Source organism: Methylobacterium sp. CM6246 (assembly GCF_054818005.1).
The window spans coordinates 503933-558438 of record NZ_JBTXKY010000001.1 but is presented as its reverse complement, the minus strand read 5'-3'; the positions used below and the strand labels follow the sequence as shown (position 1 = coordinate 558438).

57 protein-coding genes (2 of these 57 running past the window's edge) are annotated in these 54506 nt (G+C 70.1%); 35 read left to right on the top strand and 22 right to left on the bottom strand.

Annotated features, from left to right (window positions below; all coding sequences use genetic code 11):
• The 6 genes from ACYQPG_RS02875 to ACYQPG_RS02850 all read left to right on the top strand — a co-directional run.
• Positions 1-1885 carry the 3' portion of a multidrug efflux RND transporter permease subunit gene (locus ACYQPG_RS02875; RefSeq protein WP_461230207.1) on the top strand. The gene continues 1280 nt to the left of window position 1, outside the view, so only the last 1885 of its 3165 coding nucleotides appear in the window; its start codon lies beyond the left edge, outside the window; its stop codon occupies positions 1883-1885.
• A gap of 313 nt (positions 1886-2198) precedes the next feature.
• On the top strand, positions 2199-3815 hold the full coding sequence (locus ACYQPG_RS02870) for an ABC transporter substrate-binding protein (RefSeq protein ID WP_461230206.1): 1617 nt from the start codon (positions 2199-2201) through the stop codon (positions 3813-3815).
• Between the two features lie 9 nt (positions 3816-3824).
• Positions 3825-4805 carry an ABC transporter permease gene (locus tag ACYQPG_RS02865; protein ID WP_147910353.1) on the top strand — a complete coding sequence of 327 codons (981 nt, stop codon included), beginning with the start codon at positions 3825-3827 and terminating at the stop codon, positions 4803-4805.
• Between the two features lie 7 nt (positions 4806-4812).
• On the top strand, positions 4813-5784 hold the full coding sequence (locus tag ACYQPG_RS02860) for an ABC transporter permease (protein WP_461230205.1): 972 nt from the start codon (positions 4813-4815) through the stop codon (positions 5782-5784).
• The gene (locus tag ACYQPG_RS02855) at positions 5781-6761 is read left to right on the top strand and encodes an ABC transporter ATP-binding protein (protein ID WP_147910351.1); all 981 of its coding nucleotides are present in this window, start codon (positions 5781-5783) and stop codon (positions 6759-6761) included. The genes ACYQPG_RS02860 and ACYQPG_RS02855 overlap by 4 nt, the downstream gene beginning before the upstream one ends.
• Positions 6758-7738 (top strand): ABC transporter ATP-binding protein, encoded by a 981-nt coding sequence (locus tag ACYQPG_RS02850; RefSeq protein ID WP_147910350.1) that lies wholly within the window; start codon positions 6758-6760, stop codon positions 7736-7738. The genes ACYQPG_RS02855 and ACYQPG_RS02850 overlap by 4 nt, the downstream gene beginning before the upstream one ends.
• Before the next feature lie 738 nt (positions 7739-8476).
• Here the strand turns inward: ACYQPG_RS02850 and ACYQPG_RS02845 are convergent.
• Positions 8477-9481 (bottom strand): helix-turn-helix domain-containing protein, encoded by a 1005-nt coding sequence (locus ACYQPG_RS02845; RefSeq protein ID WP_461230204.1) that lies wholly within the window; start codon positions 9479-9481, stop codon positions 8477-8479.
• Between the two features lie 290 nt (positions 9482-9771).
• Between ACYQPG_RS02845 and ACYQPG_RS02840 the strand changes: the two genes are divergently transcribed.
• A complete protein-coding gene (locus ACYQPG_RS02840; RefSeq protein ID WP_147941971.1) occupies positions 9772-9975 on the top strand; it encodes a hypothetical protein in 204 nt (67 codons plus the stop codon).
• A 352-nt stretch (positions 9976-10327) separates the two neighbouring features.
• Here ACYQPG_RS02840 and ACYQPG_RS02835 read toward each other — a convergent pair whose 3' ends face one another.
• A complete protein-coding gene (locus tag ACYQPG_RS02835; RefSeq protein WP_187278680.1) occupies positions 10328-10768 on the bottom strand; it encodes an MEKHLA domain-containing protein in 441 nt (146 codons plus the stop codon).
• A gap of 81 nt (positions 10769-10849) precedes the next feature.
• On the bottom strand, positions 10850-12058 hold the full coding sequence (locus ACYQPG_RS02830; protein WP_461230203.1) for an SMP-30/gluconolactonase/LRE family protein: 1209 nt from the start codon (positions 12056-12058) through the stop codon (positions 10850-10852).
• A gap of 760 nt (positions 12059-12818) precedes the next feature.
• On the opposite strand from ACYQPG_RS02830, the gene ACYQPG_RS02825 reads away from it, so the two are divergent.
• Positions 12819-13544 carry a ParA family protein gene (locus tag ACYQPG_RS02825; protein ID WP_147910569.1) on the top strand — a complete coding sequence of 242 codons (726 nt, stop codon included), beginning with the start codon at positions 12819-12821 and terminating at the stop codon, positions 13542-13544.
• On the opposite strand, the gene ACYQPG_RS02820 is transcribed toward ACYQPG_RS02825, so the two are convergent.
• Positions 13535-14920, bottom strand: coding sequence for a M20/M25/M40 family metallo-hydrolase (locus ACYQPG_RS02820; protein ID WP_147910570.1), 1386 nt, complete (start codon positions 14918-14920; stop codon positions 13535-13537). The genes ACYQPG_RS02825 and ACYQPG_RS02820 overlap by 10 nt on opposite strands.
• Before the next feature lie 257 nt (positions 14921-15177).
• Between ACYQPG_RS02820 and ACYQPG_RS02815 the strand changes: the two genes are divergently transcribed.
• The 7 genes from ACYQPG_RS02815 to ACYQPG_RS02785 all read left to right on the top strand — a co-directional run bounded on the left by ACYQPG_RS02815 (position 15178) and on the right by ACYQPG_RS02785 (position 20737).
• Complete coding sequence (locus ACYQPG_RS02815) at positions 15178-15702, top strand: (2Fe-2S)-binding protein (protein WP_147910571.1); 525 nt, start codon at positions 15178-15180, stop codon at positions 15700-15702.
• Positions 15699-16706, top strand: coding sequence for an FAD binding domain-containing protein (locus ACYQPG_RS02810; protein WP_461230201.1), 1008 nt, complete (start codon positions 15699-15701; stop codon positions 16704-16706). The genes ACYQPG_RS02815 and ACYQPG_RS02810 overlap by 4 nt, the downstream gene beginning before the upstream one ends.
• A 10-nt stretch (positions 16707-16716) precedes the next feature.
• Complete coding sequence (locus ACYQPG_RS02805) at positions 16717-18969, top strand: xanthine dehydrogenase family protein molybdopterin-binding subunit (protein WP_419829885.1); 2253 nt, start codon at positions 16717-16719, stop codon at positions 18967-18969.
• Between the two features lie 251 nt (positions 18970-19220).
• Positions 19221-19502 carry a type II toxin-antitoxin system TacA family antitoxin gene (locus ACYQPG_RS02800; RefSeq protein WP_461230200.1) on the top strand — a complete coding sequence of 94 codons (282 nt, stop codon included), beginning with the start codon at positions 19221-19223 and terminating at the stop codon, positions 19500-19502.
• On the top strand, positions 19490-20020 hold the full coding sequence (locus tag ACYQPG_RS02795) for a GNAT family N-acetyltransferase (RefSeq protein WP_147939947.1): 531 nt from the start codon (positions 19490-19492) through the stop codon (positions 20018-20020). The genes ACYQPG_RS02800 and ACYQPG_RS02795 overlap by 13 nt, the downstream gene beginning before the upstream one ends.
• A 38-nt stretch (positions 20021-20058) precedes the next feature.
• Positions 20059-20496: an EamA family transporter gene (locus ACYQPG_RS02790; RefSeq protein ID WP_147939946.1), complete on the top strand. Its 438-nt coding sequence runs from the start codon at positions 20059-20061 to the stop codon at positions 20494-20496.
• A gap of 85 nt (positions 20497-20581) precedes the next feature.
• The gene (locus ACYQPG_RS02785) at positions 20582-20737 is read left to right on the top strand and encodes a hypothetical protein (RefSeq protein WP_187193465.1); all 156 of its coding nucleotides are present in this window, start codon (positions 20582-20584) and stop codon (positions 20735-20737) included.
• Positions 20738-20748: 11 nt separating this feature from the next.
• Here ACYQPG_RS02785 and ACYQPG_RS02780 read toward each other — a convergent pair whose 3' ends face one another.
• The 3 genes from ACYQPG_RS02780 to ACYQPG_RS02770 all read right to left on the bottom strand — a co-directional run bounded on the left by ACYQPG_RS02780 (position 20749) and on the right by ACYQPG_RS02770 (position 23959).
• Positions 20749-21429 carry a glutathione S-transferase family protein gene (locus ACYQPG_RS02780; protein ID WP_147939945.1) on the bottom strand — a complete coding sequence of 227 codons (681 nt, stop codon included), beginning with the start codon at positions 21427-21429 and terminating at the stop codon, positions 20749-20751.
• Between the two features lie 167 nt (positions 21430-21596).
• A complete protein-coding gene (locus ACYQPG_RS02775; protein WP_461230199.1) occupies positions 21597-23102 on the bottom strand; it encodes a M48 family metalloprotease in 1506 nt (501 codons plus the stop codon).
• A gap of 5 nt (positions 23103-23107) precedes the next feature.
• Complete coding sequence (locus tag ACYQPG_RS02770) at positions 23108-23959, bottom strand: pentapeptide repeat-containing protein (protein WP_461230198.1); 852 nt, start codon at positions 23957-23959, stop codon at positions 23108-23110.
• Positions 23960-24541: 582 nt separating this feature from the next.
• Here ACYQPG_RS02770 and ACYQPG_RS02765 point away from each other — a divergent pair.
• The 4 genes from ACYQPG_RS02765 (at position 24542) to ACYQPG_RS02750 (ending at position 29139) form a co-directional block, all read left to right on the top strand.
• Positions 24542-24952: a helix-turn-helix domain-containing protein gene (locus tag ACYQPG_RS02765; protein ID WP_147909408.1), complete on the top strand. Its 411-nt coding sequence runs from the start codon at positions 24542-24544 to the stop codon at positions 24950-24952.
• 168 nt (positions 24953-25120) lie between these two features.
• A complete protein-coding gene (gene metK, locus ACYQPG_RS02760; protein WP_147909404.1) occupies positions 25121-26299 on the top strand; it encodes a methionine adenosyltransferase in 1179 nt (392 codons plus the stop codon).
• 195 nt (positions 26300-26494) lie between these two features.
• Positions 26495-27229 (top strand): tRNA (guanine(46)-N(7))-methyltransferase TrmB, encoded by a 735-nt coding sequence (gene trmB / locus ACYQPG_RS02755; RefSeq protein ID WP_147939942.1) that lies wholly within the window; start codon positions 26495-26497, stop codon positions 27227-27229.
• Positions 27230-27372: 143 nt separating this feature from the next.
• Complete coding sequence (locus ACYQPG_RS02750; protein WP_461230197.1) at positions 27373-29139, top strand: sensor histidine kinase; 1767 nt, start codon at positions 27373-27375, stop codon at positions 29137-29139.
• A 13-nt stretch (positions 29140-29152) separates the two neighbouring features.
• Here the strand turns inward: ACYQPG_RS02750 and ACYQPG_RS02745 are convergent, their stop codons facing one another.
• Positions 29153-29986, bottom strand: a complete 834-nt coding sequence (locus ACYQPG_RS02745) for a hypothetical protein (protein WP_147939940.1) — start codon at positions 29984-29986, stop codon at positions 29153-29155.
• Between the two features lie 391 nt (positions 29987-30377).
• Between ACYQPG_RS02745 and ACYQPG_RS02740 the strand changes: the two genes are divergently transcribed.
• From ACYQPG_RS02740 to ACYQPG_RS02720, 5 genes are all read left to right on the top strand, one after another.
• The gene (locus tag ACYQPG_RS02740; RefSeq protein WP_007567646.1) at positions 30378-30977 is read left to right on the top strand and encodes a superoxide dismutase; all 600 of its coding nucleotides are present in this window, start codon (positions 30378-30380) and stop codon (positions 30975-30977) included.
• A gap of 381 nt (positions 30978-31358) precedes the next feature.
• Positions 31359-32885 carry a murein biosynthesis integral membrane protein MurJ gene (gene murJ, locus ACYQPG_RS02735; protein WP_147939939.1) on the top strand — a complete coding sequence of 509 codons (1527 nt, stop codon included), beginning with the start codon at positions 31359-31361 and terminating at the stop codon, positions 32883-32885.
• A gap of 162 nt (positions 32886-33047) precedes the next feature.
• Positions 33048-33725 carry a haloacid dehalogenase type II gene (locus ACYQPG_RS02730; protein WP_147909399.1) on the top strand — a complete coding sequence of 226 codons (678 nt, stop codon included), beginning with the start codon at positions 33048-33050 and terminating at the stop codon, positions 33723-33725.
• Positions 33726-33942: 217 nt separating this feature from the next.
• Positions 33943-34413: an SRPBCC family protein gene (locus ACYQPG_RS02725; RefSeq protein WP_147909398.1), complete on the top strand. Its 471-nt coding sequence runs from the start codon at positions 33943-33945 to the stop codon at positions 34411-34413.
• Between the two features lie 179 nt (positions 34414-34592).
• Positions 34593-34919: a hypothetical protein gene (locus ACYQPG_RS02720; RefSeq protein WP_147909407.1), complete on the top strand. Its 327-nt coding sequence runs from the start codon at positions 34593-34595 to the stop codon at positions 34917-34919.
• A 52-nt stretch (positions 34920-34971) separates the two neighbouring features.
• Here ACYQPG_RS02720 and ACYQPG_RS02715 read toward each other — a convergent pair whose 3' ends face one another.
• Positions 34972-36726 (bottom strand): carbamoyltransferase family protein, encoded by a 1755-nt coding sequence (locus ACYQPG_RS02715; protein WP_147939938.1) that lies wholly within the window; start codon positions 36724-36726, stop codon positions 34972-34974.
• Positions 36727-36776: 50 nt separating this feature from the next.
• Positions 36777-37982: a Na+/H+ antiporter NhaA gene (gene nhaA, locus ACYQPG_RS02710; protein WP_147909396.1), complete on the bottom strand. Its 1206-nt coding sequence runs from the start codon at positions 37980-37982 to the stop codon at positions 36777-36779.
• 130 nt (positions 37983-38112) lie between these two features.
• On the opposite strand from nhaA, the gene ACYQPG_RS02705 reads away from it, so the two are divergent.
• A complete protein-coding gene (locus ACYQPG_RS02705; RefSeq protein ID WP_147909395.1) occupies positions 38113-38424 on the top strand; it encodes a hypothetical protein in 312 nt (103 codons plus the stop codon).
• Between the two features lie 116 nt (positions 38425-38540).
• Positions 38541-38990 (top strand): type II toxin-antitoxin system VapC family toxin, encoded by a 450-nt coding sequence (locus ACYQPG_RS02700; RefSeq protein ID WP_246692769.1) that lies wholly within the window; start codon positions 38541-38543, stop codon positions 38988-38990.
• 52 nt (positions 38991-39042) lie between these two features.
• Here ACYQPG_RS02700 and tlpA read toward each other — a convergent pair whose 3' ends face one another.
• Positions 39043-39684, bottom strand: a complete 642-nt coding sequence (gene tlpA, locus ACYQPG_RS02695) for a thiol:disulfide interchange protein TlpA (protein ID WP_147909394.1) — start codon at positions 39682-39684, stop codon at positions 39043-39045.
• A gap of 42 nt (positions 39685-39726) precedes the next feature.
• Here tlpA and argH point away from each other — a divergent pair, with 42 nt between their 5' ends.
• A complete protein-coding gene (gene argH, locus ACYQPG_RS02690) occupies positions 39727-41106 on the top strand; it encodes an argininosuccinate lyase (protein WP_147909393.1) in 1380 nt (459 codons plus the stop codon).
• A gap of 117 nt (positions 41107-41223) precedes the next feature.
• Here the strand turns inward: argH and ACYQPG_RS02685 are convergent, their stop codons facing one another.
• Together ACYQPG_RS02685 and ACYQPG_RS02680 are read right to left on the bottom strand one after the other, a co-directional pair.
• Positions 41224-41478 carry a hypothetical protein gene (locus ACYQPG_RS02685; protein WP_147909392.1) on the bottom strand — a complete coding sequence of 85 codons (255 nt, stop codon included), beginning with the start codon at positions 41476-41478 and terminating at the stop codon, positions 41224-41226.
• 31 nt (positions 41479-41509) lie between these two features.
• Complete coding sequence (locus ACYQPG_RS02680; RefSeq protein WP_461230196.1) at positions 41510-42391, bottom strand: hypothetical protein; 882 nt, start codon at positions 42389-42391, stop codon at positions 41510-41512.
• A gap of 434 nt (positions 42392-42825) precedes the next feature.
• Between ACYQPG_RS02680 and ACYQPG_RS02675 the strand changes: the two genes are divergently transcribed.
• The 3 genes from ACYQPG_RS02675 (at position 42826) to ACYQPG_RS02665 (ending at position 45062) form a co-directional block, all read left to right on the top strand.
• On the top strand, positions 42826-43317 hold the full coding sequence (locus tag ACYQPG_RS02675; RefSeq protein WP_147939936.1) for a P-loop nucleotide/nucleoside kinase family protein: 492 nt from the start codon (positions 42826-42828) through the stop codon (positions 43315-43317).
• A 558-nt stretch (positions 43318-43875) separates the two neighbouring features.
• Complete coding sequence (locus ACYQPG_RS02670) at positions 43876-44163, top strand: hypothetical protein (protein WP_147909389.1); 288 nt, start codon at positions 43876-43878, stop codon at positions 44161-44163.
• A 179-nt stretch (positions 44164-44342) separates the two neighbouring features.
• Positions 44343-45062 (top strand): invasion associated locus b family protein, encoded by a 720-nt coding sequence (locus tag ACYQPG_RS02665; RefSeq protein ID WP_147909388.1) that lies wholly within the window; start codon positions 44343-44345, stop codon positions 45060-45062.
• An 11-nt stretch (positions 45063-45073) separates the two neighbouring features.
• On the opposite strand, the gene ACYQPG_RS02660 is transcribed toward ACYQPG_RS02665, so the two are convergent.
• Both ACYQPG_RS02660 and ACYQPG_RS02655 read right to left on the bottom strand, forming a co-directional pair.
• Positions 45074-45415: a hypothetical protein gene (locus tag ACYQPG_RS02660; protein WP_147909387.1), complete on the bottom strand. Its 342-nt coding sequence runs from the start codon at positions 45413-45415 to the stop codon at positions 45074-45076.
• Between the two features lie 526 nt (positions 45416-45941).
• Positions 45942-46619, bottom strand: a complete 678-nt coding sequence (locus ACYQPG_RS02655; protein WP_147909386.1) for an HAD family hydrolase — start codon at positions 46617-46619, stop codon at positions 45942-45944.
• Positions 46620-46810: 191 nt separating this feature from the next.
• On the opposite strand from ACYQPG_RS02655, the gene ACYQPG_RS02650 reads away from it, so the two are divergent.
• Positions 46811-47131: a PetM family of cytochrome b6f complex subunit 7 gene (locus ACYQPG_RS02650; RefSeq protein WP_147909385.1), complete on the top strand. Its 321-nt coding sequence runs from the start codon at positions 46811-46813 to the stop codon at positions 47129-47131.
• A gap of 9 nt (positions 47132-47140) precedes the next feature.
• Here ACYQPG_RS02650 and ACYQPG_RS02645 read toward each other — a convergent pair whose 3' ends face one another.
• Entirely contained in the window at positions 47141-47635 is a 495-nt protein-coding gene (locus tag ACYQPG_RS02645; RefSeq protein ID WP_147909384.1) for a PAS domain-containing protein, read from the bottom strand.
• Between the two features lie 251 nt (positions 47636-47886).
• Here ACYQPG_RS02645 and msrA point away from each other — a divergent pair, with 251 nt between their 5' ends.
• A complete protein-coding gene (gene msrA, locus ACYQPG_RS02640) occupies positions 47887-48543 on the top strand; it encodes a peptide-methionine (S)-S-oxide reductase MsrA (RefSeq protein ID WP_147909383.1) in 657 nt (218 codons plus the stop codon).
• A 4-nt stretch (positions 48544-48547) separates the two neighbouring features.
• Here the strand turns inward: msrA and ACYQPG_RS02635 are convergent, their stop codons facing one another.
• The 4 genes from ACYQPG_RS02635 to ACYQPG_RS02620 all read right to left on the bottom strand — a co-directional run bounded on the left by ACYQPG_RS02635 (position 48548) and on the right by ACYQPG_RS02620 (position 49952).
• Positions 48548-48721 carry a hypothetical protein gene (locus ACYQPG_RS02635; protein WP_187278477.1) on the bottom strand — a complete coding sequence of 58 codons (174 nt, stop codon included), beginning with the start codon at positions 48719-48721 and terminating at the stop codon, positions 48548-48550.
• Between the two features lie 35 nt (positions 48722-48756).
• Positions 48757-49125 carry a hypothetical protein gene (locus ACYQPG_RS02630; RefSeq protein ID WP_147939935.1) on the bottom strand — a complete coding sequence of 123 codons (369 nt, stop codon included), beginning with the start codon at positions 49123-49125 and terminating at the stop codon, positions 48757-48759.
• Between the two features lie 97 nt (positions 49126-49222).
• A complete protein-coding gene (locus ACYQPG_RS02625) occupies positions 49223-49642 on the bottom strand; it encodes a hypothetical protein (RefSeq protein ID WP_147939934.1) in 420 nt (139 codons plus the stop codon).
• A gap of 7 nt (positions 49643-49649) precedes the next feature.
• Positions 49650-49952 (bottom strand): hypothetical protein, encoded by a 303-nt coding sequence (locus ACYQPG_RS02620; RefSeq protein ID WP_246692072.1) that lies wholly within the window; start codon positions 49950-49952, stop codon positions 49650-49652.
• Positions 49953-50309: 357 nt separating this feature from the next.
• Between ACYQPG_RS02620 and ACYQPG_RS02615 the strand changes: the two genes are divergently transcribed.
• Positions 50310-50699 (top strand): hypothetical protein, encoded by a 390-nt coding sequence (locus ACYQPG_RS02615; RefSeq protein ID WP_461230195.1) that lies wholly within the window; start codon positions 50310-50312, stop codon positions 50697-50699.
• 27 nt (positions 50700-50726) lie between these two features.
• Here the strand turns inward: ACYQPG_RS02615 and mepA are convergent, their stop codons facing one another.
• Positions 50727-51686: a penicillin-insensitive murein endopeptidase gene (gene mepA / locus ACYQPG_RS02610; RefSeq protein ID WP_147939933.1), complete on the bottom strand. Its 960-nt coding sequence runs from the start codon at positions 51684-51686 to the stop codon at positions 50727-50729.
• A 134-nt stretch (positions 51687-51820) separates the two neighbouring features.
• On the opposite strand from mepA, the gene ACYQPG_RS02605 reads away from it, so the two are divergent.
• Entirely contained in the window at positions 51821-52225 is a 405-nt protein-coding gene (locus ACYQPG_RS02605) for a PRC-barrel domain-containing protein (protein ID WP_461230194.1), read from the top strand.
• A 94-nt stretch (positions 52226-52319) separates the two neighbouring features.
• Here ACYQPG_RS02605 and ACYQPG_RS02600 read toward each other — a convergent pair whose 3' ends face one another.
• On the bottom strand, positions 52320-53186 hold the full coding sequence (locus tag ACYQPG_RS02600; RefSeq protein WP_147910174.1) for an NAD(P)-dependent oxidoreductase: 867 nt from the start codon (positions 53184-53186) through the stop codon (positions 52320-52322).
• 286 nt (positions 53187-53472) lie between these two features.
• On the opposite strand from ACYQPG_RS02600, the gene ACYQPG_RS02595 reads away from it, so the two are divergent.
• Positions 53473-54506, top strand: the 5' portion of a protein-coding gene (locus tag ACYQPG_RS02595; protein ID WP_147910173.1) for a carbon starvation CstA family protein. 1039 nt of this gene lie beyond the right edge of the window; only the first 1034 of its 2073 coding nucleotides appear in the window; the start codon lies at positions 53473-53475; its stop codon lies beyond the right edge, outside the window.

Genomic DNA, 54506 nt, shown 5'->3' with positions numbered 1-54506 from the left:
CAAGGAGGCCACCAAGAAGGCCATGGAGCAGATCACCGGGGCGATCATCGGCATCACCCTGGTGCTGATGGCCGTGTTCATCCCGATGGCGTTCTTCCCCGGCTCGGTGGGCATCATCTACCGGCAGTTCTCGATCGCCATGGTCACCTCCATCGCGTTCTCGGCGCTGCTGGCCCTGTCGCTGACGCCGGCCTTGTGCGCGACCTTCCTGAAGCCGGTGGTCAAGGGCCACGGCCACGCCAAGGGCGGCGTGTTCGGGATGTTCAACCGCTTCGTCGACCGCGAGACCGCCCGCTACGGCCGCGGCGTGGCGGGCCTCATCCGCAAGTCCGGCCGGGTGATGCTGGTCTACCTCGCCCTGGTGGCAGGCACGGCCTACGCCTTCGTCAACCTGCCGGAGGGCTTCCTGCCGGTGGAGGACCAGGGCTTCTTCACGGTGGACATCCAGACGCCCCCCGGCGCCTCCTACAACCGCACCCAGGAGGCCAACCGCCGGGTCGAGGAGCACCTGCTGGCGCAACCCGGCGTCGCCACCGTGACCATGCTTAACGGCTTTTCGTTCTCGGGCCAGGCCCCGAGCACCAGCCAGGCCTTCGTGACCCTGAAGCCCTGGAGCGAGCGCGACGCGAAGAACTCGGCCGCCGCCCTGGTGGCCGGGACCAACGCGGCGCTGGCGAACTACCGCGACGCCACCGTGGACGCCCAGGAGCCGCCCCCGGTGGACAACCTCGGCAACGCCGCCGGCTTCTCGTTCCGCCTCCAGGACCGGGCGAACCGCGGCTACGCGGCCCTGCTCTCGGCCCAGGACCAGCTGCTCAAGCTCGCCCAAGGCAGCCCGATCCTGCAGAAGGTGAAGATCGAGGGCCTGCCGCCGACCCCGCAGGCGGAGCTGATCGTCGACCGCGAGAAGGCGGCGGCGCTCGGCGTCAAGTTCGAGGACATCAACGCCACGATCCAGCTCAACCTCGGCTCGGTCTACACCAACGACTTCCCCAACCGGGGCAAGATGCAGCGCGTCTACGTCCAGGCCGAGCAGCTCCAGCGCATGAACGCCTCGGACATCCTCAACTACGCGGTGAAGAACGCCGGCGGCACGATGGTGCCGATGTCGTCCTTCGCGGAGCTGAAATGGGGCATGGGGCCGAGCCAGATCGTCGGCTTCAACGGCTACCAGTCGGTCCGCATCACGGGCGAGCCGAACCCCAGCTACACCTCGGGCGACGCGATCAACGAGATGGAGCGGCTGATGCTGCAGCTGCCCAAGGGTTTCGGCTATGCCTGGACCGGCCAGTCGTTCCAGGAGAAGCAGGCTGGCAGCCAGGCCAGCCTGCTGCTGGCGCTCTCGGTGCTGATCGTGTTCCTGTGCCTGGCCGCGCTCTACGAGAGCTGGGCGATCCCGGTCTCGGTGCTGCTGGTGATCCCGCTCGGCGTGATCGGCGCGGTGGCGGCCGTCTACCTGCGCGGCATGCCCAACGACGTGTACTTCAAGATCGGCCTGATCACGATCATCGGCCTCTCGGCCAAGAACGCGATCCTGATCGTGGAGTTCGCCAAGGACCTCTGGAAGCCCGGAACCTCGGTGATCCAGTCCGCCATCGAGGCCTCGACGCTCCGGTTCCGGCCGATCGTGATGACCTCGCTCGCCTTCATCTTCGGCGTGGTGCCGCTGGCCATCGCCACCGGCGCCGCCTCGAAGAGCCAGCAGGCGATCGGCACCGGCGTGATGGGCGGCATGATCACCGCGACCGTGCTGGCGGTGTTCTTCGTGCCGGTGTTCTTCGTGGTGGTGATGCGCCTGTTCCGGCGCAAGGCCGTGGCCGACGGCGAGCGGGGCGCGGGCGAGGCGGCGGCGCAGCGGCCCCACCACGCGGCGGCGGCCGAGTAGGGGCGGGATCGGGCGCCTGAACCGCGACGCGTTTTCCCTCCCCTCCGCAGGGGAGGGCCGGCGCATGTCACCTCCGGATCGGCCCTCCCGCGAGCCACGGATCACCGACACCTGACGCGCGCAGCCGTCGGCTTGCACCCGTCGATGTCTGAACACCGTCGACCATCACCCTGCATTTTGTATGCGGATGGTCCGAACCTTGCTGCGGGTGTGTGGCCGGCGCGGTTTGCCCGCGCGCTTCTCTCGGCCTAGGCTCAACCCCTGCGCTGGTGGTGGCGGCCTGCCATCAACTTCCACGGTTTCGGAGATCCGCTTGTCCCGTTCGACCCTGAAGATCCTCGCCCGCGGCGTGGCCGCAGGCGCGGTCGCGACCTTCGCGCTGGCGGCGCTGCCCGCGCAGGCCGCCAACGTGTTCCGCTTCGCGTTCCAGGGCGATCTCAAGTCGCTGGATCCCTACTCCCTCAAGGAGAGCTTCACCGAGGGCATGCAGCAGGCGGCCTACGAGTCGCTGGTCACCCTCGACAAGAACCTGAAATTCGCCCCCGGTCTGGCCGAATCGTGGGAGACGCCGGAGCCGACCCGCTGGCGCTTCCACCTGCGCAAGAACGTCACGTTCCACGACGGCTCGCCGTTCACCGCCGACGACGTGCTCTTCTCCGCCCAGCGCGTCCGGGCCTCGGGCTCGAACTTCACCACGAACGTCCCGGCCGACGCCGAGTTCGTGAAGGTCGACGACCACACCGTCGACATGGTGCTGAAGAAGCCGAACCCCATCGCGCTCGCCCAGTTCCCGACCTGGCTGATCATGTCGAAGAGCTGGTCGGAGAAGAACGGCGCCGCCCAGCCGACCCCGGCCAACGCCACCAGCCCGAGCTACGCCACCCTGCACGAGAACGGCACCGGCCCGTTCGTGATCGCCGAGCACCAGCCCGGCGTGAAGACGGTGTTCAAGAAGTTTCCCGGCTACTGGGGCAAGGTCGAGTCGAACCTCGACGAGGCGGTGCTGACCACGATCGCCAACCCGGCGACCCGCGTCGCCGCGCTGCTCTCGGGCGAGGTCGACTGGATCGATCCCGTGCCGTTGCAGGATCAGCAGCGGGTGAACGCCAGCGGCACCGCCATCGTGATGGCGGGCCCCGAGCTGCGCACCATCTTCCTCGGCATGGATCAGGACCGGGACGAGCTCAAGGATTCGAGCGTCAAGGGCAAGAACCCGTTCAAGGACATCAAGGTGCGTGAGGCGTTCTACCTCGCCATCGACGAGGAGACGATCGCCAAGCGCGTGATGCGCGGGCAGGCCGTGCCCTCCGCCCTGATGATCGCTCCGAGCCTCTACGACCGTGGGGCCGAGTTCAAGCGCCCGGCCACCGACCTCAAGAAGGCCAAGGAGCTGATGGCCCAGGCCGGCTACCCGGACGGGTTCTCGCTGACCATGGATTGCCCCAACGATCGCTACGTCAACGACGAGGCGATCTGCCAGGCGGTGGTCTCGATGCTCGCCCGCATCAACGTCAAGGTGAACCTTAACGCTCAGCCGAAGGCGAAGTACTTCGCCAAGGTGCTGGCCCCGAATTTCGACACCTCGTTCTACCTGCTCGGCTGGACGCCGTCGTCGCTCGACAGCCACAACATCCTCTACGAGATCGTCGGCTGCCGGAAGCCCGGCGACAAGTCGGGACGCGGCAGCTGGAACCTCGCGGGCTACTGCGACCCGAAGATCGACACCATCGCCGACAAGGTCGAGGGCGAGACCGACAAGACCAAGCGCGACGCCCTGATCAAGGAGGGCTTCGACGTCCTGAGCGCCGACTGGGGCTACATCCCGCTGCACCAGCAGGCCCTGGCCTGGGGCGTCTCCAAGAAGGTCCACCTGACCCAGCGCGCCGACAACCTGCTCCTGCTTTACTGGGTCTCGAAAGACCCGCAGTAGGGCCCGGGCGTGCTCGCCTTCCTGCTGCGCCGGGTGATCCAGGCGGCCGCGGTGCTCGCGGTCGTCGGGCTCATCGCGTTCTCGATGTTCCGGTTCGCGGGCGACCCCGTGAACCAGATCGTCGGGCCCGACACGCCTGCCTCCGAGCGGGCCGAGATCCGCAAGAGCCTCGGCCTCGACGATCCGGTGCTGATGCAGTTCGCCCGCTACGCCGGCGACGTGGTCCGGGGCCGGCTCGGGATCTCGTACCAGTTCCGCCAGCCGGTCTCGCAGCTGCTCGCCGAGCGCATGCCGGCGACCCTGGAACTCGCCTTCTGCGCCACGGTGTTCGCGCTCGTGGTCGGCGTCCTGATGGGGGTCTACTGCGCGCTGCGCCGGGACTCCTGGCTCGCCGGGCTGTTCCAGGCGGTCTCGCTGATCGGCATCAGCCTGCCGACCTTCCTGATCGGCATCCTGCTGATCTACCTGTTCTCGGTGACGCTCGGCTGGCTGCCCTCCTACGGGCGCGGCGACACGGTGCGGCTCGGCTGGTGGACCACCGGCTTCCTCACCTGGTCGGGCCTGAAGGCGCTGATCCTGCCGTCCGTCACGCTGGGCCTGTTCCAGATGACGCTGATCATGCGGCTGGTGCGCGCCGAGATGCTGGAGGTGCTGCGCACCGACTACATCCGCTTCGCCCGCGCCCGGGGCCTCTCCACCCGGGCGGTCCACCTGCGCCACGCCCTCAAGAACACCCTCGTGCCGGTGATCACCATCGCGGGGCTGCAGCTCGGCTCGGTCATCGCCTTCTCGATCATCACCGAGACGGTGTTCCAGTGGCCCGGCATGGGCCTGCTGTTCGTCCAGGCCGTGCAGAACGTCGATATCCCGATCATGTCCGCCTACCTGCTGCTCGTCGCGCTGATCTTCGTGACCATCAATCTCGTGGTCGACATCCTCTACACCGTGGTCGACCCGCGCCTGCGGCTGTCGTCCGCGCGGACCGCGTGAGGCCGGCATGAGCGGACGTGATAGCGACGCCGGCAACGCGGCGCCGGTCCCGCTGGCGGCGGCCACGCCCGGACGGCTCGCGCGCTGGCGCGATTCCGACCTGGTCGCCAGCTTCCTGCGCTCGAAGACCGCGATCGTGGCGCTGCTCGCCACGGTGCTGATGGTCGGGCTCGCGGTGGCGGCCCCGCTGATCTCGCCCCAGAACCCCTACGACCCGGCCCAGCTCGACCTGATCAACTCCAACCTGCCGCCGATCTGGCAGGCGGACGGCCAGGCGCCGTTCTACCTCGGCACCGACGACCAGGGCCGGGACGTGCTCTCGGCGGTGCTGTACGGCCTGCGCCTGTCGCTGATCGTGGGCGTGCTTGGGGTGATCACCTCCGGCGTGCTCGGCATCGCGCTGGGCTTGGTCGCCGGCTATGCGGGCGGCGCCCTCGACACGCTGATCATGCGGGTCGCCGACGTGCAGCTCACCTTCCCGGCGATCCTGATCGCCCTGGTGGTGGACGGCGTCGCCCGGGCGAGTTTTGGCGGCGCGCTGGATGTCGGGCCGCTGATCGGGCTGATCGTGATCTCGATCGGCCTGTCGTTCTGGGTGCAGTACGCCCGCACGGTGCGCTCCTCCGTGATGGTCGAGAAGGGCAAGGACTACGTCCAGGCCGCCCGGCTGATCGGCCTGACGCCCCCGGTGATCCTGGTCCGCCACGTGCTGCCCAACGTCACCGGGCCGGTCTTCGTCATCGCGACGATCAACCTGGCGCTGGCGATCATCACCGAGGCGACCCTGTCGTTCCTCGGCACCGGCCTGCCCGAGACCATGCCGTCGCTCGGCACCCTGATCCGCACCGGCAACCGGTTCCTGTTCTCCGGCGAGTGGTGGATCGTCGCCTTCCCGGGCCTGGCGCTGGCCGGCCTCGTCATCGCCATCAACCTCCTGGGGGATTGGCTGCGCGACGCGCTCAATCCGAAGCTGCAATGACCGAAACCATCCTCTCCGTGCGCGACCTCACGGTCACGTTCGACACGCGGCGCGGGCCGCTCACCGCCATCGACCGGGTCTCTTTCGACATCGGCCGGGGCGAGATCCTGGGGGTCGTCGGCGAATCCGGGGCCGGCAAGTCGGTCACCGGCTCGGCGGTGATCGGGCTGATCGACCGGCCCGGCCGGATCAGCGGCGGCGCGATCACGTTGCGCGGCGCGCGCATCGACAACCTGCCCCCCGAGGCGATGCGGCGGGTGCGGGGCAAGCGGATCGGCATGATCTTCCAGGACCCGCTGACCTCGCTGGACCCGTTGTTCCGGGTCGGCGACCAGATCGTCGAGACCCTGCGGGCCCATACCGACCTCTCCGCCCGGGCGGCCCGCACCCGGGCCATCGACCTGCTCGCCGAGGTCGGCATCCCGGCGCCCGAGCGGCGGATCGACGGCTATCCGCACGAATTCTCGGGCGGCATGCGCCAGCGCGTGGTGATCGCGCTGGCGCTCGCCGCCGAGCCGGAGCTGATCATCGCCGACGAGCCGACCACGGCGCTCGACGTCTCGGTCCAGGCGCAGATCATCACCCTGCTCAAGCGCCTGTGCCGCGAGCACGGCACCGCGGTGATGCTGGTGACCCACGACATGGGCGTGATCGCCGAGGCCGCCGACCGGGTCGCAGTGATGTATGCCGGGCGGGTCGCCGAGATCGGCCCGGTCGCCTCCGTGATCGCAAAGCCGCACCACCCCTACGCGGTCGGCCTGATGGGGGCGATCCCGACCCTGTCGCAGGAGGCCGACCGGCTCAGCCAGATCCCCGGCTCGATGCCGCGGCTCACCGCCATCCCGCAGGGCTGCGCCTTCAACCCGCGCTGCCCGAAGGTGTTTGCCCGCTGCCGCGTCGAGCGGCCGGAGCCGATCCTGGTGGGCGAAAGCCGCGTCGCCTGCCACCTGTACGACGTCACGGAGAAGGCGGCGTGAGCGCCTATGTCGAGGTCACCGACCTGCGCCGCCTGTTCGATGTCTCGAAACCCTGGCTGAACCGGGTGATCGAGCGCGAGCCCCGCCGGTTCCTCACGGCGGTGGACCGGGTCGGCTTCACCATCGCCAAGGGTGAGACCTTCGCGATCGTCGGCGAATCCGGTTCGGGCAAGTCGACCGTGGCCCGGATGGTGGTCGGCCTGCTGCCGCCCTCCGCCGGCGAGGTGCGGATCACCGGGGTCTCGATGACCGATCCCCGGGAGGCGGCGGCGCGGCGGCGGCTGCGCTCGCGCATCCAGATGATCTTCCAGGACCCCTACGCGTCGATGAACCCGCGCTGGCGCGTGGGCAAGATCATCGCGGAGCCGATCCGCGCCTTCAACCTGATCCAGGGGGAGGGGGCGATCCGCGCCCGGGTCGGCGAGCTGCTCGGCCTGGTCGGCCTCCACCCGGACGATTCCAAGAAATACCCGCACGAATTCTCCGGCGGCCAGCGCCAGCGCGTCGCCATCGCCCGGGCGCTCGCCAGCCAGGCGGAGTTCCTGGTCGGCGACGAGCCGACCTCGGCGCTCGACGTCTCGGTGCAGGCGCAGATCCTCAACCTGATGCGCGACCTGCAGGACCGGCTCGGGCTGACCTACCTGTTCATCTCCCACAACCTCGCCGTGGTCCGCCACATGGCGACCCGGGTGGGGGTGATGTATCTCGGCCGCCTGGTCGAGGTTGCGGCCGCAAAGGATCTGTTCGCGCGGCCCCGCCACCCGTACACGCGGATGCTGCTCGACGCGGTGCCCGACCTCGCCCATGTCGGCCGCGCCCGGGTGCCGGTCTCCGGCGAGATCCCGAACCCGATCGACCCGCCCCCCGGCTGCACCTTCAACCCCCGCTGCCCGCTCGCCAACGACCGCTGCCGCACCGAGGTCCCGGCCCTGCTGGACGGCGTCGCCTGCCACGCCGTGCAGGAGGGGCGGGCCTGAGGGGGCCGGCGCGGGCGGGGTCGGATGCGCGCTGCCGTTCGCCGCGGGGGGGATTGCTCGCTTTTCGCTTTGGGGCTGCGATGCATGGAAACGGACATCGTCGCCGAGCCCGCTCACGACCCGTTGCAGAAAGTCGGACGGTCCGCTCAGAGGCAGCTTGTTGGTCGAGGACCGACGTTCGGGTTGGATGCTTTGCTGCTGGTCAGCTTTCGGGAGCTAACCCGGAGAAACCGGACGTCCGCTTGGATGGGGACGTATGGCGGTTCGCGATTACTCTGTTCCCTCAAATGATCCGCAGCGGCATCCTAAAATCAGACTTGGGAACTCAAATCGCGTTTGCGCCGCGTGCCGCGTGGTGACGAGCCGACCAAGTGACCCCACCTAGAGAACATAAGATATTATTTGATTATGATAGCTTGAGCCTGCATAGCACCCGATGCACCGCAACTATTTCGGCTTGTGAATATTTACGTATTCCTTTTTATCCGCTCTGCCATAATGCAGATTATCGCACTACGATCATTTTCAGACGGGAGGGCGTCCCAGAGCTGGATCATGATGCGAAATTGGTCGATGAGATTGTCGCTCTGATATAGGTCTTCTATAGGCTTGTTGAGCAACTTGGCGATTTTATGTAACGAAGCTATTCTTTTTTTATGGTCCTTGCCTGAGTCAGCCATGTGAAGCATCCAAATATCAAAAAATGAAATCACCGCCTACAACAGGAAAAATTCAGTCTCATCTTTTTCGGAGCGTTTCGGATGGTTTCTCGTGGAACCGCATGCGGTAGATTTTGGCGAATTCACTCATGCTGATAAATCCCCAGGCTGCGGCTATATCTGCTACTGCGTTGGGGCATTGATCATTCAGAAGATCACGCCGGGTTCCTTGCAAACGGCGTTCTTTGAGAAATTGACTGGGCGGGTAGCCCCGGAACCGGCGGAACGCCTCAGTCAATGTTCGAAGGCTGCATCCGACCGCGCGGGCGACTTCCGTCATCGTCGGCAATTCGGCCGCATGATCGGCCATATATTGCTCTGCCCCACGGACAACGCGCGGCGCCAAACGGTTCGATGGATCGTTCAGGTTCAATCCGGCACGTGAAGCCCATTCGTTTAGCAAGTGCACACAAATCATCTGTTCGAGATGGCGCCCGGCCCGGCCATAAGCAAGTTGGTTCGGTGCTTCCGCAATGCAGCTCACAACGTACTCTATTAAGCGCAACCAACTGGACTCGGCGCCGCCAATAGCACATTTATGACGCCATAGAGTATCGCCCGGGATAAAACCAAACCAATCCTGGCAAACTTGAGCCATCAGATCTGGCGGTATGGTAATATTCAATTGAAGGTGATCGTCGTCAAAATCCAAATCATAGTCAACATTACTGCAATCTAATATGAAACTATTATTGTTAAATATTTCTACGGACTCAGATTTATTAATATGATGTCGTGATTTACCTTCCAGTGTCGTAAGCACAATAATGTTCGCCATTTTGTCCAGATGGCCGGTGATATTGACAGGAATTCCGTAAGCAAATCGAGTAATAGTGATGCGCCCTACTTGAGCAGAATGCATTAAAGAACGGGGTGCTACAATTTTTCCTGTAGGGACTACGCTATAAGGCATATAGACTTTGTTGGACCAGTCTTCGATTTCCTCCCAGCTCTCCGAGTATATTTTATGATGCTGGCGGATAGCATTGCCCTGAGCATCTACGATAAGTGCGTCGCGGAGCATTGGCTGCCTGCTAGGTGCATCGTGGGTCGAAAAGAGTGAAGCCTTCGATGGGGATTGGCGTGTTGGAGTCTGTCTTATTTTTTGCCGAATCGCGGCATTAGCTGCCGATATCCGGCATCCGGGAGGTCCGCCCTTATATAGATTTTAAAGAGGTTTCAAAGGGCCGCTCTCAATATCGAACGCCGCAGATCACGCGGTGCAGCTTTGAATGGTGGGCGAAGATAATCTTTGTGAAACGGCTCTGATTGCTGAAACTCAACAAGTTGAGAGCTTTACATTAAGGTACTCAAATGACAGGCAGCGACGATGAAGATTTTGATGTCATATCGGATCTCTGTATCAATGCTTGTCAGGCAGTATTAGCCTCCGGATCGGCCGAAATGCGGGCGTTGGCGCGTCTGATGCTTTATGTTCTTGCTCGGGAAACAATAGAGCGCATGACAAAATCGGATTTAGATCTTGATAATTCGCCTACCCTGCCAAGTGTTTGTTAGTTAATTTTACATATGATAAGATACAGATAATAAATAGAAGTATATATTTTATTCAAATCAAGCATTCGCTGAGTTCTTGTAGGGTCTGATTGCGATCCTGTTCCTGTGTGCTTTTGTTTTATCCAGACGGACGAGAAGCGACCGGCTCGGGCCGTGGGAGGAGTGTCCGGTTCTCGCCGAGCGTCCAAGTGCCGCTCCAACCCCGAGCCGAAGTTGCCGGAGGGCTGACGAGCGGCTGCTTCAGAGAAACGCTAACGGCAGATCATGAGGCTGGGGCAGGCCGCAAGCGGAACCCAGCGCGCGTCGAAGGTCACCCACCCCCCATCCGCGAGAGGGTGCGCTTGACCCCACCTCACGCGTCGCGCCATTCCGAAAACGTCGCCGCCTGGCCCACGCTCACGCCGTCGCGGTCGAGCTGCCAGACGATCGCCTGCTCGATCCAGAAGCGCCGGCCGCCCTTGGCGATGCGCAGGCCGCGGTAGCCGCGGGTGAAGCCGTCCCGGGCGACGGCGTCGAGGAGGCGCTGCCGCTCGGCGCGCTCGGGGGCCTCGGCCGAGAGCCGCGAGGGCAGGCCGACGAGTTCCTCGCGACGGTATCCGAAGCAGGCCTGGGCGGCCCGGTTGGCGTAGACGAAGCGCGGGTCGGCGCCGCCGTCATGGGCCAGCACCACGAAGGGTGCCTGCCCGTACAGCCAGGCCGCGTCCGCCCCCTCCGGCACCAAGGCCGCGCCGAGGCGCCGCCGGTAGCTGCCGGTGAGGACGGCGAAGAAGTCGGGATCGAGCGAGAGGTCCATCACGGCAATCCGGAAGCTGATGCGCCATCGAGGATCCGGCGCATACCGCGTGCCGGGCCTGCCGCGGTGTGCCGAATCCCACTACAGGACCGGGTCCGCGTCGATGCGCATGCGCAGGATCGCGTAGGGCGGCTGCTGCAGGTCCTGGCCGCGGTTGAATTCCGGCCGGCGGTTGACCTGGGCGCTCGAGATGTAGAGCCACCGGTCCGGGGTGATCCAGAACGTGTCGGCCCAGATCAGGCGCGGGTCGGCGGCCAGCACCTCCACGGTGCCGTCCGGCAGGCGCCGGCCGACGGCGTTGTGCTCCTGCAGGCTGAGATAGACCCGGTCCTGCGAATCGGTGGTCAGGCCGCCGGTCATGCCCTTCTCGCCGAGATCCTGCACCGTGGCGGCCAGGGCCGCGTCCGATACGTTCGGGTCGAGGAGCGCCGCAGTCTCCACCGCGTAGAGGCGCCGGCTCATCAGCGGCGCGTAGTACAGGCGGCGGCCGTCCGGGCTGATCGCGATGCCGTTGGCGCCGCCCGTGGGGTTTTTGGCCGGGGCATCCCCCTTCTGCTCCATCACCGGCCGCAGCTCCACGAACTTGACCAGCCCCTCCTGGGTGGCCGTGCTCGGGTGGTCGGCCAGGCGCCGGCTCACCCGCCCGCTGGCGAGGTCCACCGCCAGGATCGCGCCCTGGCCGCCCTGGCCCTGGTCGGTGATGTAGGCGAGCGCCCGGCCGTCGCGCACGTCGACCCGCAGGTCGTTCAGGGACGACTCGGCCACCACGCCGGCATCGAGCGGGATCACCCGGCGGATCTTGTCCTGGGTGATGTCGATCTCGAGGAGCTTGGCGGCCCCCGGCACCGGCTTGCTCTTGCCCTCGGTCAGGCCGGAATCGAGGATCCAGAACGCATCGTTGCGGTCGAACACCCCGTTGGGGACGTGGAACAGGGTCGCCTGCGGGTCCTTCGGGTCCGGCTTGTTGGCCCGCGCGTCGGGGTAGGGCTTCACCGAGCCGTCGGGGAGCACCTCGCCGAGGGTGACCGGCTCCGAGCCGGTGAAGCGCGGCATCATCACGAAGATCCGGCCGCCCCGGGCGATCGCCAGGCCGGTGGGCGTGGACGGGGCGTTGGCCGCCATCGCCAGCTCCAGCACCCCGGCGGGGCGGCTGGTGGGGGGCTCGCGGCCTGCGGGGGGCGTGGCGGACGCTGGGGCGGGCGATGGCGCGGCGGGCGATGCGGCTTGAGCCGATCCGGCCGCGAGGGCGACGAGGCCCGATCCGATCAGGCGGCGGCGGTCGAGGGACATGCGGTTCCTGGGGGCGGGTTGGCGGGGCGGCGTCCCGCGGCCGGCGGACCCAGCGGCCTCGCGGCCCGCGGGACCGGGCATACCGGCCCAACGCGCCGCGACGGGCGGGCGATCCCGCCCGGGGCCCGGCCCGGCGGGCATCCGGAGCCGACGGCGCGGCTGGAGCGGGGGCCGTACTGGACTTCGTCCCGCAGACCGGGCGCCGATGATGCCGGAACTATTTCGTGTTCGTCGATCTCTTCGGTATCGGCGCTGTTCTTGCTAGAGACCTTCTGTTTTCAGTCGATTTTAGTGTCTTGCTTGATCATCAATAAAATTATTGACACTTCTACGGCAGTTACGCTATGAACCGCACTGAAGCCGTCATGCGCTGCCCAAGATTCTGCGTACTATATCGTCAGAAACGCGGTGTAGTCGCAGATCAGAGTGAGTCCGTAGGCTGCGTTCAGCCGTAGAAAACTCGGCTCTGCTGCCGAGGGTTCTGGTTTGTTCCGGATGAGCCGCCCGCGGACCTCCGGTGTTCATGATCTCAACGTCATGATAGCTGGATAGCTGGAGTACGGTCGCCGCTGCGGCGGTGCCCTGCCGGGCCGGGCCCGCGCGACGGGGCCTCACGCGCAACACGGGTCGGGACGGCCATCGTCCGGCGCTGCGACGATCGTCGCGGGGACCGGGCCCGAGATCGACAGGCAGGAGACGCATGGATCCCCAAGGAATGGATCCCCAAGGAATGGATCCCCAAGGAATGGACCCCCCGGGAATGGATCCGACAGTCATCGATTCCCCAGGCTCCCTACAGGGATCGGAGACCGCACCGCGCCGGAGCGCCCAGCCGCGCATCCTCGCGGTGGCGGTGCAGAAGGGCGGCACCGGCAAGACCACGCTGGCGGCCTCTCTGGCCGTCGCGGCGGCGCAGGCGGGCGAGCGCGTGACCGCCCTCGATCTCGATCCGCAGGGCTCGCTGGCCGGCTGGGGAGCGCTGCGCGACAGCGACGCCGTCGCGGTCGACCGGATCCAGCCCTGGGAGATCGCCCAGCTCCCGGAGATCCTGGACATCCTCGCCCAGCAGGGCACCACCCTCGTGGTCCTCGACACCGCCGGCAGCGCGGCCGGACTGGCGCCGGCCCTGAAGGGCGCGGATTTCGTGCTGATGCCGGTGCGGCCCTCGCGCCTCGACATCGTGGCCGCGCGCCCGACGCTCCAGGCCCTGATGGCGCTCGGCCTGCGCGGCCGGTTCGCCCTGGTGCTGAACCAGTGCCCGCCGCCGCCCTCGCCCCGCACCAGCGCCTATGCCGCGCAGTTGCGGGCGCTGGGCGTGCTGGCCGAGCCCGGCATCATCCACCGGGTCGACCATCAGGACGCCCTGGCGACCGGGCTCGGCGTCACGGAATACGCCCCCGCGAGCCCCGCCGCCGAGGAGATCCGGGCCCTGTGGGCCTGGATCGACGCCAAGATGCAGGCGCCCGGCCCCCGTGCTCAGCCCTGAGCGAGCGCCGCGAGGATCCGCGCCCAGGAGCGCGTGCCCTTGTGGAAGCTCGTCAGGTCGTACTTCTCGTTGGGCGAGTGGATCCGGTCGTCGTCCAGGCCGAAGCCGATCAGCAGCGTGTCGCGATCGAGCAGCCGCTTGAAGTCGCCGACGATCGGGATCGAGCCGCCGGCCCCCACGGTCACGGCCGGCACGCCCCATTCCTCGGCCAGCGCCGCCTTGGCGGCCCCGAGCTGCGGCATGTCGAAGGGCAGGCTGATCGCCCGCGAGCCCTTGTAGGTGATGACCTCGACCGTGCAGTCCGCCGGCACCCGCGCACGCACGAAGGCCTCGAACCGTTCGGCCAGAACCTTCGGATCCTGGTCGTCCACGAGGCGGAACGAGATCTTGGCCGAGGCGGTCGAGGCGATCACGGTCTTGGTGCCCTCGCCGGTATAACCGCCGATGATGCCGTTGGCGTCGCAGGACGGGCGCGACTGCACCAGCTCAATCGGCATCCGCCCGCGCTCCCCGGCCGGCTCCTTCAGGCCGATCGGCCCGAGCAGGGCCTCGGGCGTCAGGCCGAGGCCGCGCCACTGCTCCAGCACCTCGGGCGGCCGCTCGTGCACGCCGTCGTAGAAGCCCGGGATCGTCACCCGCCCATCGGAATCGTGCAGGTCCGCGATGATCTTGGCGAGCACGTGGATCGGGTTGCGCGCGGCCCCGCCGAAGAAGCCCGAATGCAGGTCGCGGTCGGCGCAGGTGACCTTCACCTCGAAATACGCGAGCCCGCGGAGCGACGAGGTGATCGCCGGCGTGGACCGGTCCCACATGCCGGTGTCGCAGACCAGCACCACGTCGCAGCCGAGCTTCTCGCGATTCTGAGCGACCCATTCGGGAAGCCCTTGCGAGCCGCTTTCTTCCGCCCCCTCGATCAGGATCGTGACGCCGCAGGGCAGCTCGCCGCTCATGGCGATGTAGGCCCGGCACGCCTCCACGAAGGTCATGACCTGACCCTTGTCGTCGGAGGCGCCGCGCCCGACGATCTTCTTACCGCCCTGGCCGTCGTTCGCGATGTGCGGCTCGAAGGGCGGCGTCTTCCACAGGTCGAGCGGATCGACCGGCTGCACGTCGTAATGGCCGTAGAACAGCACGTGCGGCGCACCGGGCTTCGGCTTGGTCGCGAGCACCACCGGGTGCAGCGAGGTGTCCTCCACGGAGGTCTCGAAGCCGAGCGCCGTGAGGTCCTGGGCGAGCCACGCGGCGGCGGCGCGGCAATCGCCGGCATAGGCGGGGTCGGTCGAGATCGACGGGATGCGCAGGAAGGCGAACAGCCGCTCGAGGGCGTTCTCCAGGTCCGTGTCGATGTCGTTGAGGATCGCGTCGAGCGCGGCCATCGGGGGCTCCGGGGTGCGGCGGGGACTCTGCCCGTCGAGGGTTACCCGAGGCGAGGCGGGCGCCGCAACGCCTGGATCGCCCGAGACTGAGACCGTTCGTCGGCGGAACGGGAGCAGATTGGAATGGTTATCGACAGGACCGGCGACTCGGCATTCTGGCGGCATCCTGGCAGCACTTGCCCGCCGCCGCCCGTTGCCGCCCTGACCGATCCGTTTCCCGCCCGGCCCCGCGGCCGGCCCAGATCGTGGACGACAGCATGCTTCTCGAACACAGTCCGCCGGTGCGGGCCGATACCGGCCTCGACATCACCCTGACGATCAACGGGCAGCGCCGGGAACTCCAGGTCGCGCCCTGGACCACCCTTCTCGATCTGCTGCGCGAGAAACTCGACCTCACCGGCACCAAGAAGGGCTGCGACCATGGCCAGTGCGGCGCCTGCACGGTGCTGGTCAACGGCACCCGGGTGAATGCCTGCCTGACGCTGGCGGTGATGAAGGACGGCGCCGAGATCACCACGGTCGAGGGTCTCGCCGGGCTCGGCGACCGCGGCGGCAGCAACGCGCTGCACCCGATCCAGGAGGCGTTCATCGAGCACGACGCCTTCCAGTGCGGCTACTGCACCCCCGGCCAGCTTTGCTCCTCGGTCGGGATGATGAACGAGGGCCATGCGACGTCGCGTGAGGAAATCCGCGAGGCGATGAGCGGTAATCTCTGCCGCTGCGGCGCCTACACCAACATCGTCGACGCCATCGAGGACGTGATGCAGGGAGCCGGCCGATGAACCGCTTCGATTATGTCCGCGCCGGCACGGTGGCGGAGGCGGTCCAGGCCTACGGGGCGGGCGCGCGGTTCATCGCGGGCGGCACCAACCTGATCGACCTGATGAAGTACGACGTCGAGAAGCCGGGCCGGCTGATCGACATCACCCGGCTGCCGCTGGACGCCATCGAGGCCCACGAAAACGGCCTGCGGCTCGGCGCGCTCGCCACCAACGCCAAGGTGGCCTACGACGAGCGGGTCACGGCGCAGTATCCGCTGCTGCGCAACGCCATCCTGGCCGGCGCCTCGGCGCAGCTGCGCAACGCCGCCTCCACGGGCGGCAACCTGCTGCAGCGGACCCGCTGCTACTATTTTTACGACACGGCCACGCCCTGCAACAAGCGCGAGCCCGGCTCCGGCTGCCCGGCGATCGGCGGCGTCAACCGCATCCACGCGATCTTCGGGGCCAGCGAATCCTGCATCGCCACCCACCCGTCCGACATGTGCGTCGCCCTCGCGGCGCTCGAGGCGACGGTCCGGGTCAGCGGGCCGCAGGGCGAGCGTACGATCCCGTTCGCGGACTTCCACCGGCTGCCCGGCGATAGCCCGGAGATCGACACCAACCTCACCCCCGGCGAGATCGTCGTCTCGGTCGACCTGCCCGCCAGCAAGTTCCCGCAGCACTACACCTACCTGAAGCTGCGCGACCGGCTGTCCTACGCCTTCGCGCTGGTCTCCGTGGCGGCGGGCGTCGAACTCGACGGCGACACGGTCAAGACCGCCCGGCTGGCGCTCGGCGGCGTCGCCCACAAGCCTTGGCGCAACCGCGAGGCCGAGGCCCTGCTCAAGGGCAAACCCGCCACCCGCGAGAGCTTCCAGCAGGCGGCCGACCTCATCGTCTCCGAGGCCAAGCCGCAATCGGCCAACGGCTTCAAGATCGAACTCGCCCGGCGGGCCATCGTGCGCGGCCTCGAACAGGCCGCTGCCGGCACGCCCCAGTCGCTCAGCGACAAGCGCATCCAGTAGGCACCCGCAGATGACCCAGACCTTCAGCTCCACCGGCCGCGACACCTTCGTCGGCAGCCCGCGCAGCCGCATCGACGGACCCGCCAAGGTCACCGGCCTCGCCAAATACGCCGGCGAGTTCGCCGCCCCGGACCTCGCCTACGGCACGGTCGTGTCGAGCGCCATCGCCAAGGGCCGGATCGTGGCGATCGACTCCGCCGAGGCCGAGGCGGTGCCGGGCGTCCTCAAGGTGATCACCCACGAGAACCGGCCGCGCACCGCCTGGCGCGACAAGAACTTCCAGGATGCGGTGGCGCCCCCCGGCTCGCCGTTCCGCGCCCTCTACGACGACCTGATCGTGTTCAGCGGGCAGCCGGTCGCCCTGGTGGTGGCCGAGGATTTCGAGACCGCCCGCTACGCGGCCTCGCTGATCCAGGTCCGCTACGAGGCCCAGGAGCCCGTCACCGACATCACGGCCGCGCGCGGCGACGCCTACGAGCCGCCCTACAAGCGCGAGGGCATCAAGCCGCCGCCGGAGCCGTGGGGCGATGCCGACCAGGCGTTCGGCCGCGCGCCGATCCGCGTGCAGGGCGGCTACACGCTCGCCAACGAGCACCACAACCCGATGGAGCCGCACGCCACCACGGTGGTGGTCGAGGAGGACGGGACCTACACGGTCTACGACAAGATCCAGGGCGTCTCGAACAGCCACCAGTATCTCGCCAACGTGTTCGGCCTGAAGCCCGATCAGGTCCGGGTGCTCAACCCCTATCTTGGCGGCGGCTTCGGCTCGGGCCTGCGCCCGCAATACCAGGCCTTCCTGGCGATGCTGGCCGCCCAGGAGTTGAAGCGCTCTGTCCGGGTGACCCTGACCCGCGACCAGATGTGGTCCTTCACCTACCGGAGCGAGGCGCTGCAGACCGTCTCCCTCGGCGCCGAGCGCGACGGCACCCTGACGGCGCTCCGGCACGATGCCGTGCAGGGCACGTCGCACTTCGAGGATTACCAGGAGGTCGTCGTCAACTGGTCGGGCGTGCTCTACCGCTGCGATAACGTCGCCCTGACCTATCGGATCGCGAAGCTCGACACTGCCACCCCGGGTGACATGCGCGCGCCCGGCGCCGTCACGGGCGTCTTCGCCATCGAGACCGCCATGGACGAGCTCGCCTACGCGACCGGGATGGACCCGATCGCGTTGCGGTTGAAGAACTACGCGGTCTCGGACGCCACCGCCGAGGGCAAGCCGTTCGGCTCGAAGGAGCTGAAGGCCTGCTTCACGCAAGGCGCCGAGCGCTTCGGCTGGTCCAGGCGCAGCCCGGAGCCGCGCTCCATGCGCGAGGGCCGCGAACTCGTCGGCTGGGGCGTCGCCACGGGCGTCTGGGAATCGATGATGATGCAGTCGAACGCCATCGCGACCCTGACCGCCGACGGCCGGCTGACGGTGGGCAACTCCACCGGCGACATCGGCACCGGCACCTACACGATCCTGACCCAGATCGCCGCCGACACCCTGGGCCTGCCCATGGAATCGGTCACCACCAAGCTCGGCGACACGCGCCTGCCCGAGGCGCCGGTCGCTGGCGGCTCCTGGACGGCGGCCTCCTCCGGCACCGCCGTGATGAAGGCCTGCCGCAACGTCGGCGAGCAGGTGTTCAAGCTGGCCCGCGGGCTGGAGAACTCGCCGCTCGCCAATGTCGACTTCGACCGCGCCGTGTTCTCGGACGGCCGCATCTCGGTGGCGGGCGATCCCGGCCGCAGCGTCTCGATGGTCGACGTGATGCGGGCCGCCGGCATCGACAAGGTCGAGGCGGTCGAGGAGGCGGGCCCCGACAAGGACTTCAACGACACCTACCAGGCCTACACCCACTCGGCGATCTTCGTGGAGGTCAAGGTCGACGAGGAGCTGGGCCAGATCCGGCTCACCCGGGTGGTGTCGGCGATTGCGGCCGGCAAGATCCTCAACCCCAAGACCGCGCGCAGCCAGATCCTGGGCGGCGTGGTGATGGGGATCGGCTCGGCCCTCGAGGAGGAGTCGATGCTCGACCACCGCCTCGGCCGGTTCATGAACCACAATCTCGGCGAGTATCACGTGCCGGTCCACGCCGACATCCAGGATATCGACGTGATCTTCGTGGACGAGGAGGACAAGGCCAACCCGCTCGGCGTGAAGGGGCTGGGGGAGATCGGCATCGTCGGCACCGCGGCGGCGATCACCAACGCGGTGTTCCACGCCACCGGCAAGCGCGTGCGCGACCTGCCGATCACGATCGACAAGCTGCTGTGACTGGGGACAGCCGATGTTTCCCGTGAAACATCGGCTGCTTTTTTAACCAGGAGGCCGGCCGCATACGCTGCGCGGCCGGCCTTTTCTATGCCTGCAGCTTTGCGGTACCTCTTGGCATTCCGAGCGTCACCGAGGCGACCGTCCGCGGTGCCCGACGTTTACGTCGTATTGACAACGTAGGTGCGCGCTCGCACCTTTCGCGTATGTCGAAAGTCCGCGCGACCATCGCCGAAACCTCCGATGCTCTGCCGATGGCTGTGGCTTCGCGTGAGACCAAGGGCAGCATCAATCTGCGGATCGAGGCCGGGACCCGCCAACTCATCGATGATGCGGCGGCGATCCTGGGCAAGACGCGCACGGAGTTCATGGTCGAGAGCGCCCGGCGACAGGCAGTCGACGTCCTGCTGGACCGGCGGCTGTACGCGCTCGAACCCGCGGGCCACGACGCCTTCTTGCACGCGCTCGACCAGCCACCGCCCCCGGGTCCGAAGCTGACGGCGCTGATGCGGCGCGTTCCGGTCTGGCGGAGGTGACGGGCACGCCGAAGGGTGCCGAGCCGATCTTGTCGCCGCCCGAGCCTCTGGCGACAGGGCACGACGTGTCGGGCTTCGATTGCGGCGAGCCCGCGTTGAACGACTGGCTGCGCCATCGGGCCTTGAAGAACGAGAGTCGGTTCTCCCGCACCTACGTCGTCTGTCGGGGCAAACAGGTCGTGGCCTATGTCGGCATCGCTGCGGGCTCCGTGGAACGCGTGGCCGCTCCGGGCAGGCTTCGCCGAAACGCGCCGGATGTGGTTCCGGTCTCGGTGATCGGCCGGCTTGCCGTCAGCCGTGATCATGCCGGTCGGGAGCTCGGCACCGATCTGCTGGCCGACGCGCTGCGGCGGATCGCGCTGGCCTCGCGCAGCATCGGGATCGGCGCCCTGATGGTTCACGCCAAGGACGAGGCGGCCAAGCGCTTCTATCTGCGCTGCGCGGAGTTCGTCGCCTATCCCGAGGACAGCCGCACCCTGTTCCTACCGATCGAGACCGTGGTCGCGTCCTTCGGATAGCCCGAGGATCTCTAGGCCCGACTGCGCGCGAGGACCCCATGAACCATCTTCTGCAATCCTGGCGCTTCTGGGCCCTTGCCGCCGCCGGATTCGCGGCGCTGACCGCGATCCTCGCCAAGGTCGGGGTCGCGGGCGTGCAGTCGGATGTCGCGACCTTCGTGCGCACCTTGGTGATCGTCGCCTTCGCGGGCGCGATCGTGGTCGGCTCCGGCCAGACCGGGGGGCTCGTGCAGATCTCCGGCCGCAGCCTGGTCTTCCTGGTCCTATCGGGGCTCGCCACCGGGGCGTCGTGGCTGTGCTACTTTCGGGCGCTGTCGCTGGGCGATGCCGCCCGGGTCGCGCCGCTGGACAAGCTCAGCGTCGTGCTGGTCGCGATCCTGGGCGCCAGCCTGCTGGGCGAGACCCTGAGCCTCGCGGCCTGGGCCGGGGTCGGGCTGATCGCCGCCGGGGCTGCCCTGGTCGCCTCGGGCTGGTGATCGTCACGCGGTCGATGAGCGCCAGCGCACCGATCCGTTTACCCGTCGGGCGCATCCTGCCGGTCTCTTGCGAAGGAGACCTCCCATGGAATCGGTCTATCGCGGCTTCGAGACCTCGCTGCTCGGTCTCGCCCTCTGTCTCGGCCTCGCCGCCTGCCTGACGCTCGGCACCACGCCGATGCCGGGCGACGGCTTCGCCGTCACCCTGCCGATGGTCTCCGTGACCCTCGCGGGCCCCTGATCCGGGCGCTGTTACGCGGCACTCCGGGTCGCGCGGAACATGAAGCCGCGCGCCGTGTCGTCCATCTCGGCCTTGAAGGTGTGCCTGTCCTTCAGCCCCTGTGCGGCCACGGCGGCCGGGCGGGCGCTGATCGCGTCGAGGTGCCGCTTGACGTGGGGCAGGCCCGCGAAGGCGTCGTCGCCCAGCACGAACGGCACCATGCGGGCCCAGCCCCACACCGCCATGTCGACGATCGTGTAGGTTTCGCCCAGCACGTAGGTGCGGTCCGCGAGGCGCTGGTTCAGGATCTCCCAGTGGCGGCGCGCCTCGAAGGCGTAGCGCTCGGTGGCGTAGGCGCCGCCATCGGGGGCGAAGTGGCGGAAGTGGACGCACTGGCCGGAGAACGGCCCGATGCCGGTGGCCACGAACATCAGCCAGGACAGCATCTCGCCCCCATCCGGCTCGCCCTCGGGCAGGAACCGCCCGGTCTTGCCCGAGAGATAGAGCAGGATCGCGTTCGAATCGAACACCGTCACGTCGCCGTCGACGATGGTCGGCACCTTGCCGTTCGGGTTGAGCGCCGCGTAGGCGGGTTCGAACTGCTCGCCCTTGCGCGTATCCACCGGCACCGGCTCGTAGGGCAGGCCCAGCTCCTCCAGGCAGAGGGCGACCTTCATCGGGTTGGGGCTGAGATTGTAGAAGAATCGAATCACGGCGCTCTCCCTGACGCAGCGTCCCGAACGGCCGTCGGCGGCCCTCGGAACACGGCGATGCCAACCAAAACCGCCGCTCGCCCCTTCGGGATACCCGATCCGGCGCGACGGACGCGCGACGGTCGTCCGGGAGCGGGGCCGGCGCAAGCTGCGGCGATGCGGGGCGGCTATTCCGCCACGATCTTGTAGCTCCGGCCGGGCACCAGGGCGGCGCCGCGCTCCAGGCCGTTGAGGACCAGGAACCGGTCGAGCGGCCGGTCCGGCACCGCCATGCGGCGGGCGAGCTCCTCCGCGCTGGTCGAGCCGGCCTGGACCACCTGCAGCCGCAGGGGACGCAGCACCGCCTCCTCGGGGGGGACCGCCGCGAGGCTGGCGATCCAGGGCCGGAAGGCGGGATCCGGGTCGGTGGCGCCCTTGGCGGCCATGATCATCCGGACGGTGGTGTCGCCGATCCGGATCGCCGCCAGCCGGAAGGTCCAGTCCTTGCCCCGCGACAGCGCCAGGGCCGCCGGGTGGCCGCCGACCTCGAGGGTCTCGAACCCGGCCGGGTCGAGCGCGTCGTTCCAGCTGCCCTTCAGGGCCGCGTCGAGGGCCTGGCCGTCCTTCGCCTCGATCTGGTCGAACAGCAGGCGCCGGTTGCCGTCCGGCGTCGTGCCGAGCACCGCCGAGCGGGTGTTCTCCAGGACGAACCCCGCCGGCACGTCGAATGCGATGCCGAGCCCCGGATGGACGAAGCGGTGGCCGCGCACCGCGCCATCGCGCGGGTTGTCGCCGTACGGAAGCCCGTCCAGGGCGGCGAGGTAGGCTGCGCGGTCGTCGGCCCCGATCCCCGGGGCCCCGATCCGGCGCGCCGCCCGGGTGACCTGGGCGATGCGCTCGGCGGTGCCCGGGTGGGTCGCCAGCATGTCGGGTTCGCCCCCGGGGCCGGCGCCGGCCTTCAGGGCGGTGGAGCGGTTGAGCGCGGTGAGGAAGCGGCCGGCCGCGAACGGATCGTAGCCGGCCTTGGCCAGCGTGCGCACCCCGGTGGCGTCCGCCTCCAGTTCCTGCTCGCGGGAGAAGCGGGCGAGCGCGAAGCGGGACTGGTGCTGCAGCTGCGCGCCGGTATCGGGATCGTTCAGGACGTCGGCCACCACCCGGCTGACCAGCGCCGAGCGCAGCTCCAACTCGCTCCGGGCGGTCGCGTGGTTGAGGGTCACGTGCGCCATCTCGTGGGCCAGCACGGCCGCCGCCTCGGAGGTGTCGCTCGCCAGCGCCACCAGCCCGCGGGTGACGTAGAGCCGCCCGTTCGGCAGCGCGAAGGCGTTGACCACGGGCGAATCGAGCAGCGTCACCGCGTAGGTCTGGTCCGGCCGCTCGCTCGCCTTCACGAGACGGTCCGTGACCTCGGTGAGCATCCGCATCACGTTGGGTGCGCGCACCTCGCCTCCGAACGAGGCCACGAGCTTGAGGTGATCCGCGTCGGCGGCGCGCTCGCGCCCGGTGGTGCGCGGGGCCTCGGCGGGCACCCGGACTACGGCCGGCACCACCGGGCCGGCGGCCTGGTCGGCCACGCAGGCGCCGAGGGCGGCCAGCACCGCCACCCCGGCGCACGCCGTCGCCAAGCCGGCACAGGCCGTCACAACGCCGCGCAGGCGCTGCCCCGCCACCCGAAATCGCTCCGTGATCCCGCCCATCGCGATCAGCGCCGCAGCTCCCGTTCCCCCACCGGCTCGGCCTCGCGCCGGTCCGGTTCGCCCAGAACCTCGATGGCGTCGGCGGTAGCCTCCAGGGTCGGGCCGCGCCAGACCTCCAGGATGCCGCGGACCCGCACGCGCCGGCCTTCGAGCGATGCCGCACTCAAACCACGGGCACGCATCATTCGCCAAGTGCGTTTCGGTACCATGACCGTGAGGCCGTCCGCGCCGCGGGCCACGAAGTCGAGATAGGTGCGGGCGCTGCGCTCGCCGACATGGCCGATCTGGCCCTCCACCACGGCGAAGCGCCCGGCCAGCGCCCGGAGCGCCGGGCCGTCCGCGGCTTGCAGGACCGGGTCGCGCCACAAGCCGCGCTTGCTGTCCCGGGCCACGGCCTCCACCGCGCGCAGGGCCGGGCGGCACAGGCCGTCGCGCTCGTTCGCGTCCGCGACGGCGAGCCCGGCACCGATCAGGCCGCCCGCGAGATCGATGTCGCCATCCGCGACTTGGCCATCCGCGACCTGGATGTCGGCCCGCTCCCGGCCCCAGCGGTCGGGCGGCCCGCGCGGGACCACGATCAGGCGCAGCCCCCGCCGGGCGTCCAGCCAGGCGCGCGCCGCCTCCGCGGCGTCCGGGGCGTCCGGCCAGCGCAGGGAATCGAGCACCGCCCGGGCACCGGAGCCGAGGCGGATCTCGCCCCGCAACCCGATCCCGTCGAGGGTCTCGGAGCGGGCCGGTCCCTGGCGGCAGTCTCCGGATTCCGAGCCCGCGGCTCCGGCCGGCCCGGCAAGGCCGCAGGCCGCCAGCACCAGCGCCGCCGCGCGGCACAGCCGCCACCCTGCCGTCGTCCGGATCATCGACCGCCTCCCGGATCGACCATGCTCCCGGATCGATCATGCCCCGGAACGCCGGCGCACGCACCGCGCGGTTGGCCTGTCCGGACGTTGATGCTATGGAAATCGCGGTCGTCTCCGTAGCTCAGCTGGACAGAGCACAGGTTTCCTAAACGGTCACAATTGGGCGTCGCGCCGGGAAACCACGCGACGGATCCGCTCAAAGTCGGGGAAAGCTTCCGGCGCCGGGACACCGGCGTCCTGCCGATCCCGAGCCAAGCCCGCCCGGCGCGAACGCGTCGGCGGGAAGGTGTAGAGACTAGACGGGCGGCACCTAACGGCCGGGCGCGAGCGCCGGCCCACGGTGAAGGGATAGTCCAGGCCACGAACGCGGCTCTCCGGGGGCGCGGCGGCGAAAGCCGAAGTGGTATGAAACCTGGGGTCGCAGGTTCGAGCCCTGCCGGGGACACCAGAATCCAGGTCGCGGACGTGTGTCCGGCGCTGCGCGGAAACGTTTACCGCGATGATGGCCCGCCGGTGACACGGACTCGCGATGCGGTTAAGCTTCGCCGCCCGAAATTCGCGGCAGGGGTAGGCAAGTTCTACATGGCGGGTCAGAAAACCGATCAGCGCGACGTGTATGTCGGTCAACGCATCGCCGAGCAGCGCCGGAAGGCGTCGCTGACGCAGCGCCGCGTCGCGCAGAGTTTCGGGATGTCGGCAGCACAGTTGCAGAAGTACGAGAAGGGCACCAACCGGATCAGCGCCGTCCATCTCGATATCTTCTCCCGGATGACCGGGGTGCCGATGGATTACTTCTTCAAGGGCATGCCGCGGAACGACGACTTCACGGCGCCGGGCTTCGCGGAGCCGGAGCAGGCCCCCTTGAGCGAGGGCGGCGGCTTGCAGGGCCTGGCCGAGATCGTCGGGCGTCACATCACCGAGCATTTCACCGAGGAAGCCCGCCGGGACGTCGCCGCCGCGATCCGCGCGCTGGACAATAAGCTCAACGGCTGATTGCTGAGGCGCGCCGCGGACGGGCGTTTTTTCACCCGTTTCGTGCGTTATAGCGGATCTGTTCGGCGATCCGCCTTGACCGTCCTCCGACCGGGTGCGAGAACCCCGACCCCATAAGGGTCGAACGCCGCGATCGCGACGGCGTACCCGTGATCGGGATCCGTCCAGATGCCGCGTTCCAACTACCTGTTCACCAGTGAGTCGGTCTCCGAGGGCCATCCCGACAAGGTCAGCGACCGCATCTCCGATACGGTGGTGGACGCCTACATCGCGGCGATGCCGGAGGCCCGGCTCGGGGTCGAGACCATGACCACCACGAACCGCGTCGTCATCGCGGGCGAGGTGCGCGGCCCGGATTCGGTGACCTTCGAGAACCTCGAGGAGCTGACCCGCCAGGCCGTGAAGGACATCGGCTACGAGCAGGACGGCTTCCACTGGAAGCACAACGAGGTCGCGATCTACCTCCACGCCCAGTCCGCCGACATCGCCCAGGGCGTCGACGCGGCCGGCAACAAGGACGAGGGCGCGGGCGACCAGGGCATCATGTTCGGCTACGCCGCCGACGAGACCCCGGAGCTGATGCCGGCGCCGCTGTTCTACGCCCACAAGATCCTCAAGGACCTCGCCGACGCCCGCAAGAAGGGCGAGGGCGATGCCGCCAAGCTCGGGCCCGACGCCAAGAGCCAGGTCACGGTCCGCTACGAGAACGGCCGCCCGGTCGAGGCGACTCAGATCGTGCTCTCCACCCAGCATCTCGACGAGTCCCTGGACTCGGCCGACGTGCGCGCCATCGTCGAGCCCTACATCCGGGCGGCCCTGCCGCAGGGCTGGGTCAACGAGGGCACCGTCTGGCACGTCAACCCGACCGGCAAGTTCGTGATTGGCGGCCCGGACGGCGATTGCGGCCTCACCGGCCGCAAGATCATCGTCGACACCTACGGCGGCGCGGCTCCGCACGGCGGCGGCGCCTTCTCGGGCAAGGATCCGACCAAGGTCGACCGCTCGGCGGCCTACGCGGCCCGCTACCTCGCCAAGAACGTGGTCGCGGCCGGGCTGGCGCGGCGCGCCACGATCCAGCTCGCCTACGCGATCGGCGTCTCCAAGCCGCTGTCGATCTACGTCGACCTGCACGGCACCGGCCAGGTCGACGAGGCCAAGCTCGAATCCGTCCTGATGGACGCCATGGACCTGTCGCCCCGCGGCATCCGCACGGCGCTCGGCCTGAACAAGCCGATCTACGCCCGCACCGCGGCCTACGGCCATTTCGGCCGCGCCCCCGAGGCCGATGGCGGCTTCTCCTGGGAGCGCACCGACCTCGCTCAGAAGCTGAAGTCGGCGCTGTCGTAAGGCAGCCCGCGCTCCAGCGCCGAACTACCCGCCAGCGCGTCGTCCTCCATCCGGGACGGCGCGCTGGCGCTTTCGTGAGTCCCGGTTTCGAAAGGTCTTGGACCTTTCGCGGGTCCAGGGCAGAGCCCTGCTTCGGGGTCGTGAGCCCCTGGAACCCCGTCCCCGCCCGGTGCGCGGACGACGCGTTGGTAATCGATGTCTGACCTCAACGGACGGCCCGGCCATGAGGCCGACGAGCCGGAGCGCGCCTTCTTCGGGCGGCGCAAGGGCAAGCGCCTGCGCGGCCTGCAGGAGCGGCGCCTCGCCGAGCTTCTGCCGGCGCTCCGCGTCGATCTCCCGGCGGACGACGGCCCGCTCGATCCGCGCACGCTGTTCCCGACCCTCGGCGGCGCGCCGGAGGCGGTCTGGCTCGAGATCGGCTTCGGCGGCGGCGAGCACCTCGCCGCCCAGGCCGAGGCGCATCCCGGGATCGGGATCATCGGCGCGGAGCCGTTCGTCAACGGCGTGGTCAAGCTGCTGGCCGCGATCGAGGCGCGGTCCTTGCGCAACGTGCGCATCCGCGACGAGGACGTCACCGCCCTGCTGGCGGGCCTGCCGGACGCCTGCCTGGACCGGGTCTACCTGCTCTATCCCGATCCCTGGCCGAAGCGCCGCCAGCGCAAGCGCCGCTTCGTCTCGGACGCCTCCCTGGCGGAGATCGGCCGCGTCCTGAAGGATGGCGGCCTGTTCCGCTTCGCCAGCGACATCGACGACTACGCCGGCTGGACCCTGGTCCGGGCCGCCCGCTGCCCGGTCCTGACCTGGACGGCATCGGACGCGCGCGACTGGACCCGGCCGTTCCCGGGCTGGCCCGGGACCCGCTACGAGGCGAAGGCGCTGGCGGCGGGGCGGCGCCCGACCTATCTGGAGTTCTCCCGCGGGCCGCGCTGAGCGGACGGGTCGCCGCAGCTGAAGCGGGACGCCTTGCCACGGCCACGCTCGGACGCCATCCTGCGGCGCCTTCGCGGTCGGGACCGCGGCAGGGGGGCATCTCGTGCGGGAGCGCGCCGCGGCGCGTTCGAGGGTTTTTCCGAGTGGGCGAGAGCGTGGGGCAGGACCCGGCGACGGACGACCCGTATCGCGCGGGCTTCGACGATGCCGCGATCGGCCTCGTCGTGCTCTCAGTGGACGCGGCGGCGATCGACGCGGCCAACCGGGTTCTGCATGACCTGCTCGGCTGGCCGCCGGGCAGCCTGGCCGGCCGCGCCACCGCGGATCTGCTCGCGGAGGACGGGCCCGAGGGTCTGGATGACGGCATCCAGGGCTGGCGCCGGGCGGACGGGACCGCGATCGACGTGCGGGTGCGGCGCTCCGGCCGGACCCTCGTGGTCGAGGCCGCGGACGCGGACGCGGCCGCGCATTCCGAGGCGAACCGCGAGGCGCTGGCGACCGCCGGCCTCGGCGAATGGCGCTGGGACCGGGCGACAGGCCTGCTGACCCTGTCGCGCCGGGCCGCCCGGATCCTGGGGCGCCAGCCGGGGCGGTCCGTGCCGTGGGACGAACTCAAGAGTGGCCTGTCCGATCCGGAGCTGGCGCGCCTGCGCGCCACCGTCTCGGAGGCGTGCCGGGCCGGTGAATCCTACCATTTCGATACGCCGGTGACCGTGGCCGGGCGCACCGTGATCCTGCGGGTGCGGGGGCAGACCGTGCCGGGACGCGACGGCGCGGCCCCTCACGGATCTGGCGCGGGTCCCGATCGCGACGCGCTCGAGACCTGGTCCGGCATGGTCGGCGTCGTCCAGGACATCACCACCCGGGTCGAGGCCCGGGACGAGATCCTGTCGCGCGACCAGCGCCTGCGGGTGGCGACCACGATCGCCAAGCTCGGCATCTTCGAGTGGCACATGCTCGAGGACCAGGCGATCTGGGAGAACGAGCACATGTACGAGATCTTCGGGCACGCGCCCGAGGATGGGACCATCGGCAAGAACGAGTTCCTGAGCGACATCCTCCACCCGGACGACCGGGCTCGGGTCCGGCACGCGATCTCGAAGGCGCTGCGCGAGGACGGGATCCTGCAGATCGGCGGCCGGATCCGGCGGAAATCCGACGGGGCGTGGCGCACCATCGACATGGCCGGCCGGTTCGAGCGGGACGCCCCCGAGCGCCTGCCGCGGCGCCTGATCGGCGTGGTCGCCGACGTGACCGACCGGCGGATCGCCGAGGAACGCCAGAGCCTGCTGATCCGCGAGTTGCACCACCGGGTGAAGAACACGCTCGCCACCGTGCAGGCCATCGTGGGCTCCACGGCGCGCACGGCCTCGAGCATCGAGAGCTTCTACGAGGCCTTCGTCGGGCGGATCAAATCGCTCGCCCACACCCATGCGGTGCTCACCGAGGATACCTGGCAGACCGCCTCGCTCACGAACCTGCTGCTCAGCGAGCTGAAGCCCTACGCGGAGGTGACGCCCGACGGCGGGGCCGAGGGGCGGATCAGCCTCGACGGCCCGGCGATCGACCTGCCCTCCGAGATCGCGGTGCCGATCGGCATGGCGATCCACGAGCTCACCACCAACGCGGCCAAGTACGGGGCGCTCTCGAACCGCACCGGGCGGGTCGCGGTGACCTGGACCCTGGAGCCCGGGGGGCCGGCCGGGATCCTGCTGTTCCACTGGCGGGAGACCGGCGGGCCGCCGGTCCAGCCACCGAGCCGCCAGGGTTTCGGTTCGCGCCTGCTGCAGCGGGTGCTGATCACCCAGGTCCAGGCCGAGGTCGAGACCGACTACGACCCGGAGGGCTTCAGCCTGACCATGCGGGCCCCGATCCCACCGCGCAACGACAGCCTCAACCCGCTGGCCTGACGGGTGCGACCCATCAGGCGGCGCCGCGCGCGCCGGATTCGCCGCCGCCGTCCACGAAGGCCTTCAACTCGTCCAGCGACGCGAAGGTGAAGCGGCCCTGCGGCGTCTCCGCCTCGATCGAGCCGTCCTCGAACATCACGTAGGTGTTCCCGCCCGAGGCGTAGCGCCCCACGACGGTGCGGGTCTCGGGCTTCGCGTCGGGCTCGGGATCCGGCGCCGCGTCGAGGCCCGGGCGCAGGGCCGGGGGCTCCGGGGCCGGCACCGGCTGTTGCGGCGGCGCTTCCGGCGCCGCGAACAGGTCGTCCTCCGGGCTGCGCTCGGCCATCGCGGCCGCGATCGGGTCCGGGGCGGGCCGGTGGGGCGGCTCCGGATCCGTCACCGGAAGGGTGGGGAAGGCCTGGATCGGGAAATCCGACTCGACCGCGGCCGGCCTCTGCGGCTCCGCGATTCTGGGAGCTTCGGCCGGCGCGGGCGGCATGTCCCCGGACAGGCGCAGGCTGGGCTCGATCCGCGGCCGCTCGGGATCGAAGGCCGGCTCGACGATCGGCGGCACGATGAAGGCGGGGGCGGCCGGCAGCACCGGCGGCAGCCGCGGGGCGCTCTCCACGGCGGCGCCGGAGGGGGCCGAACTCAGGGCCGGCCGCATTCCGATCGTCCGCTCCAGCCGCCGGAACACCAGGGCGAGCACGCCGATCCCGAACAGCACCGCGCCCGACGAGGCCGCGACCGATCCCGCGATCACCATCGCGAGGCCGCTCTCCAGACGCACATAGGGAAAGCCCTGGATCACGGCGGCGCAGCCCCCGATGGCCATGGCGGCGGCGAGCGCAAACAGCGCAGCGATCATGTTACTCTCGAGAAACGGGCCGGCTTACCGCCGACGCTTACGGCGTGGCGCACAGTAAGGCCTTGCGGTCATATTGCAAAACCCGGTGGCGAGATTGCCCGGGAATACCGGTTTTCGGCGCGTGTCGGGCCGGACGTCCGAAGCGGTGGGGCACGCATCCGCCGGAACTTCGCGCCAAGCCTGGCCGCAACGGCGTTGCCGTCGCGCGGGCACCGACTTACCTAGCGAGTCGTGACCCGGAAGCCCCCGCCGGGGACGAGGCCGCCCATGGCTGGCGCGGGCTGCTGTTTCCCGTGAAACACAGCCGGCTCCAGCTCCTTGTTATCGCACGGTGAGCGCGGAACGCCGGACCCGGCTCTTCCGCATCGTGCCTCAAGCGGAGACAGACCCTATGACCTTTACGCTGCCGGAACTGCCCTACGCCTACGACGCGCTCGGGCCGTACATGTCGAAGGAAACCCTCGAGTTTCACCACGACAAGCACCACAAGGCCTACGTCGATACCGGCAACAAGCTGCTAGAGGGCACGGATCTCCAGGGCAAGAGCGTCGAGGAGATCGTCAAGGCCGCCTACAACACGAATCAGCCGCTCTTCAACAATGCCGGCCAGCACTACAACCACATCCACTTCTGGCAGTGGATGAAGCCCAATGGCGGCGGCGCGATCCCCGGTGCGATCGCCAAGAAGATCGACGAGGATCTGGGCGGGGCCGAGAAGTTCAAGGCGGACTTCATCCAGGCGGGCGTCAGCCAGTTCGGCTCGGGTTGGGCCTGGCTCGCCGTCAAGGACGGCAAGCTCGCGATCCTGAAGACCCCCAACGGCGAGAACCCGCTGGTCCACGGCGCCAAGCCGATCCTCGGCGTCGACGTGTGGGAGCACTCCTACTACATCGACTACCGCAACCGCCGCCCCGACTATCTCAAGGCGTTCATCGAGAACCTGGTGAACTGGGAGCACGTCGAGAAGATGTACGGCGAGGCGACCGCCTGAGCCCCTTCGGATGAGCCGGCGCCGCGGGCCGATCGTGTCCGCGGCGCCCTTGAGATGGCGGACAAAAGCGGCTCTTGATGCGGCTCCCGGGCTGACCCGGGCTGTACCGGGGTAACAGGTCATTTCCAGCCCAGTCCGTAGGACCGCATCGCGCCGCAGGACGACCTCGACGATTTGTGCGTCCTCACCGTCCCCACTCCGCGGGGGAGGGTGGGCCGGCCGTCAGGCCGGGCCGGATCGTGCCGAAGTCCCGCACGGGGGGGCGCGCGACGATGGGGGATGTGGCTCCCGTCGCGCTCCTTCAAGGCGCGCTGCTCCCCTCTCCCGACCCTCTCCGGGGGCTACCCTCCCCCGCAGGGGGGTGAGGGTGGGGTCTCGTCCATGATCCGCTCCATCCTCTCGGTGGGCGGCTGGACCCTGGTCTCGCGCGTCACCGGCTTTGCCCGGGACGTGGTGATGGCCGCCGTGATGGGCGCGGGGCCGATGGCCGACGCCTTCGTGGTCGCGTTCCGGCTGCCGAACCATTTCCGCGCGATCTTCGGCGAGGGGGCGTTCAACACCGCCTTCGTGCCGGCCTATGCCGGGCTCGCCGAGGCGGGCAGCTCCGGCGAGGCGCATCACTTCGCCGACCGCGTCTTCACCCTGATGCTGATCGTGCAGCTCGTGCTGCTCAACCTCGCCCTGCCGGCGATGCCCTGGGTGGTGCACGCCCTGGCGCCGGGCTTCGCCGAGGACGGCGAGCGCTTCCAGCTCGCGGTGGCGCTGACCCGGATCACCTTCCCGTACCTGCTGTTCATGACGCTGGTGACGCTGCTGTCGGGCATCCTCAACGCCCACCGGCGCTTCGCCGTGGCGGCAGGCGCCCCGGTGCTGCTCAACCTCACGATGCTGGCGGCCCTGTCGCTCAGCTTCCTGTTCCCCAACGCCGCCTACGCGGCCGCCTGGGGCGTCGCGGTCTCGGGGGTGCTGCAGTTCGGCCTGCTGTGGTGGGGCTGCCGCCGCGCCCGGGTGATGCCGGATCTGGCCGTGCCGCGCTCCGACCCGGCGCTGAAGCGGTTCTTCGTGGTGCTCGGGCCCGCCGTGATCGGGGCGGCGGGCTTCCAGATCGCGACCTTCGCCGACACGATCATCGCCAGCTGGCTGCCCACAGGTGCGGTCTCGGCCCTGTACTACGCCGACCGGCTCTACCAGCTGCCGTTCGGGGTGATCGCGATCGCGGCCGGCACGGTGCTGCTGCCGGAGATGAGCCGGCGGATCGCTTCCGGCGACGTCGCCGGCGCGCATGCGGCGCAGAACCGGGCGGCGGGGTTCTCCCTGGCCCTGTCGGCGCCGTTCATGGTCGCGTTCCTGACCATCCCGGGCCTGATCATGGCGGCGCTGTTCCAGCGTGGCGCCTTCGGGGCCGAGGATGCCGCCCGGGCCGCCTCGGTGCTGGCCGCCTACGGGCTCGCCCTGCCCGCCGTGGTGCTGGTGCGCAGCGCGGTGGCGAGCTTCTACGCCCGCCAGGACACCAGGACCCCGCTCTGGGCGTCGCTGACGGCGATCGGGGTCAACGTCGCGCTCAAGCTCTGGCTCACCGGGCCCTACGGCGTCACCGGCCTGGCGCTCGCCACCGCGGTCAGCCAGTGGGTGAACCTGCTGCTGCTGGTCGTCCTGGCCCGCCGCCGCGGCTGGACGGCGCCCGGCCGCACCCTCGGCCTCACGGTGCTGGGCGTGGGGCTCGCCTGCCTGGCGCTGGCGGGGGTGGCCGTCTACGGCCAGGGGCTGGCCGAGGCGCTGGTGCCGGCCCTGGCGCATGGGCGCGAGATCGCTGTCCTGGCCCTGCTCGGGCTGGCCGGGGCTCTCGTCTACGGCGGCCTGCTGGCGGGGCTGCTGCACCTGTTCGGCCTGCGCCTGCGCCGGGCCTAGGGCATCGTTCCGAAAGCCGGCGGCCCCTTTCGGGACGATGCTGTAGACCATCGTCCGGATATCCGTGTTCGGACGAAATCCGAGAACGATCGGCCGGGCGAGCCGGGCTCGCCGCCGCGCCTTCGAGTCCCAGATCGCCCGTAGGGGCCAGTGAGGAACGCCATGACCGACGCCAAGGACCTGCTCGCGGGCGTGAAGGCCGTCCTGTTCGACGCCTACGGCACGCTGTTCGACGTGAGCGCCGCGGTCCAGCGCTACGCCGACGCGGTCGGGCCGGATGCCGAGCACCTCTCCGAGGTCTGGCGCAACAAGCAGCTCGAATACAGCTGGACGCTGTCGCTGATGGGCCGCTACGCCGCCTTCTGGGACCTCACGGTGCGCGCCCTCGACTACGCGCTGGCGGTCCATCCGGGGGTGGATCCCGGATTGCGCGAGAAGCTCCTCGACGCCTACCGGGACCTCGATGCCTATCCCGAGGTGCCGGGCGTGCTGGCGGCCTTGCGCAAGCGCGGCCTCCGCACGGCGGTCCTGACCAACGGCAACGCCGCGATGGTCGACCGCGCCGTGGCCTCGGCGGGGCTCGCCGACCATCTCGACGCGGTGCTCTCGGTGGACGACGCGCAGGTGTTCAAGACCCACCCGGACGCCTACCGGATCGCGCTGGTCCGGCTCGCGGTCGGGGAGGCGGACGTGCTGTTCTGCTCGTCCAACCGCTGGGATGTGGCGGGCGCCAACGCGTTCGGGTTCCGGACCGCCTGGGTGAACCGCCGGGGGCTGCCCGACGAGTACGCGGATCTCGCGCCCACGGGCGTGATCGGTTCGCTCGACGGGCTGCTCTGAGCAGAGCCGCCCGGGGCGCCTCGCCGCGCCCCGGGGCCCTGCATCTTGGGGGGCCTGCATGTTGGGCCCTGCACCTTGGGCCCTGCATCTTGGGCCCCTGCGTCTCAAGCCCCTGCATGTTGGACTAAAGTCGCGCTTGCAACGTGCCGCCCGCGCACTCGGTTCGCCCCTGACTCGGACGCCAGCCTTGTGAGCGTCGAGCGCGAGGGAACGTCTGATGAAGCGCATAGTGTTGGCAGCCGCATGCTGCGTCGGCGTGGCGGGCCCGGCCTGGGCCCTGGACGTGACCAAGTCGGTCGACGTCGCCGCGTCGCCCGAGGCGGTATGGAAGACCATCGGCGGGTTCTGCGGGATCGGCGACTGGCATCCCGCGATCGAGAAATGCGTCCCGTCCAAGAAGGGCGCCAAGGATGTCCGCACCCTCAGCCTGAAGGGCGGCGGCACCATCGTCGAGGAGCAGGAATCCCGCGACGACGCGAAGATGGCCTACACCTACACGATCCTGGAGGGGCCGCTGCCCGTCACGGATTATCATTCGACCCTCATGGTCGCGAAGGCCGGCAACGGCTCCAAGGTGACCTGGACGGGCACGTTCAAGGCCAAGGGCGCCCCCGATCCCAAGGCGCAGGAGGCCATCGCGGGCGTGTACGAGTCCGGGCTGAAGGGCATCGCCGCCAAGGCGCAGTGACGGTGCGGTAAGGTCGCGGCGGCAGCGGGCGGAGGCGCTCCGCTGCCGCCGCCCGCCCGCCGGCGGCACAACGGGTACGCGATCGAATTGCGCAGCTTCGGAGATTTTTAATCGTCCCGGTGTTGGATCATCCTCAACACGGACGGGAGACTTAGCGCGTGGCCACGAACGGTTCCTTCATGACGATCCGCGCCGGGGCCGCAGCCCTCGCCGCTTCCCTGGTGCTCGGGGCCGTCGCCCCGGCCACCGCCCGCGACCAGACCGGCGCGATCCTCGGCGGCCTCGCGGCCGGCGTGGTCGGCGGTGTGGTCGGCGGCGCCCTGGTCAACGGCGCCAACCAGCCCCCGCCGCCCCCGCCGGAGTACCGCCCGCGCCGGGTGCTGGTCGAGGAGCCCGAGACCGTCGTGGTGCGCGAGCGCCGCGGCCCGATCTGCCACTACGAGCGCCGCAAGGAATGGCTCGGCGACGGCGAGTTCACCTACCGCCGCGTTGAAGTCTGCGAGTAATTCTCTTTCCCGTCGTCGCGTCCGCGCCGCGTCCCCCGGGGCGCGGCGCGTCCTATTTCACCACCAGCCAATCCTCGACCACGAGGGCGTCGAGGCCGGTGGTGTAGAACATCAGGATGGCGTCCTCCGCGCTGTCGAGGATCGGCTTGCCCATCACGTTGAAGCTGGTGTTGAGCAGGATCGGCACCCCGGTAATGTCCGCGAAGGCGCGGATCAGCGCCGCGTAGGCGGGGTTGCGCTCCGGCGTGACGCTCTGGAGCCGGCCGGTGCCGTCCTGGTGGACCACCGCCGGCACGCGGGCGCGGACCGGCGCGCGCCAGACCAGCGTGCGCTCCATGTAGGGGCTGTCGGCGTAATCCTCGAACCAGTCCGGCCCGGCCTCCGCCAGAATCGAGGGCGCGAACGGCCGGAACGCCTCGCGGTACTTCACCTTGGCGTTCAGCGCGTCCTTGGCGCCCTCCGGCCGCGGATCGGCCAGGATCGAGCGGTTGCCGAGCGCCCGGGGGCCGAACTCCGCCCGGCCCTGCACCCAGCCGACGAGGCCGCCCGCGGCGAGGATTTCGGCGGCGGCCCGGGTCGCCTCCGCGTGGCCGACGCGCCGGGCCCGCGGCTCCTGCTCGGCCAGCCGCTCCATCGGGGCGGTGGAGACCCGGGAGCCGAGATAGGGCGTCAGCGGGCGCGAGGCCGCGGGCGGGCCGGCCCAGTCCGGATGGTCCTCCGCGTAGGCGAGCCACGCGGCGCCCACGGCGTTGCCGTCGTCGGCTGGCGCCGAGGGGACGTGCAGCCGGGTGAAGCCGGAGCGGCCGAGCACCCGGCCGTTATACGACGAGTTGAGCCCGCAGCCCCCGGCGATCACGAGGTTCTCGGAGGGGCCGAGGGCCGCCGCCTCGGCCACCAGCACATCCATCAAAGTCCCAAAAAAATCCTGGCCGCAGCGGGCGAGGTCGGCCCAGCCCTGCTCCCGGGCGTCCGCGGGGCGGCGCGCGCGGAGTTCGGCGGCGACCGCCTGGATCGTCGCGGCCTCGGCGAAGCGCAGGCGCCCGGCCTCGACCGTGCAGAGGCGGGCCAGCAGGGCGGCCAGCTCCGGGTCGGGGCGTCCGTAGGGGGCGAGCCCCATGATCTTCCATTCCTCGCCCTTCACCTGGTCGAAGCCGGCGAGATCGGTGACGAGCCCGTACAGGAAGCCGAGCGAGCCGCGTCCGCGGTGGCGGCGCAGCTCCGTGAGCCGGCCGTCCCGCAACCGGTAGATCGCGACCGCGCCGGTTTCGCCCATGCCGTCGACCACCAGGGCGGTGGCCTCCGCGAACGGGCTGCCCCACAGCCCGTAGGCGGCGTGGCAGAGATGGTGCGGGTAGCGCCGCTGCCCGGCGATCGTCGCGCGCGGCGTCCCGGTGATCCGCGCCTCCTGGTTGAGGGCCAGCAGGGTGCCGTGGCCGGCCCGCGCCTGCGCGGCGTGGAGGTCGGCGATGAACACCCGCTCGGCCTGCTCGGGTACGAAGGAGCGGTTGAGCGCCGTGGTGTGGGCGGACAGCGCCATCAGGTCGAAGGCGCCGGCCCCCGCCTGCCCGCGCAGGAAGTCGGCGAACTGGGCCCCCCAGGACGAGGCGACCACGATCTCCGATCCGGCCGGCATGTAGGCCTGCACGAGGCCGGTCACCCGGGCCGGGATGTCCGGCTCGCAGTTCGGGGCGCGCTTGTACTGGAGGAAGCGCTCCGTGGCCTCGGCGAACAGCACGGCGCCATCGGGCCCGACGAGGGCGAGCGCTGGATCGTGGAAGGTCGTGGCGAGGCCGAGATAGAACCGCATGGATAGGCGGGTAGCGCATTTTCGCGCGCAACGGAGCCCGGGGGCGGCCGCTACCGGATGGCCGCGGGGCGAGGCACCAGCAGGAGGATCGCCGCCCCGGCGAGTCCCGACAGGGCCGAGCCCGCGAGCACGCCGAGCTTCACCGCGGTCTCGTGCTGCGGATCCGCGAAGGCCAGGCCGCCGATGAACAGGCTCATGGTGAAGCCGATCCCGCACAGGACCGCGACGCCGTAGACCTGGCCCCAGCCGGCCCCGGCCGGGCGCTGCGCCCATCCGAGCGCGACCGCGAGCCGCAGGCTGGCGAACACGCCGGCCTGCTTGCCCAGGAACAGCCCGGCGGCGATGCCGAGCGTCACCGGCTGGAGCAGGGCGTCGAGCGTCAGGCCGGTCAGGTCGACGCCGGCATTGGCGAAGCCGAAGACCGGGACCACCAGGTAGGTGATCCAGGGCGCCAGGGCGTGCTCCAGGCGGTGCAGCGGCGAACTGACGTCCTCCGGCCGGCCGGGGCTCACCCGGATCGGGATCGTGAGCGCCAGCAGCACGCCGGCCACGGTGGCGTGGATCCCGGAGCGCAGCACCAGCACCCACAGCACCAGGCCGAGCAGCAGGTAGACCGGCAGCCAGGTCACGCCCACCCGGTTGAGGCCGTAGAGGCCGGCGAGCACGAGGGCGGCGAGCCCCAGCATCCCGGCATCGAGCCCGGAGCCGTAGAACAGCGCGATCACCACCACGGCGCCGAGGTCGTCGACGATGGCCACGGCGCTCAGGAAGATCTTGAGCGAGACCGGCACCCGCTTGCCGAGCAGCGCCAGGACGCCGAGCGCGAAGGCGATGTCGGTCGCCGCCGGGATCGCCCAGCCGCGCAGGGTCCCGGCGCCGAGATTGGCCGCCGCGTAGACCAGGGCCGGCATCGCCATGCCACCGAACGCCGCGATGCCGGGCAGCACCCGGTCCGGCCAGGTGCGCAGCCGCCCGTCGAGCGCCTCGCGCTTGATCTCCAGCCCGACCAGCAGGAAGAACCCGGCCATCAGGCCGTCGTTGATCCAGTGCTGCACGCTCATCGGCCCGAGGGCGGCGTGGAGCCCGTGCGCGTAAGCGGCAGCGAACGGGCCGTTGGCGACCACGAGGGCCAGCGCCGCCGCGGCCATCAGGATCAGCCCACCCGCGGCCTCGCTCGCGAGCATGGTGCGGATGGCCGAGAGCGGGCGCGGACCGCGGGCCGATGGGGCACGGCCGGGATTCGGAGGCGGCTTCATCGCGGGCAGGCTTGGCGTGGTTTGCGAGCGGGGGCAAGAGGTGACGGCAAGAGGCGGGGCGGGCCGCCATCTGTCCGTGTATCGGTCCTTGCGCTATCCTGCCGCCGTTCGAGAGGGAGAGGTGCAGGGAATGGCTGTACCGAAAACCACATCCGTGCAGCGGAAGCGGGCGCCGCGGCCATCCGCGCGAATCCATGCCACCGTGCTGGAGGAAGCGCGGCAAGCCGGGCTGCTCGATGGAGAGACGTCCGAGCACGTGAGCTTCCGTGTGCCGCCCGCCCTGGTGGATGCCGCCAAGCGGGAGGCTGGGATCACGTCGACAACCGAACTCGGCATGGTCGCCCTGGCGCTCCTGGCTCAATCCGATCCCGTCGCGGATTTTCTCGGTCGCACGGCGGGACGGCTCGGGGCAGACCACGATCTCGACACCGGCTCCCATTGAGCGTGGACCTGCGTGGCGCGCTTCGGCGGCGCAAGCCGGACAAGCGAAGCGTCCGCCTCGTTCCGCGTCCGTAGAGCGAACGCCCGGATTGGACGACCTTCGACGCGGCGACGCCTGTGGCCCTCGTCCTGGACACGGGTGTCTATATCCATAGCGCTGCCGGCAGGCTGCCCGAGGCGCTGCACCGGCTCATCGAGCGGGCGCTGCTGTTTCACTGTGCCGTCGCTCTCGCCGAACTGTCGGTCGGGGTGGCCGCCGCCGATCCGCACGGACCGAACTGGGCGGCGCTGCGCGATCACTATGCCGAACTCTTCAGCCGCATACCGGAGACGCGCCTGCTGGCGCCCGACGCACAGACCTTCGCGGATGCCGGACTTGTCGCCGGCACCCTCGCGCGCCTCCAGAGCTACCAGAGGCATCAGCGCACGGCCTGCCTCGCCGATGCGCTCATCTTCCTGACCGCCGCGCGGGCTGGCCTTCCCGTTCTGACGGCCAATCGCGAGGATTTCGATCTCATCCAGCAACTGGCGCCGGAGGGGCGGTTCCTCACTTACGAGCGCACCTGAACCCTCGAGCGCATCGTTCCGAAAGCTGGCGGCCACCTTTCGGAACGATGCTTCAGGACGTCCGCCCCAAAACCGCGCGGATCAACCCCAGCCCGTCCGGGCTCGACCAGGCGGCGGGGCCCTTCATCACCCCGATGGTGCAGCCCTGCGGGTCGATCAGCATCGTGGTCGGCAGGCCCGGGGATTGCGTGTCGCGCTGGATCGTGGGCAGCACGCGCCCGCCCGGGTCGGCGTAGAAGGCGAGGGCGTGGATGCCAGCCTGCTTCAACCATTCCGGCGGCTTGTCGAGGTTGCGGGTGTCGACGTTGATCGCCACGACCGTGAAATCGGGGCCGCCGAGTTCCGCCTGGAGGCGGTCGAGCGCCGGCATCTCGGCCTTGCAGGGGGCGCACCAGGTCGCCCAGAGGTTGACCAGCAGCAGCCGGCCCTTGAGGTCGGACAGCGCGGTCTCGGCGCCGTCCGGCCCCTTGAACCGGATCTCCGGCGCGGGCCGCGCCTGCGTCACGGCCTGCATGCCGGCGACCTCGCCCTTGGCGGACGCATCGACCCGGGCGACCGCTTGTGTTGCCCCCGCGCAGGGCTGGGGCGCCCCGGCCATGTTGCCGGGCAGGAGACCGCTCCCGTATAGGGCGGTCCCAAGGACGGCGAGCGCAGCGAGGCCCGCGCCGGCCAGGATGGATGTGCGGCCGGGCATCAGGCTCGGCCCTCGGGACGTTCAGGGCGCGGAAGGATCGACATGAGCAACCGGATGTGGGGCGGCCGCTTTGCCAGCGGCCCGGCGGAGATCATGGAGGAGATCAACGCCTCCATCGGATTCGACAAGCGCCTCGCGCCCCAGGATATCCGCGGCTCGCTGGCGCATGTGGCGATGCTCGGCGCGGCCGGCATCCTCCCGGCAGACGATGTGGCCGCGATCGAGGCCGGGCTCAAGTCCGTCCGCGACGAGATCGAGGCGGGCCGGTTCGTGTTCAAGCGCGAGCTCGAGGACATCCACATGTCGGTGGAGAGCCGGCTCACCGAGATCGTCGGCCCGGCCGCCGGGCGCCTGCACACCGCGCGCTCGCGCAACGACCAGGTCGCCACCGACATGAAGCTGTGGGTGCGCGACACCCTCGACTCCCTCGACCAGCAGGCCGCCGACCTGCAGCGGGCGCTGGCGGACACGGCGCTCAAGCACGCCGGCACGGTGATGCCGGGCTTCACCCATCTCCAGTCGGCCCAGCCGGTCACCTTCGGCCATCATTGCCTGGCCTATGTCGAGATGCTGGCCCGGGACCGCGGCCGGTTCCGCGACGCGCGGGCACGGCTCAACGAGTGCCCGCTCGGCGCCGCGGCGCTCGCCGGCACGTCCTTCCCGATCGACCGGCACGCCACCGCGTCCGCGTTGGGATTCGACCGGCCCACCGCCAACTCCCTGGATTCGGTCGCCGACCGCGACTTCGCCCTGGAATCGCTCGCCGCCGCCTCGATCTGCGCCGTGCATCTCTCGCGCTTCGCCGAGGAGCTGGTGATCTGGACCTCGGCGCAGTTCAACTTCGTCAAGCTGTCGGACGGCTACACCACCGGCTCGTCGATCATGCCGCAGAAGCGCAACCCCGACGCGGCCGAGCTGGTGCGGGCCAAGTCCGGCCGGATCATCGGCGCGCTCACCGGCCTGCTGGTCGTGATGAAGGGCCTGCCGCTCGCCTATTCGAAGGACATGCAGGAGGACAAGGAGGGCACGTTCGACGCCCTCCAGGCGCTCTCCCTGTGCCTGGCCGCCATGACCGGCATGGTGAAGGACCTGGAGCCCAACGCCGCGGTGCTCGCCCGAGCCGCCGGTTCCGGCTACGCCACCGCCACCGATCTCGCCGACTGGCTGGTGCGCGAGCTCGGCCTGCCGTTCCGCCAGGCCCATCACGTCACCGGCCGCCTGGTCGGCGCCGCCTCGGCCAAGGGGGTGGGACTGGAGGACCTGTCGCTGCCCGAGATGCAGGAGGCCGAGCCGCGCATCACCGACGCGGTCTACGCCGTGCTCGGGGTCGAGAACTCGGTGGCCAGCCGGACCAGCTACGGCGGCACCGCGCCGGACAACGTCCGGACGCAGGCGCAGGGCTGGATCGAACGGCTCGGCTGACGGCGCACCCGCAGCGGGGGCGGGAGATCGGGGCTCCGCCGCCGAACCGGTATCCACTTCGGCGGCGAGCGCTCTGGGCCGGTGTCCCGCCGGCTCGGCCGGATCGGCCAGGGGGCCTCAGGACGATGAGGTCTTGAGTTCGGCCTCGCTCCGGTTCGCATGCAGCGAGGCCTGAAAGTTCAGGTGCGCCTGCGACGGCCGGCTGTCGATTGCCTTTCTGGCCTGCTCGTCGCGCTCCAGCTTGGCGTCCCGGACCTTGTTCTCGGCCGCCTGCTTGTCGATCCTGTCGGTCGCGCTGGATTGCTGCGCGCGGTGCGCTTCTGCGGCGTGCTGCTCGGCGGGCCGGGCTGTCGTCGCGTTGACCTTGTCCATGGCGAGAGATCCTGTGGTTTCGGTGCGCGCGTCAGAAGACGCGAGGCCAGATGCCGCTCGGGCGGGCGCCCGAGGCGGCGATATCGGTCTGGATCGCGGGATCGATCCGCGCGGGCGCGGCCGATTGGCGGGCCATGACCCGCCGCATCGTCCGCTTCAGCGCCAGGGCCTCGTCCAGCATCGCGTGCGCGTCGGCCTGGACGCCGCCGTCGTCGATCCGATCGTCCGATTCGTGCCGGAGCAACGCGCCGGGATAAGGTGCGTCCTCCAGCGGGGATCGCGGCAGATCGGACGTGTCGGCGGCGGCCGGATGCGGGGAGGCCGCGCCCGGATCGTCCGCCGCCGCGGCGTTCAGGCCCATCGCCGAGTTCAACACGTCCGCGAAAAGGCCCGCCGCAGCCCGCGGCATGTCGGAGCTTCCTGCGTCCCACTCGGGCGCCGCGCCGACATCGATCGCCGCCGCAGCCTCGGCGAGCGTCGCCTGTGTGAGGGCCCCGTCCCCGCCGGCGGCGGCGTAGTCCCGGGCGGCATCGGCGACCTCCCGGGCCACCTCGGTCAACGCCTCGGCGATGCGGGCCGCCGCCTTGGTGTCCCCGGAGGCCGCGGCCGCCAGGGCCTCCGCCTTGAGCCGCCGGAGCTTCTGGCCGGCCGCCTGAAGCGCGGAGGCGGCGACGTCCCGTCCGCTGGTCCGGGCCGACGCCAGGGACAGGAGGACGCCGCTGATCTGGGACAGCTTGGCGTAGCCCAGCCGTTCCGCGGCGGCCAGCGGCGACCCCGCCTGGGGCTCCGGCCCGGGACCGGTCGCCGGCGCGGCATCGCCGGGATTCCCGACGAGGCCCGGATGCTCCGCCCTGTGCGTCCCCGGCCATTGTGCCCGTTCGGGCGCCGCCACCCTGTTCACAGATCCAACCATGGCCATCCTGCCCTGCGGAACTGTCGTGCGCCGGCGGACTCAAGTCATGCCGGCCCACATCATGTGCGATTTGTTTGAGGATTTTGCAAACGCGACGCTGATTTTACAGGTTTCGTCTAAAACAAATCTTTTGCAGAGATCTATTTTAGCCTCGATGGTCATCATAACAAACAGAGTGAGGTCTTATTACCTCTCGTCGGGGGATGCTGGCAAAAACCGAAACGCTCGGGCTCAGGGACCTCGGATCTGACATCCCCGGCGCCCCCTGGTCTCGCCCGCCGGGATCTATCAGATGCCGCCCATGACCTTATCGATTCACCGCGCGGCCGCTGCGATCCGCAGCCGCATTAACGGCCCGGCCTGATCCGTCAGGCCGGGTCTGCCCGCCCGTGAACACTCTGGCGCCCGGTGCGCCGTGCCCAAGGTCGACCGTCATGCCTGCCCAACAAGCGACGCTGCATCTCGTCTGCGGTAAGATCGCCGCCGGCAAATCGACGCTCACCGCCCGCCTCGGCGCGGCGCCCGGCACCATCGTGGTGGCCGAGGATCGCTGGCTCGCCCGGCTGTATCCCGACGAACAGGCCACCCCGGCCGATTATGTCCGCCATTCGACCCGTCTGCGCGGCGTGATGGGCCCGCACGTGGTCGACCTGCTCCGGGCCGGGCTCTCGGTGGTGCTGGATTTCCCCGCCAACACGCGCGCCAGCCGGGACTGGATGCGCACCCTGTTCGAGGAAGCCGGCGCAGCCCACCGGCTCCACTATCTCGATGTGGCCGATGACGTGTGCAGGGCGCGCCTGCGGACGCGGAATGCGGCCGGCACGCATGAGTTCACCGTTACCGACGCGCAATTCGCGCTGTTTACACAATACTTCGTGGCGCCGACCCAGGACGAGGGCTTCGACCTGGTCGTCCATCGCCCGTGAGCTCGAACGCGAGGCGTGGCGCCGCTGGCTCCGGAGCGGTCGCACGACAGCCGGGGGATCATCCGGTCGGCCCTTCATTGAGCCTCCGATCCCGCGCCCTGTGAACGCTGCGCCGGATCACCGCGCTGTCCGGCCCGCGGTCGGCTCCGGCCTATCCGGGATGATATACGGCACCCGGATCAGGGACTTCTCAGAAGTCCCGCTCGTGCGCCCGGGACGCTTCGTCTCTGCGTTGCCCAGCCTCGGCCGGCGCGCCGTCGTGGGCTACGACGCGACCGTGCTGCGCGTCGGCCATGCCGGGCTTGATGCCGTCGATGATCGCAACCTCGCGCGCGACCTACGCGGACACAGCCTCGGCCGCGAGGCAGGATTGGCTGCGCCGGGTATCGGTCCCTGCGCCTCCCTCCGCCCGCTCCGACCCGGCGGGGGCGATGCTCCACACCAACCCACAGGCCCGGCGGAAATTTGTGCATCGCAACCTTCCGCCGGCCCGCGCGTTCACCCTCTGGCTAAGTGTGGTCCGTTAGAAGCTCGGCTGTGTGGATCGGAGATCGCATGATGCCTGTCGAGAGTTGGCTGAAGCCGGACGAGGTGCCAGACCTCGCGGCACGGGCCACCGCCATGATCGATGCCGCCCTGACGGGCTCGGGCCTGACCCGGGAAACCTACTGGTCGGCCGTCCGCAAGGGCTACAACACCCCCTACAACGATCCGCCCCGCAAGCGCGCCGCGCCGGCTCAGCCGAACGCCGTCACGCCCGCCGCCGCACAGGCCGAGCCGGCCGCGACCGTGCCAGTGCCCGCGGCGGTGATCGCGGCGCTGGCCGCCGAGGTGCGGGCCGTCTGAGCCGGTCCGCCGCGCGCCGGGCCGCCATCGCTTCGGCCGACCGCGAATCGCGGTGACCGAAGATCCCGGCCGCGATGAAGACCTTGGCCGCCATCTTGCCGACTTCTTACGCGAGCTTCACTATTCCCGATCCCCGGTCCGGCCCCGCGCATGGGGCCGCCCGTCGTCAGGAAGTGAAGATGGTCCGCGTCCCCCGCCTGCTCCCGGTCGGAGCCCTCGCCCTGCTCGCATCCGGTCTCGTCACCGGCCTCGTCGGCGCCGTTGTCGGGAGCGTCGGCCTGTCCGCGTCGGTCGCCCAGGCCCAGGAGGCGCAGCCGGACGGCTTCACGGATGCCGCCCCCGCCCGGCGCGGGCGCCGCTCGCGCCGGGAGCGGACGCCGCGGGCCGAGAAGAAGGCCGCGACCCCACCCGGGATGCAGCAGGCCACCCCGGTGGCGATCTTCGGCGACTGGAACGTGTTCGTGAACGGCGATGGCCGCGCCAAGCTCTGCTACGCCATCGCGCAGCCGCAGGCCCGCTCGCCCAAGACCCTGAAGCGCGACACCGCCTACCTGTTCGTGAGCGTGCGCAAGGGCGAGAACGTCCAGAACGAGGTCGCGGTGATGTTGGGCTTCCCGTCGAAGCCCGCGGCCTCCCAGGTCAAGCCGGGCTCCGCCGCGGCCCCGACGGACCCGAGCCTCAACCTCGGCGCCGGCCGCTACGGCCTCGTCGTGAAGGACGGGAATGCCTGGCTGCAGAACCCCGCCGAGGAGGCCCGGGTGGTCTCCGAGATGAGCGCGCGCAACCCGAAGCTGGTGATCAAGACCACCTCGCTGCGCGGCAACCCGACGAGCGACGAATATGCGCTCGCCGGGTTCGCGGAGGCGATGAAGCGCACCCGGGACGAGTGCGCGCGGTAGAGCGCGCCCCGTCAGGCCCGGCGGCGCCGGAGCTCCGCAGCCGCAGCCTCACCGCCACGGGCGGCTGAGCGGCGGCCTGCAATCCGCTCGCGGGCGGCACGGGCCGCCTGCTCGGCGTTGCGGAACACCGCGCCGTCGAGCCCGTCGAAATCCCGCGCCGACGAGAAGAACCGCACGCCGCGCCCCTCCGGCACGGCGATGCCGGCGGTGATCTCGCCGATCTCGATCACCCGCGGCGGCTCGGTCCGCTCCGGGCGGGCCAGATCGTCAGGCGCAAAGGTGCCGTCAGGTGGAAGCGTGTCGGGGAGGTCGGGACGGTCTGTCGGCGTGAACGCGATGTCGAGACTGGGCATGGGACGGAATCCTGCGATGGCCGGCGCCAGGGCCGTGCCGGAATGCGGGTGATGGTTTGGATCGTCGAAGGGCTCGGGGCTCGCCGATCGGCGCGCGCGCGTCTCTTGCGCCCCCGATGTGACGGATGCGCTGCCGCCGGACCGACGCTCGGTCGGTTCAGGCTCGGGCGCGCATCCCGGGTTTTGCCGTGAGACCCACGCGGCATCGACAGCGCCACCGATGGGCCGGGGCGCCGGATACGGAACGGAGCGGGCGTCGAAGGGAGACGGTTCGGATCGACATCGACTGTCCTCCAGACTGAAGGACCGCGCGGCGCGGGCGCCGTCGCAGTGCTTTAGCGTTTGATGACGCGGCGCAAGCTACGCTTCTCAAATCACCGCGGCCGTCGGAGGTCGCGAAACGTCCGGTTCGGCGACGATCAAGATGGGCGCCGGCCGCCGGTCCGTCAACGGAATGGGGTTCCGATTTTCGGGGCCGGCCTGGCAGGAAGCCGGTCCGGTTCGGGCCTCCGGGAGATGCGATCGGTCAGGCGGCGGCGATCACCGCGGCGAGGTCGGAGAAATCCGAGAAGACCTGGTCGGCGCCGGCCGTCATCAGGTCCGCGCCCGCGGGGTCGTGCCCCCAATGGCCGCCGCCGGTGAAGCCGGCGACCCGCATGCCGGCGCTTCGGGCCGCCGTGACCCCGGGCACGCTGTCCTCGATCACCAGGCAGGCGTCCGGCCCCGCGCCCATGCGGGCGGCCGCGAACAGGAACAGGTCCGGGAAGGGCTTGCCCCGGGCGACCTGCGCCGAGGAGAAGACGCGCTCGCCGAACAGCGGCAGGAGCCCGGTCAGGCTGAGAGAATGGCGCAGCCGCACCGGGTCGCTGCTCGACGCGACACAGGACGGCAGGCCCAGGGCCGCGACCGCCTCGGCGACGCCCCGCATCGCTCGCAGCTCGGCATCGAACAGCGCCAGCGTCTCGGCCTTGACCGCCTCCACGAAGCCCGGGGGCGCGGTGACGCCGTAATCGCGCGCGACGTGGTCCATGATCGACACCATGGAGGTGCCGGTGAAGCGCGCCCGCACCGTCTCGAAGGTGATCGCGACCCCGATCCGGTTCAGGCCGGCGGTGAGGCAGGCGAGGCTCAGGGGCTCGCTGTCCACGAGGACGCCGTCGCAATCGAAGATCACCAGGCCGAGTGTGTTCACGCGCGCATCCAAGGTCGACCGGTCCTCCGGGGGAAATCCTCACGGCAAGCCCCCGCCGGGCGACCCTGTGGCATGGCCCCCCGGGGCCGGCAACCGCTCGCAGGCCGCGCGCAGCATGCCGCCGCTTGCACCCGGCGGCCCGGCCCCATACTCCCGGGGCGGGCGTCCCTCCCGGCGCCAGACATGGCTCAGAAGACCCCGCGATGTTCCGCTTCCTGGCCCGCGTCCTGGGCTTCCTGCTGATGGCCGGCGGCTTCGTCGCCCTGGTCTATGACGGCGCCCGCTCGATCGCCAACAACGGCCTGCGGGTGACGCCGCTCTCGGACGTGATCGCGACCCTGTCCAAGGACAAGGCCGGCACCCTGCAGGGCAGCATCGAGGGGGCGGCGCCCTGGCTCTGGCACCTCCTGGGCCTGCCGCTCACCCTGGCCCCGGCCTCGCTGATCGGCCTGGGGCTCGGCGCGGTGCTGCTCTGGCTCGGCCAGCCGGGCCGGGAGCCGATCGGGTTCCTGACGAAGCCCTGATCGGCGGTCCTACCGCCCCGCGAGCTGGGCCCGCGCCGCGGCGAGCTCCTCCGTCAGCCGCGCGATCTCGGCGGTGAGCGCGTAGTGCTCGCTCACGTCGATCTGGGACGCGAAATAGTAGACGACCGTCCCGGCCGCATCCCGCACCGGCCCGACATACAGCGCGTTCTGGAAGACCGAGCCGTCCTTGCGGTAGTTCAGGAGGTCGATCTTGATGTCGTCCTCCCGCCGGACCGCGGCGCGCAGGCGGTCGATCGCGGCCGGGTCGGTCTCCGGCCCCTGCAGGAAGCGGCAATTGCGCCCGGTCACCTCCAGCCGCGAATAACCGGTGAGCGTCAGGAAGGCGTCGTTCGCGAACACGATCGGGTTGTCGTGTTGCCGGGGATCGGTGACGATCATCGGCATCCGGGTCGCCCGCACGGCCGCGGCGAACGGGTCGCCCCGGTTCGATTCCGCCCTGAGATTGTCCAGCACGTGGCTCGTGGCGGTCCAGCCCGTCTCCATCCGGCTTCAGCCCCTCACGCCGCGACCTGTGCGGGCGGCTCCCTTGCGCCTACAAGCCGGAATTCGCAGGCCCGGTCCAGTCCTCCGGTCGGGATTAGCCACGGACGCACGGGTTTCCAGCAGGCTGTACGCTCTTGCAGACGGCCAAAGCTGTCATGCCCAGCGTCTCGGCTGCTTTCCCGCCCGCTTCTTTGGCGTCCGGGCCGGCCCCATATTCCGATCGAGCCCTGAGCCCCGGAAGGCGAGAGACGATGTTCCTGTTCCGCAAGCGCCCCGAGATGCCGAGCCCCGCCGCGGCTCTGCCGGGCCGCCCGAATCCCGTCCCGACCACCGAGACCCATTTCGTCAACGGCAACCCGCTCAAGGGCCCCTATCCCCCGGGGATCGAGACGATCGTGCTCGGGCTCGGCTGCTTCTGGGGGGCCGAGCGCCGGTTCTGGCAGCTGCCGAAGGGCGTGTTCGTCACGGCGGTCGGCTATGCCGGGGGCTACACCCCGAACCCGACCTACGAGGAGGTCTGCACCGGCAAGACCGGTCACAACGAGGTCGTGCTGGTGGCCTTCGATCCCGCGGTTCTGCCCCGCGACGCCCTGCTGCGGACGTTCTTCGAGAGCCACAACCCGACGCAGGGCATGCGCCAGGGCAACGATGTCGGCACGCAGTACCGCTCGGGCATCTACACCACCGGCCCGGAGCAGGAGGCGACCGCCAAGGCCGTGCGCGCGGCCTACGCCGAGGCCCTGCGGGCGCGCGACTTCCCCGACATCACCACCGAGATCGTGCCGCTGCAGCACTTCTACTTCGCGGAAGGCTACCACCAGCAATACCTCGCCAAGAACCCGGCGGGCTATTGCGGGCTCGGCGGCACCGGCGTGAGCTGCCCGGTGGGGACCGGGATCGCCGCCTGAGCCGTTACGGGTTGCCGCCCGGCCGCGTCGGCGCAGCCGGCACCGGCACCGCCGGCGCGGTGACGGCGCCCGCTTCGGGCTGGGGGGTGCTCCGCGGGCTGCGCAGCACGATAAGCACCCCGCCCACGACCGAGAGGGCGAGGGCGGTGACGAGGATGAGGAAAAGCCAGCGGGGCATTTGGTGGCCCTAGCACGTCGCGCCGGGTTCGGCGATCAGCGCGGCACGAACACGCCCGGGACGACCTTGCCGGTGCGGCCGAACATCTCGTCCGCGCGGGCACAGCTGGCCGGCACGTCCTTCTCGTAGACGGCGAGGTAGGCGCGCGCCTGCAGCAGCAGGGTGTCGCGCTCGAGGTCCGCCGGATCGACGCCCATCGCCTGGACCACGCTCTTGAAGCGGTCGCCGTCGGTCCGCAGCGCCTGGCAATGGACGTTCACGAAGCCGGCCAGCCCGGCGAGCTTTGCGGCCTTCAGGGCGTTGGCCGGCGGTTCTGCCGGCGGCTCTTTCGGCGCCTGGCCCAGGGCCGGCGCCGCGAGGACGGCCAACACGAGCGTCGTCGGCAACAGGCTGCGGATTCGCATGCGGGAACACTCCATCAGGGACGCCGGTGCCGTGTGGCGATCCCGACAGCCGATCCGGCGGGCGCGTCCGGCGCGGATCTGGGATCGGGCCTGGATATCACCGGTCGATACAGTTCTCCACGAACATCGCCCGCGCGCGCTCCAGTCTCGTGAAGTCGGCCGCGCTCCCGGGATTGCGCAGTTCGGCGCCCTCCGGCAGCCGCCCGGCGAACCCGGCACCGAGATCGGCCACGAAGGGGCGCGGGCCCGTGTAGGTTCCCATGCGGTTCCTGACCTCGACCGTCCCGCAGATCCCCCCGGCGCGGCCCCGCCGGAGGCCGGCCAGCCGGGCGTCTGTGCTTCGCAGGTCCCGTTCGATGAGGGCGAGCACCGCCTGCGCGTCGTCCGGACCGATCGCCGCGCCGGGGCGGTCGGGCAGGCCCTGGGCCGGGCCGCCGGTCGCCGCGGCTGCGAGCAGGGTGAGGCCGAGCGCCGCGCCGGCGATTCCCCTGCCGGCCCGGCGGATCACGCCCGGCACCGGGCGCTCATTCCGGATCCTTCGCGTCCCGGGCGTGCAGCGACAGGCAGGTGCGCACCATGTCGTTCAGCGTCAGGTCCTTGGTGTCGCCGATATTCGCCGTCTCCTCCAGGCAGTGCATGAAGTAGCGGCTGTCGAGATCGGGCGAGAGCGTGCGCATCGCCTTGCCCATCCGGTCGGTGAAATCGACCTTGTCGGCCCTGGAGGCGCGCGGCCAGAGCGACGCCTTGTCGTCCACCCCGAGGCGCGCCCACGCCGGCGCGCTCATCAGCGTGGTGGAGATCATCACGGCCGTCAGCCATCGGGTCACGCTGCGATCTCCTCGTCCGCGCCCGCACGGGCACGCCGCCCGTTCCATACGGGTTCGTCCCGGGAAACAAGTGAGCCGTCAGCCGACAGGAAAAAATAAGACTCCGGCCTCATAGAAGGCGCATATTATTATTGACCGGCGCCGTTATAGCCTGCCGAAACCTCCCGTGAGGCTCTGTCGGTGGGCGATGACGTCATGGATAGTGCTGCAATCGGTCCGGAGTGGCTTCGAAATCCGGATCGCACGCTTTCCCGCTGGCCTCGCACCCCGTAGCGTGGCGCGTCTGGAGCCTCGTCCCGAATGTCGGCCGCCGGCTCTCGGAAGAAGACGATGCGCGAGGAGCGCAGGCAGCACCGCATGATCCGAGCCGTATCCGCCCTGCTCTGCCTCGCGATGGCCGCCGCCGCGTCGGGAGCCCGCGCCCAGACGGTGGACGACGGCTCCGGCGCCGCCCTGGGACCGGCGGACACCCGCGCGGTCCTCGACCTGATCGGGCGGCACCTGAACAGCCCGGACGCGAAGGTCACCGTGCTGCGCCGCAGCGGCGGGTCGATCATCTGCGGCTCGGTCAACGTGAAGAACCGGGACGGGCTGTACACGGGCGAGCGCGGCTTCGTGGTCGATCTCCCCCGGTCGTTCTTCGGCCGCGTCCCCGACGGCCCGGAGCTCATGACCTTCAGGCCGGGGGAGGCGTATCAGGCCATGGAGCGGATCCGGCAGCTCTACTTCGCGCGCTGCCTGGACTGAGCCGCCGCGATCCCGGTCCCGGCGAGGCTACGGCGCCTTGAGCACCGCCCGGCAGGCGGACGGCAGGGCCGCCATGGTCATGGCGGGCTTGGCCTTCGGCGGCACCTTGGGCGGCTTCGGATGCAGCACCGCGTCCGAGAACCAGTAGCTCAGGTCGTCGCAGCCATCCCCGGCCGGGGGCGCCCCCTGGGGCTGGCAATCGTCCTGGCCGGCCGGGCAGGAGAGCCGGATATGGTAGTGGTAATTGTGCCCGTACATCGGGCGCACCTTCGACATCCAGCGGCTGCCCGCGGCGTCCCGGCACAGGGCCTTCTTGATCGCCGCGTTGACGAAGATGCGCTCCACCTCCGGCTGCTCGGCGGTGAGCTTGATCAGCTGCAGGTGCGTCGGGGTCCAGACCTCGGGGTCGATGTCGAGGCGGTCCCGGCGGACCATGTCGGTGGCCGAGGTCTCCTCGCGCTCCGCCCGGCTCATGCGGTGGTCGGGCATCGGGGTCAGCCAGATGTCGGCGTCGATGCCGATCTGGTGCGAGGCGTGGCCGGTGATCATTGGGCCGCCGCGGGGCTGGGCCATGTCGCCGACGAGCAGCCCCGGCCAGCCGACCCGGGCGGCCTTCTGCGACAGGCGCTCGACGAAATCGATCAGGACCGGCGTGCCCCACATCCGGTTGCGGGACGGACGCATCACCTGCCAGTTCGGCCCGTCCATCGCCAGCGCCTCGCCGCCGGCGAAGCAGCCCTTGGCGTAGAACCCGTAGATGTGGGCCGGCCCGCCGGAGGCCCGGGTGACGCGGCCGAACAGGGCCTTGGCCGGGGTCGAGGGCGCGTCCGGATGCTCGAGCGGCGGCAGCGGCTTCGGGTTGACGCTGCCGCGGTCCTGGGCGTGCCCGCCGGTCACGGACAGGACCAGGGCGGCGAGCGCGAGGCCGGGCTTCAGGCCGAAGCCCAAGCGAGGGCCGAAACCTGGGGCGGTGAACGGGTTCTGCATGCGGGAGCTGTTCGTCCGTCGGAGGGGGCGGGCGCAGGCCCGGACCGGAACGTCGCGCACGGGCCGGGCGTTTTTCAGGCAACGCATTTTTTCAGGCAACGACCGAAACGCGACGCGCGATCCCGGAGGCGACCATGGCGGACCATCCCCACCCCGCGGAGCGGCAGCCCCACCCCGCGCGGCGGCATCCCCGCAGCCTGATCGCCAGCGATCGGGTCATCGGCACCGACGTGCGCCGGCCGGACGGCAGCAAGGTCGGCCGGATCGAGCGGCTGATGCTCGACAAGGTCTCCGGCCGGGTCGCCTACGCGGTGATGAGCTTCGGCGGCTTCCTGGGCCTCGGCGAGGATTTCTACACGCTGCCCTGGACGGTGCTGCGCTTCGCGCCCGAGCAGGACGCCTACATGCTCGACATCACCGAGGAGCAGCTGCGCGCCGCCCCCGCCCGTACCCCGGAGGGCACCGACCCGGCCGAGGACGGCGCCTGGGAGGAGCAGATCCACCGGTATTACGACGCCGCGCCCTACTGGGGGATCTGACGCGCGCCGACCCCGGGCCCCGCCCAGGCCGGGGATCCGCGACACGATCCTGCGCCGTGCGGGGCCGCCGGATCGTGTCGCGGCGGGCCGAGCCTCAGCGCTCCAGGCGCGCCACCAGGCTCGACGTGTCCCAGCGGTTGCCGCCCATGGACTGCACCTCGGCGTAGAACTGGTCGACCAGGGCCGAGACCGGGAGCTTGGCGCCGTTGCGGCGGGCCTCGTCCAGCAGGATGCCCAGGTCCTTGCGCATCCAGTCGACCGCGAAGCCGAACTCGAACTGGCCCTGGTTCATGGTCTTGCCGCGGTTCTCCATCTGCCAGGAGCCGGCGGCGCCCTTGGAGATCACGTCGAGCACGGCCTCCACGTCGAGGCCGGCGCGCTTGGCGAAGTGGACGCCCTCGGACAGCCCCTGGACCAGGCCGGCGATGCAGATCTGGTTGACCATCTTGGTGAGCTGGCCGGAACCCACCGGGCCCATCAGCCGGCAGGCGCGGGCGAAGGACCCGATCGCCGCCTCGACCTTGGCGTAGGTCGCCGGCTCGCCGCCGCACATCACGGTGAGCACGCCGTTCTCGGCGCCGGCCTGGCCGCCGGAGACCGGCGCGTCGATGAAGCCGAGCCCCTTGGCCTGGGCGACCTCGGCGAGTTCCCGGGCGACCTCGGCCGACGCGGTGGTGTGGTCGACGAACACCGCACCGGACGCCATGCCGGCGAGCGCGCCGTCGTCGCCCAGCACGACGCTGCGCAGGTCGTCGTCGTTGCCCACGCAGGCGAACACGATCTCGGCGCCCGCGACGGCCTCCCGGGGCGTCGCCGCGAAGGCGCCGCCATGGGCCTTCACCCAGGCCTCGGCCTTGGGGGTGGTCCGGTTGTAGACGGTGACGTCGTGGCCCTTCTTGGCGAGGTGTCCGGCCATCGGGCCGCCCATCACGCCGAGACCCAGGAATGCGACCTTCGCCATTGTTGTCCGCTCCTCGCGGGGCCGGATCGCGCCGGCGCCCTTCCTTCGCTCACGGCAGGCGGGGACGGGGTTCGGCAGCCGGCCCGTGAAGGCGCTGTCGCCGTGCCGAAGTCCCGATGTGACAGATTGGGCGTCGTGCCGCCGCCAAAGCTGCATCACAGCTCGGATCGCTTGCGTCAACGGCGGACGAATAGGATAAACCGCCCCTGTAGCCCGGGACCCGCGAGTCCCAGCCGGCGGCCCCCGCGGCCCCGAGCGCGAGGCGGTCGGTCAGGGAGCGGGACGGATGGGTACGGCGATCGGCAGGCAGGTTCGCGACCACGGGCCCTGGGCCCTCGTGGGAGCGCTCGGCGCCGCGGCGCTGGCGATCGTGGCCACCCAGCGCGGCGAGACGATCAACGCCCTCTGGATCGTGGTCGCGGCGGTCTGCGTCTACCTGATCGCCTACCGCTACTACTCGAAATTCATCTCCGAGAAGGTGATGCGCCTCGATCCGAAGCGCCTCACGCCCGCGGTCCGGCACAATGACGGGCTCGACTACGTCCCCACCAACCGCAGCGTCCTGTTCGGCCACCATTTCGCGGCGATCGCGGGGGCGGGCCCGCTGGTCGGCCCGGTGCTCGCCGCCCAGATGGGCTACCTGCCCGGCATGCTGTGGATCCTGGCCGGCGTGGTGCTGGCGGGCGCGGTGCAGGACTTCATGGTCCTGTTCGTGTCGATGCGCCGGGACGGCCGGTCGCTCGGCGAGCTGATCCGGGCCGAGCTCGGCACGGTGCCGGGCATCATCGCGCTGTTCGGCACCTTCCTGATCATGGTGATCCTGCTGGCCGTGCTGGCGCTGATCGTGGTCAAGGCCCTGGCCGAGAGCCCGTGGGGCACCTTCACGGTGATGTCGACGATCCCGATCGCCATGCTGATGGGCGTCTACGCGCGCTACATCCGCCCGGGCCGGATCGGCGAGGTCTCGATCCTCGGCTTCGTCCTGCTGATGCTGGCGATCCTGGGCGGCGGCTCGGTGGCCGCCAGCCCGGTCTGGGGCCCGGCCTTCACCTTCACGGGCCCGCAACTGTGCTGGATGCTGATCGGCTACGGCTTCGTGGCCTCGATCCTGCCGGTCTGGCTGCTGCTGGCGCCGCGGGACTACCTCTCGACCTTCCTCAAGATCGGCACCATCGTCGGGCTGGCGCTCGGCATCGCGGTCGTCGCCCCGCACGTCCAGATGCCGGCGGTGACGAAGTTCGTGGACGGGACCGGCCCGGTCTGGGCGGGCAGCCTGTTCCCGTTCCTGTTCATCACCATCGCGTGCGGCGCGGTCTCCGG

Excerpts from the sequence above, each read along its gene's own strand:
- ACYQPG_RS02650 (WP_147909385.1), top strand. The coding sequence starts at position 46,811 with ATGTTCCGCTTCCTGGCCCGCGTCCTGGGCTTCCTGCTGATGGCCGGC.
- ACYQPG_RS02775 (WP_461230199.1), bottom strand. The coding sequence starts at position 23,102 with ATGGGCGGGATCACGGAGCGATTTCGGGTGGCGGGGCAGCGCCTGCGC.
- ACYQPG_RS02855 (WP_147910351.1), top strand. The coding sequence starts at position 5,781 with ATGACCGAAACCATCCTCTCCGTGCGCGACCTCACGGTCACGTTCGAC.
- ACYQPG_RS02770 (WP_461230198.1), bottom strand. The coding sequence starts at position 23,959 with ATGATCCGGACGACGGCAGGGTGGCGGCTGTGCCGCGCGGCGGCGCTG.
- ACYQPG_RS02600 (WP_147910174.1), bottom strand. The coding sequence starts at position 53,186 with ATGGCGAAGGTCGCATTCCTGGGTCTCGGCGTGATGGGCGGCCCGATG.
- ACYQPG_RS02830 (WP_461230203.1), bottom strand. The coding sequence starts at position 12,058 with ATGTCCCTCGACCGCCGCCGCCTGATCGGATCGGGCCTCGTCGCCCTC.
- ACYQPG_RS02645 (WP_147909384.1), bottom strand. The coding sequence starts at position 47,635 with ATGGAGACGGGCTGGACCGCCACGAGCCACGTGCTGGACAATCTCAGG.
- ACYQPG_RS02835 (WP_187278680.1), bottom strand. The coding sequence starts at position 10,768 with ATGGACCTCTCGCTCGATCCCGACTTCTTCGCCGTCCTCACCGGCAGC.
- ACYQPG_RS02675 (WP_147939936.1), top strand. The coding sequence starts at position 42,826 with ATGCCTGCCCAACAAGCGACGCTGCATCTCGTCTGCGGTAAGATCGCC.
- mepA (WP_147939933.1), bottom strand. The coding sequence starts at position 51,686 with ATGCAGAACCCGTTCACCGCCCCAGGTTTCGGCCCTCGCTTGGGCTTC.
- ACYQPG_RS02815 (WP_147910571.1), top strand. The coding sequence starts at position 15,178 with ATGCTTCTCGAACACAGTCCGCCGGTGCGGGCCGATACCGGCCTCGAC.
- metK (WP_147909404.1), top strand. The coding sequence starts at position 25,121 with ATGCCGCGTTCCAACTACCTGTTCACCAGTGAGTCGGTCTCCGAGGGC.
- ACYQPG_RS02725 (WP_147909398.1), top strand. The coding sequence starts at position 33,943 with ATGAAGCGCATAGTGTTGGCAGCCGCATGCTGCGTCGGCGTGGCGGGC.
- ACYQPG_RS02765 (WP_147909408.1), top strand. The coding sequence starts at position 24,542 with ATGGCGGGTCAGAAAACCGATCAGCGCGACGTGTATGTCGGTCAACGC.
- ACYQPG_RS02605 (WP_461230194.1), top strand. The coding sequence starts at position 51,821 with ATGGCGGACCATCCCCACCCCGCGGAGCGGCAGCCCCACCCCGCGCGG.
- ACYQPG_RS02745 (WP_147939940.1), bottom strand. The coding sequence starts at position 29,986 with ATGATCGCTGCGCTGTTTGCGCTCGCCGCCGCCATGGCCATCGGGGGC.
- ACYQPG_RS02685 (WP_147909392.1), bottom strand. The coding sequence starts at position 41,478 with ATGGACAAGGTCAACGCGACGACAGCCCGGCCCGCCGAGCAGCACGCC.
- trmB (WP_147939942.1), top strand. The coding sequence starts at position 26,495 with ATGTCTGACCTCAACGGACGGCCCGGCCATGAGGCCGACGAGCCGGAG.
- ACYQPG_RS02805 (WP_419829885.1), top strand. The coding sequence starts at position 16,717 with ATGACCCAGACCTTCAGCTCCACCGGCCGCGACACCTTCGTCGGCAGC.
- ACYQPG_RS02630 (WP_147939935.1), bottom strand. The coding sequence starts at position 49,125 with ATGCGAATCCGCAGCCTGTTGCCGACGACGCTCGTGTTGGCCGTCCTC.
- msrA (WP_147909383.1), top strand. The coding sequence starts at position 47,887 with ATGTTCCTGTTCCGCAAGCGCCCCGAGATGCCGAGCCCCGCCGCGGCT.
- ACYQPG_RS02615 (WP_461230195.1), top strand. The coding sequence starts at position 50,310 with ATGATCCGAGCCGTATCCGCCCTGCTCTGCCTCGCGATGGCCGCCGCC.
- ACYQPG_RS02705 (WP_147909395.1), top strand. The coding sequence starts at position 38,113 with ATGGCTGTACCGAAAACCACATCCGTGCAGCGGAAGCGGGCGCCGCGG.
- nhaA (WP_147909396.1), bottom strand. The coding sequence starts at position 37,982 with ATGAAGCCGCCTCCGAATCCCGGCCGTGCCCCATCGGCCCGCGGTCCG.
- ACYQPG_RS02665 (WP_147909388.1), top strand. The coding sequence starts at position 44,343 with ATGGTCCGCGTCCCCCGCCTGCTCCCGGTCGGAGCCCTCGCCCTGCTC.
- ACYQPG_RS02680 (WP_461230196.1), bottom strand. The coding sequence starts at position 42,391 with ATGGTTGGATCTGTGAACAGGGTGGCGGCGCCCGAACGGGCACAATGG.
- ACYQPG_RS02825 (WP_147910569.1), top strand. The coding sequence starts at position 12,819 with ATGGATCCGACAGTCATCGATTCCCCAGGCTCCCTACAGGGATCGGAG.
- ACYQPG_RS02820 (WP_147910570.1), bottom strand. The coding sequence starts at position 14,920 with ATGGCCGCGCTCGACGCGATCCTCAACGACATCGACACGGACCTGGAG.
- ACYQPG_RS02670 (WP_147909389.1), top strand. The coding sequence starts at position 43,876 with ATGCCTGTCGAGAGTTGGCTGAAGCCGGACGAGGTGCCAGACCTCGCG.
- ACYQPG_RS02800 (WP_461230200.1), top strand. The coding sequence starts at position 19,221 with ATGGCTGTGGCTTCGCGTGAGACCAAGGGCAGCATCAATCTGCGGATC.
- ACYQPG_RS02730 (WP_147909399.1), top strand. The coding sequence starts at position 33,048 with ATGACCGACGCCAAGGACCTGCTCGCGGGCGTGAAGGCCGTCCTGTTC.
- ACYQPG_RS02715 (WP_147939938.1), bottom strand. The coding sequence starts at position 36,726 with ATGCGGTTCTATCTCGGCCTCGCCACGACCTTCCACGATCCAGCGCTC.
- murJ (WP_147939939.1), top strand. The coding sequence starts at position 31,359 with ATGATCCGCTCCATCCTCTCGGTGGGCGGCTGGACCCTGGTCTCGCGC.
- ACYQPG_RS02660 (WP_147909387.1), bottom strand. The coding sequence starts at position 45,415 with ATGCCCAGTCTCGACATCGCGTTCACGCCGACAGACCGTCCCGACCTC.
- ACYQPG_RS02860 (WP_461230205.1), top strand. The coding sequence starts at position 4,813 with ATGAGCGGACGTGATAGCGACGCCGGCAACGCGGCGCCGGTCCCGCTG.
- ACYQPG_RS02810 (WP_461230201.1), top strand. The coding sequence starts at position 15,699 with ATGAACCGCTTCGATTATGTCCGCGCCGGCACGGTGGCGGAGGCGGTC.
- ACYQPG_RS02840 (WP_147941971.1), top strand. The coding sequence starts at position 9,772 with ATGACAGGCAGCGACGATGAAGATTTTGATGTCATATCGGATCTCTGT.
- argH (WP_147909393.1), top strand. The coding sequence starts at position 39,727 with ATGAGCAACCGGATGTGGGGCGGCCGCTTTGCCAGCGGCCCGGCGGAG.
- ACYQPG_RS02635 (WP_187278477.1), bottom strand. The coding sequence starts at position 48,721 with ATGCCCCGCTGGCTTTTCCTCATCCTCGTCACCGCCCTCGCCCTCTCG.
- tlpA (WP_147909394.1), bottom strand. The coding sequence starts at position 39,684 with ATGCCCGGCCGCACATCCATCCTGGCCGGCGCGGGCCTCGCTGCGCTC.
- ACYQPG_RS02785 (WP_187193465.1), top strand. The coding sequence starts at position 20,582 with ATGGAATCGGTCTATCGCGGCTTCGAGACCTCGCTGCTCGGTCTCGCC.
- ACYQPG_RS02790 (WP_147939946.1), top strand. The coding sequence starts at position 20,059 with ATGAACCATCTTCTGCAATCCTGGCGCTTCTGGGCCCTTGCCGCCGCC.
- ACYQPG_RS02740 (WP_007567646.1), top strand. The coding sequence starts at position 30,378 with ATGACCTTTACGCTGCCGGAACTGCCCTACGCCTACGACGCGCTCGGG.
- ACYQPG_RS02845 (WP_461230204.1), bottom strand. The coding sequence starts at position 9,481 with ATGCTCCGCGACGCACTTATCGTAGATGCTCAGGGCAATGCTATCCGC.
- ACYQPG_RS02720 (WP_147909407.1), top strand. The coding sequence starts at position 34,593 with ATGACGATCCGCGCCGGGGCCGCAGCCCTCGCCGCTTCCCTGGTGCTC.